Source organism: Pseudomonas sp. BN415 (assembly GCF_029871195.1).
Classification (GTDB): Bacteria; Pseudomonadota; Gammaproteobacteria; order Pseudomonadales; family Pseudomonadaceae; genus Metapseudomonas; species Metapseudomonas resinovorans.
Genome location: NZ_SSOK01000012.1, coordinates 114,096 through 171,052 on the forward strand (window position 1 = coordinate 114,096; position 56,957 = coordinate 171,052).

General features: G+C 62.1%; 52 protein-coding genes (2 of these 52 cut by a window edge). 25 read left to right on the top strand and 27 right to left on the bottom strand.

All coding sequences use genetic code 11. From position 1 onward, the window contains the following. The 7 genes from E8F20_RS03540 to E8F20_RS03570 form a co-directional block, all read right to left on the bottom strand. Positions 1-506, bottom strand: the 5' portion of a protein-coding gene (locus tag E8F20_RS03540; protein ID WP_280282470.1) for a glycosyltransferase family A protein. It extends 220 nt beyond the left edge of the window; 506 of the gene's 726 nt are visible here — the first part of the coding sequence; the start codon lies at positions 504-506; its stop codon lies off the left edge, out of view. A gap of 17 nt (positions 507-523) precedes the next feature. Next, complete coding sequence (locus tag E8F20_RS03545) at positions 524-2,236, bottom strand: sulfotransferase (RefSeq protein WP_280282471.1); 1,713 nt, start codon at positions 2,234-2,236, stop codon at positions 524-526. Beyond that, positions 2,233-3,498 carry an ABC transporter ATP-binding protein gene (locus tag E8F20_RS03550; protein ID WP_280282472.1) on the bottom strand — a complete coding sequence of 422 codons (1,266 nt, stop codon included), beginning with the start codon at positions 3,496-3,498 and terminating at the stop codon, positions 2,233-2,235. The genes E8F20_RS03545 and E8F20_RS03550 overlap by 4 nt, the downstream gene beginning before the upstream one ends. Before the next feature lie 24 nt (positions 3,499-3,522). Next, positions 3,523-4,674, bottom strand: a complete 1,152-nt coding sequence (locus E8F20_RS03555) for a glycosyltransferase family 4 protein (RefSeq protein WP_280282473.1) — start codon at positions 4,672-4,674, stop codon at positions 3,523-3,525. After that, positions 4,671-5,684: a UDP-glucose 4-epimerase GalE gene (galE, locus tag E8F20_RS03560; RefSeq protein ID WP_280282474.1), complete on the bottom strand. Its 1,014-nt coding sequence runs from the start codon at positions 5,682-5,684 to the stop codon at positions 4,671-4,673. The genes E8F20_RS03555 and galE overlap by 4 nt, the downstream gene beginning before the upstream one ends. Positions 5,685-5,817: 133 nt before the next feature. After that, positions 5,818-7,608, bottom strand: a complete 1,791-nt coding sequence (locus E8F20_RS03565; RefSeq protein ID WP_280282475.1) for a hypothetical protein — start codon at positions 7,606-7,608, stop codon at positions 5,818-5,820. A 971-nt stretch (positions 7,609-8,579) separates the two neighbouring features. Beyond that, complete coding sequence (locus E8F20_RS03570) at positions 8,580-10,178, bottom strand: winged helix-turn-helix domain-containing protein (protein WP_280282476.1); 1,599 nt, start codon at positions 10,176-10,178, stop codon at positions 8,580-8,582. A 257-nt stretch (positions 10,179-10,435) separates the two neighbouring features. Here E8F20_RS03570 and E8F20_RS03575 point away from each other — a divergent pair, with 257 nt between their 5' ends. The 3 genes from E8F20_RS03575 to E8F20_RS03585 all read left to right on the top strand — a co-directional run bounded on the left by E8F20_RS03575 (position 10,436) and on the right by E8F20_RS03585 (position 14,112). Beyond that, on the top strand, positions 10,436-11,197 hold the full coding sequence (locus E8F20_RS03575; protein WP_280282477.1) for an SDR family oxidoreductase: 762 nt from the start codon (positions 10,436-10,438) through the stop codon (positions 11,195-11,197). 153 nt (positions 11,198-11,350) lie between these two features. Next, positions 11,351-12,448, top strand: coding sequence for an HlyD family secretion protein (locus E8F20_RS03580; RefSeq protein ID WP_280282478.1), 1,098 nt, complete (start codon positions 11,351-11,353; stop codon positions 12,446-12,448). Further along, positions 12,445-14,112 carry a DHA2 family efflux MFS transporter permease subunit gene (locus E8F20_RS03585; protein WP_280282479.1) on the top strand — a complete coding sequence of 556 codons (1,668 nt, stop codon included), beginning with the start codon at positions 12,445-12,447 and terminating at the stop codon, positions 14,110-14,112. The genes E8F20_RS03580 and E8F20_RS03585 overlap by 4 nt, the downstream gene beginning before the upstream one ends. Before the next feature lie 405 nt (positions 14,113-14,517). Here E8F20_RS03585 and E8F20_RS03590 read toward each other — a convergent pair whose 3' ends face one another. Further along, positions 14,518-15,354, bottom strand: a complete 837-nt coding sequence (locus E8F20_RS03590) for an enoyl-CoA hydratase/isomerase family protein (protein ID WP_280282480.1) — start codon at positions 15,352-15,354, stop codon at positions 14,518-14,520. Positions 15,355-15,564: 210 nt separating this feature from the next. Next, positions 15,565-16,356, bottom strand: a complete 792-nt coding sequence (locus tag E8F20_RS03595; RefSeq protein WP_280282481.1) for a helix-turn-helix transcriptional regulator — start codon at positions 16,354-16,356, stop codon at positions 15,565-15,567. 83 nt (positions 16,357-16,439) lie between these two features. Here E8F20_RS03595 and E8F20_RS03600 point away from each other — a divergent pair, with 83 nt between their 5' ends. Then, positions 16,440-17,447 (top strand): bile acid:sodium symporter family protein, encoded by a 1,008-nt coding sequence (locus tag E8F20_RS03600; protein ID WP_280282482.1) that lies wholly within the window; start codon positions 16,440-16,442, stop codon positions 17,445-17,447. Positions 17,448-17,538: 91 nt separating this feature from the next. Here the strand turns inward: E8F20_RS03600 and cmk are convergent, their stop codons facing one another. The 7 genes from cmk to mtnA form a co-directional block, all read right to left on the bottom strand. After that, positions 17,539-18,225, bottom strand: a complete 687-nt coding sequence (gene cmk, locus E8F20_RS03605; RefSeq protein WP_280282483.1) for a (d)CMP kinase — start codon at positions 18,223-18,225, stop codon at positions 17,539-17,541. Further along, the gene (locus tag E8F20_RS03610) at positions 18,222-20,465 is read right to left on the bottom strand and encodes a bifunctional prephenate dehydrogenase/3-phosphoshikimate 1-carboxyvinyltransferase (protein ID WP_280282484.1); all 2,244 of its coding nucleotides are present in this window, start codon (positions 20,463-20,465) and stop codon (positions 18,222-18,224) included. The genes cmk and E8F20_RS03610 overlap by 4 nt, the downstream gene beginning before the upstream one ends. After that, positions 20,458-21,570, bottom strand: a complete 1,113-nt coding sequence (hisC, locus tag E8F20_RS03615; protein WP_280282485.1) for a histidinol-phosphate transaminase — start codon at positions 21,568-21,570, stop codon at positions 20,458-20,460. Before hisC ends, E8F20_RS03610 begins: the two co-directional genes overlap by 8 nt. A gap of 79 nt (positions 21,571-21,649) precedes the next feature. Beyond that, complete coding sequence (pheA, locus tag E8F20_RS03620; protein ID WP_028626624.1) at positions 21,650-22,744, bottom strand: prephenate dehydratase; 1,095 nt, start codon at positions 22,742-22,744, stop codon at positions 21,650-21,652. A gap of 1 nt (position 22,745) precedes the next feature. After that, the gene (gene serC / locus E8F20_RS03625; protein ID WP_028626623.1) at positions 22,746-23,831 is read right to left on the bottom strand and encodes a 3-phosphoserine/phosphohydroxythreonine transaminase; all 1,086 of its coding nucleotides are present in this window, start codon (positions 23,829-23,831) and stop codon (positions 22,746-22,748) included. Positions 23,832-23,930: 99 nt separating this feature from the next. Further along, positions 23,931-26,708, bottom strand: coding sequence for a DNA gyrase subunit A (gyrA, locus tag E8F20_RS03630; protein ID WP_280282486.1), 2,778 nt, complete (start codon positions 26,706-26,708; stop codon positions 23,931-23,933). Between the two features lie 243 nt (positions 26,709-26,951). Continuing rightward, a complete protein-coding gene (mtnA, locus tag E8F20_RS03635) occupies positions 26,952-28,028 on the bottom strand; it encodes an S-methyl-5-thioribose-1-phosphate isomerase (RefSeq protein ID WP_028626621.1) in 1,077 nt (358 codons plus the stop codon). 112 nt (positions 28,029-28,140) lie between these two features. On the opposite strand from mtnA, the gene E8F20_RS03640 reads away from it, so the two are divergent. From E8F20_RS03640 to E8F20_RS03660, 5 genes are all read left to right on the top strand, one after another. After that, positions 28,141-29,466: a TRZ/ATZ family hydrolase gene (locus E8F20_RS03640; protein WP_280282487.1), complete on the top strand. Its 1,326-nt coding sequence runs from the start codon at positions 28,141-28,143 to the stop codon at positions 29,464-29,466. Positions 29,467-29,487: 21 nt separating this feature from the next. Further along, a complete protein-coding gene (gene ubiG / locus E8F20_RS03645; RefSeq protein WP_280282488.1) occupies positions 29,488-30,186 on the top strand; it encodes a bifunctional 2-polyprenyl-6-hydroxyphenol methylase/3-demethylubiquinol 3-O-methyltransferase UbiG in 699 nt (232 codons plus the stop codon). Positions 30,187-30,191: 5 nt separating this feature from the next. Beyond that, entirely contained in the window at positions 30,192-30,863 is a 672-nt protein-coding gene (gene mupP, locus E8F20_RS03650; RefSeq protein ID WP_280282489.1) for an N-acetylmuramic acid 6-phosphate phosphatase MupP, read from the top strand. Positions 30,864-30,891: 28 nt separating this feature from the next. Further along, on the top strand, positions 30,892-31,632 hold the full coding sequence (locus E8F20_RS03655) for a YciK family oxidoreductase (RefSeq protein ID WP_028626617.1): 741 nt from the start codon (positions 30,892-30,894) through the stop codon (positions 31,630-31,632). A 239-nt stretch (positions 31,633-31,871) separates the two neighbouring features. After that, entirely contained in the window at positions 31,872-32,798 is a 927-nt protein-coding gene (locus tag E8F20_RS03660; RefSeq protein WP_280282490.1) for a GGDEF domain-containing protein, read from the top strand. A gap of 90 nt (positions 32,799-32,888) precedes the next feature. Here the strand turns inward: E8F20_RS03660 and rluB are convergent, their stop codons facing one another. The 3 genes from rluB to E8F20_RS03675 form a co-directional block, all read right to left on the bottom strand. After that, positions 32,889-34,181 carry a 23S rRNA pseudouridine(2605) synthase RluB gene (gene rluB, locus E8F20_RS03665; RefSeq protein WP_280282491.1) on the bottom strand — a complete coding sequence of 431 codons (1,293 nt, stop codon included), beginning with the start codon at positions 34,179-34,181 and terminating at the stop codon, positions 32,889-32,891. A gap of 109 nt (positions 34,182-34,290) precedes the next feature. Continuing rightward, the gene (gene scpB / locus E8F20_RS03670; RefSeq protein WP_280282492.1) at positions 34,291-35,079 is read right to left on the bottom strand and encodes an SMC-Scp complex subunit ScpB; all 789 of its coding nucleotides are present in this window, start codon (positions 35,077-35,079) and stop codon (positions 34,291-34,293) included. Further along, positions 35,080-35,778: a ScpA family protein gene (locus E8F20_RS03675; protein WP_280282597.1), complete on the bottom strand. Its 699-nt coding sequence runs from the start codon at positions 35,776-35,778 to the stop codon at positions 35,080-35,082. A gap of 296 nt (positions 35,779-36,074) precedes the next feature. On the opposite strand from E8F20_RS03675, the gene E8F20_RS03680 reads away from it, so the two are divergent. Next, positions 36,075-36,431 (top strand): PA2779 family protein, encoded by a 357-nt coding sequence (locus E8F20_RS03680; protein WP_280282493.1) that lies wholly within the window; start codon positions 36,075-36,077, stop codon positions 36,429-36,431. Positions 36,432-36,440: 9 nt separating this feature from the next. Here E8F20_RS03680 and E8F20_RS03685 read toward each other — a convergent pair whose 3' ends face one another. Together E8F20_RS03685 and E8F20_RS03690 are read right to left on the bottom strand one after the other, a co-directional pair. Continuing rightward, a complete protein-coding gene (locus E8F20_RS03685; protein WP_137823765.1) occupies positions 36,441-37,070 on the bottom strand; it encodes an L-threonylcarbamoyladenylate synthase in 630 nt (209 codons plus the stop codon). 13 nt (positions 37,071-37,083) lie between these two features. Continuing rightward, on the bottom strand, positions 37,084-37,950 hold the full coding sequence (locus E8F20_RS03690; protein ID WP_280282494.1) for a PHP domain-containing protein: 867 nt from the start codon (positions 37,948-37,950) through the stop codon (positions 37,084-37,086). Positions 37,951-38,016: 66 nt separating this feature from the next. Between E8F20_RS03690 and E8F20_RS03695 the strand changes: the two genes are divergently transcribed. The 6 genes from E8F20_RS03695 (at position 38,017) to E8F20_RS03720 (ending at position 42,105) form a co-directional block, all read left to right on the top strand. Then, complete coding sequence (locus tag E8F20_RS03695) at positions 38,017-38,607, top strand: septation protein A (RefSeq protein WP_280282495.1); 591 nt, start codon at positions 38,017-38,019, stop codon at positions 38,605-38,607. 8 nt (positions 38,608-38,615) lie between these two features. Then, positions 38,616-38,915, top strand: coding sequence for a YciI family protein (locus E8F20_RS03700; protein WP_280282496.1), 300 nt, complete (start codon positions 38,616-38,618; stop codon positions 38,913-38,915). Between the two features lie 44 nt (positions 38,916-38,959). Continuing rightward, a complete protein-coding gene (locus E8F20_RS03705; RefSeq protein WP_280282497.1) occupies positions 38,960-39,412 on the top strand; it encodes a hypothetical protein in 453 nt (150 codons plus the stop codon). A gap of 8 nt (positions 39,413-39,420) precedes the next feature. Then, positions 39,421-40,098, top strand: a complete 678-nt coding sequence (locus E8F20_RS03710; RefSeq protein WP_280282498.1) for a response regulator transcription factor — start codon at positions 39,421-39,423, stop codon at positions 40,096-40,098. A 184-nt stretch (positions 40,099-40,282) separates the two neighbouring features. Then, a complete protein-coding gene (locus E8F20_RS03715) occupies positions 40,283-40,693 on the top strand; it encodes a Spy/CpxP family protein refolding chaperone (RefSeq protein ID WP_280282499.1) in 411 nt (136 codons plus the stop codon). An 86-nt stretch (positions 40,694-40,779) separates the two neighbouring features. Next, entirely contained in the window at positions 40,780-42,105 is a 1,326-nt protein-coding gene (locus E8F20_RS03720; protein ID WP_280282500.1) for a HAMP domain-containing sensor histidine kinase, read from the top strand. On the opposite strand, the gene E8F20_RS03725 is transcribed toward E8F20_RS03720, so the two are convergent. Beyond that, a complete protein-coding gene (locus tag E8F20_RS03725) occupies positions 42,106-42,663 on the bottom strand; it encodes a nitroreductase family protein (RefSeq protein WP_280282501.1) in 558 nt (185 codons plus the stop codon). A 262-nt stretch (positions 42,664-42,925) separates the two neighbouring features. On the opposite strand from E8F20_RS03725, the gene E8F20_RS03730 reads away from it, so the two are divergent. Together E8F20_RS03730 and E8F20_RS03735 are read left to right on the top strand one after the other, a co-directional pair. After that, positions 42,926-44,380, top strand: a complete 1,455-nt coding sequence (locus E8F20_RS03730) for a TrkH family potassium uptake protein (RefSeq protein WP_280282502.1) — start codon at positions 42,926-42,928, stop codon at positions 44,378-44,380. Between the two features lie 97 nt (positions 44,381-44,477). Beyond that, positions 44,478-45,932, top strand: coding sequence for a TrkH family potassium uptake protein (locus E8F20_RS03735; RefSeq protein WP_280282503.1), 1,455 nt, complete (start codon positions 44,478-44,480; stop codon positions 45,930-45,932). 41 nt (positions 45,933-45,973) lie between these two features. Here E8F20_RS03735 and E8F20_RS03740 read toward each other — a convergent pair whose 3' ends face one another. Further along, complete coding sequence (locus tag E8F20_RS03740) at positions 45,974-46,978, bottom strand: AraC family transcriptional regulator (protein WP_028626600.1); 1,005 nt, start codon at positions 46,976-46,978, stop codon at positions 45,974-45,976. Positions 46,979-47,121: 143 nt separating this feature from the next. Between E8F20_RS03740 and E8F20_RS03745 the strand changes: the two genes are divergently transcribed. Together E8F20_RS03745 and E8F20_RS03750 are read left to right on the top strand one after the other, a co-directional pair. Beyond that, a complete protein-coding gene (locus tag E8F20_RS03745) occupies positions 47,122-47,439 on the top strand; it encodes an Mpo1-like protein (RefSeq protein WP_280282504.1) in 318 nt (105 codons plus the stop codon). A 153-nt stretch (positions 47,440-47,592) separates the two neighbouring features. Further along, positions 47,593-48,966 (top strand): adenylate/guanylate cyclase domain-containing protein, encoded by a 1,374-nt coding sequence (locus E8F20_RS03750; protein ID WP_280282505.1) that lies wholly within the window; start codon positions 47,593-47,595, stop codon positions 48,964-48,966. Positions 48,967-48,992: 26 nt separating this feature from the next. Here the strand turns inward: E8F20_RS03750 and E8F20_RS03755 are convergent, their stop codons facing one another. Then, a complete protein-coding gene (locus E8F20_RS03755) occupies positions 48,993-50,030 on the bottom strand; it encodes a glycosyltransferase family 1 protein (protein WP_280282506.1) in 1,038 nt (345 codons plus the stop codon). Next, the gene (locus E8F20_RS03760) at positions 50,027-50,860 is read right to left on the bottom strand and encodes a UDP-2,3-diacylglucosamine diphosphatase (protein WP_274802750.1); all 834 of its coding nucleotides are present in this window, start codon (positions 50,858-50,860) and stop codon (positions 50,027-50,029) included. The genes E8F20_RS03755 and E8F20_RS03760 overlap by 4 nt, the downstream gene beginning before the upstream one ends. 134 nt (positions 50,861-50,994) lie before the next feature. Here E8F20_RS03760 and E8F20_RS03765 point away from each other — a divergent pair, with 134 nt between their 5' ends. The 3 genes from E8F20_RS03765 (at position 50,995) to E8F20_RS03775 (ending at position 53,047) form a co-directional block, all read left to right on the top strand. Beyond that, positions 50,995-51,747, top strand: coding sequence for an AraC family transcriptional regulator (locus E8F20_RS03765; RefSeq protein ID WP_280282507.1), 753 nt, complete (start codon positions 50,995-50,997; stop codon positions 51,745-51,747). 83 nt (positions 51,748-51,830) lie between these two features. Continuing rightward, entirely contained in the window at positions 51,831-52,166 is a 336-nt protein-coding gene (locus E8F20_RS03770) for a tRNA-binding protein (RefSeq protein ID WP_280282508.1), read from the top strand. After that, the gene (locus tag E8F20_RS03775; protein WP_280282509.1) at positions 52,163-53,047 is read left to right on the top strand and encodes a DMT family transporter; all 885 of its coding nucleotides are present in this window, start codon (positions 52,163-52,165) and stop codon (positions 53,045-53,047) included. Before E8F20_RS03770 ends, E8F20_RS03775 begins: the two co-directional genes overlap by 4 nt. A 75-nt stretch (positions 53,048-53,122) precedes the next feature. Here the strand turns inward: E8F20_RS03775 and E8F20_RS03780 are convergent, their stop codons facing one another. Next, positions 53,123-53,473 carry a hypothetical protein gene (locus tag E8F20_RS03780; RefSeq protein ID WP_348529608.1) on the bottom strand — a complete coding sequence of 117 codons (351 nt, stop codon included), beginning with the start codon at positions 53,471-53,473 and terminating at the stop codon, positions 53,123-53,125. A 71-nt stretch (positions 53,474-53,544) separates the two neighbouring features. Further along, the gene (locus E8F20_RS03785) at positions 53,545-53,829 is read right to left on the bottom strand and encodes a SelT/SelW/SelH family protein (RefSeq protein WP_028626591.1); all 285 of its coding nucleotides are present in this window, start codon (positions 53,827-53,829) and stop codon (positions 53,545-53,547) included. 72 nt (positions 53,830-53,901) lie between these two features. Between E8F20_RS03785 and E8F20_RS03790 the strand changes: the two genes are divergently transcribed. Then, complete coding sequence (locus E8F20_RS03790; protein ID WP_280282510.1) at positions 53,902-56,082, top strand: patatin-like phospholipase family protein; 2,181 nt, start codon at positions 53,902-53,904, stop codon at positions 56,080-56,082. Between the two features lie 239 nt (positions 56,083-56,321). Then, positions 56,322-56,957, top strand: the 5' portion of a protein-coding gene (locus tag E8F20_RS03795; RefSeq protein ID WP_280282511.1) for a sulfate ABC transporter substrate-binding protein. 363 nt of this gene lie beyond the right edge of the window; only the first 636 of its 999 coding nucleotides appear in the window; it begins with the start codon at positions 56,322-56,324; its stop codon lies off the right edge, out of view.

Consider the following 56,957-nt stretch of genomic DNA (forward strand, 5'->3'; position numbering starts at 1 on the left):
AGGAACACGGTTTTCGCCGCAAACACGACCGAAACCCAAGGGTGATGCTTGAAGCAGCTATCTAGGGGATAATCCTCGACGAGCTGGTCAACCGATCGACCAATCAATTGGCAGGTGCCGTGGCTGAGGATGTATTCGGGATGGACCACGATGCAGTTGCCTGCAGCGGTCGCCGCGCGCAGCGCCTCCACCAACCAGTTCGCCGAGCAGTAGTCATCGCCATCCAAAAAGCCGACATGCAAGGCATCGGCGCACGCCACGCCCGCATTTCGCGAGAGTCCCAGATCACCGTGCTCCACCTCAAGAACCTTGTCTCCCGCGCACAACACCGGATGCCCGCTCACCATGCGCCGGGTGTCCGCATCGGACCGATCGAGCACTGCAATCAATTGCACATTTAGATTGCAGCGCAACGCATGGTCACGCATGCGCTGAAACCCCAGCAGGCTCCAATGAGCCTGTACTCCCTCGGCATGAAAGTTCATGACCAAACTGATATCAGGCATAGACAGCACTCCTGGTATTACAGGCTGTAGTTGAAGCGTTCTGCGAGATCATGGACGATGCTTGCCACAAGGTCTTGTTCGTCGAGCGCAAGCCCTTTGCACCAAGCCCTTGGCTTCGAAGAAACTGTGATGCGACTGCGTATGCATGCCTCAAGCTCGCTACCTGGGGCCTCAACCAGGTCTTCGTACCGCAACACCTGGGCAAAGTCCGCCGCGTCCTCGACCTGCAATGCCAAGTATCGCCACCACAGCGCACGCCGAACCGGCAAACTCTCAGTGGCGATGATGGCTAGCAGTGCTTTGCGCTGCCAACCCGTTAGGCAAGGGTCATCGGGATTTCCCAACGGCTGACTCGCGATGTCGGCGTGGCGCAGGTGTTGGAACGTGCTCGACCAAGAACTCAAGGTGTCGTAGGGATGTCGGATGGACACAATGAACATTGCCTTGGGCATTACCTTGCGAATCAGCCGCAGACGCGACAGGTAACCCAGCGTGTTCTTGGTTGCCAGGCGAAACGACGGACCGGACACAGAGGGGAAATAATCCGAGGATTGGTCGACTCCACGAGCAGTATCGTCAATTAGTTGCCCGTCCACATGCTTGTTCGGTACCGGCTTCCCAGACAGGATGTCGCGTCGCAATTCTGCGTAGTAGCGCGGTAACGCCCAGGGCGAAGGAGTGGCCTTCAACAAATCGAGTACCTGGGGCGGCTCATTGAGTACGACGGTGTCCGGCAGTTCCGAAAGCAGGCGACAGAGGTAGCTCGTCCCACTACGAGGAATACCAGTCAGGACCAGATCAGCGTGCGTTGCAGGGATGGGCTCGCGAGCCCCGGCATGCGGTCGTGGGAAATGAGGCTGGAGCTGTGAAAGATGGCAGTCACCGTTTGCAGACACTACTTCTCGCAGCTCAGGGAAGGTAGACAGCAACATAGTCAGACTGGCGCGCACCTCGGGCTCACGAACCAGTGAACCAAAGTCGTGGTAGTGACACAAGTACGGCAACACCCCATCAGCCGGTAACGTCTTGATATGAAGAGGGTAATTGAACCGTTCACCCAGTATGCGAGTGCGATATCGCTCTGCTTTCAAGGCGACCGGTAGTGCCAACTGGTCCAGCCAAGGCATTTTGTGGCTTATGGTTGCATCGCCATCGATTTGCTCTGCAATCTCCAACCAACGTCGGGAGAAACTCCTGGCATTGCGCACCAGAATGAACCCAGCGTTGAAGTACGCCGGTATTACTTCTTCGGTACACGTGGTCACGACCCGATTATCAGGCAGTTCCAGCCCGGCATTTATGTAGAGGAAGCGCCAATAGCCAAGTTCGCTCGGCACGAGTGCCATGTCTGCGGGCTTGAGGGCGGCATCGACGTTGCAGAATAGCTCTAAGTCGAACGCCCTCAGGCAAATCATGTCACTGTCGAGAAACAGCGTGTGCCCACTTTCCGGCCCAAGCGCCAGCGCTGAGAACTTATTGCCGATGGGATAGCGGGTGCCGAAAGGGTTCTCGATCGGAATCAGGGGAATAGATAGACGTCGGTAAAGGCGTCGGGATGCATCGCTCAAGTTGCCCCATGATGAAGACGAAACAGGCAAGGCGGCAAGAATAGTGATTGAAAAGCCAAACACCTTGCGCAGCGATGCCGCCAATATGGCTGCCTTGACTTCTAGCTCGCCACCATGGACGACGAAAACCAGCGTAACGGCTGTCGGGTTGGAAGACTTCACAATGACGTCCCGCATGTAGTCAATGAGGTGATGGGTTCGAAGGCGCCATGCAGATTGACCACGGCGTCGAAATGCTTGCGGGGATTCATGACGGTAAACGTGGCCGCACTCACTTGTTTGTCCAATAGCTCGCAAAGTGACTCGGACAAGGATCGCTCCAAGCGAAGAGTCACCGCGTATTCACCCGCCTGTAGATCGCAGTTAAAGCTGATGCGCGTGCGTATGCTGCCATCCGGCTCGACACTCAATGGGGTGCCTAGCAACAGATTGCTTACGCCGTACAAGTTGTAGCCACGCTGGTCACGAATGGTCAGCGTGATCTTGGGAACAGATACAGGGACTCCCACATAGGCCTGTAACTCGATCCAGATCCGCTCCCCGGACTCGAAGTAGTCGCGTACCTGACTTCCCACGCCCATCCGGGCCAAATCGATATGACCCAGTCCATTGCCATAGCCAATACCATCACAACCTAGTGCCTTCGACGGCTGCATGCGTCCAGAGGCCAGCTCAGCGCGATCGGTTTCGACGCTGTCGCGAAGGTAGAGTTCGGTTGCCATCTGGCAATCGCCATCGAACATTACGACCCCATCACGCAGATACACCGCCCGACTGCAATAGCTCTTGATCATTTGGACATCGTGGGACACCAGCAAAACGGTGACACCTTGTTGGAGCAACTGTTCGAGCCTGGTGAGACATTTGAATTGAAACGCCGCATCACCCACTGCCAGAGCCTCGTCAATGATCAGTAGTTCAGCGTCCACATGAGCACTGATGGCAAAGGCCAGGCGCACGAACATTCCACTGGAATAAGTCTTGACCGGCCGATCTATGAAAGCTCCGATATCGGCGAAGCGGATGATGGCCTCAAGCTTCTCCATGATTTCCTGGTTAGACAGACCCAGCAGCCGCGCATTGAACAGGATGTTCTCTCGCCCGCTGTAATCAGGATTGAACCCCGCCCCTAACTCAAGCAAGGCAGCAACGCGCCCTGAACGGGCAACTTGGCCGCTAGTGGGCCGCAGCGTGCCAGCCAAAATTTGAAGCAGCGTGGACTTCCCTGATCCATTGCGACCTATGATGCCTACGACCTCACCGCGAGACACCCGGAAGTTAACGTCCTGCAATGCCCAGAACTCGTCATAGAGCTTTCGTCGCCGACCGAACAAGGCTTGCAGTAAGCGATGCTGGGAAGACTGATAAGCCCTAAAGCACTTGCTGACTCCGCTAACAACAAGCGCGGGTTCATGTATTCGCATAGGATTCGCCTACGAAGATCAAACTTACAGTGCCGACAAAACCGTGCTGTTGATGACTGAAGCGTCGTAGCGCTGTTCGGCAAGGCAACGACTGGCTGCACCCATGCTGTTGATTAGGGCTGGTCGCTCGATGAACCTGAACATGGCTGCAGCCAAACTTGTCGGGTCCCTGACCGGAACCAAGAATCCGTTCACACCATCCATGACGGTTTCTCGACAGCCAATCCAATCCGTGGTGATGATCGGCTTACCCAGTGACATGGCCTCCTGAGTACTTCTCGGCAGCCCTTCCCGGTAATACGACGGGAGGACGAATACGCTGGCATTTCCTACCCAGGTCTTTACATCTGCAACATGACCGGGCCACTGTATCAGGCCCTCATCAACCCACTGTCTAATCTCTGCGTAGGGAACTGCACTAGGGTGCTGGTCGATACCTCCTACAATCAGGAAACGTACGAACTTGTTCCTCGATCTCACGAGGCGAGCAGCCGCAACGAAGTCATAGACCCCCTTTTCCTTGAGCAAACGCGCGACCAGGACGAAAGTAATAGGCGCCTGCACGGCCGGGCTGAGAGAGAAGTAGTCAAGGTCAACACCAATGCCGGGAAGTACCACCACTTTGCCGGAGCGCGCCATTTTCGGTGTAATGAACAGGTTGAAGTCATCCTGATTCAAAAGAAAAACACGCCGGGAAAAGCCAAGGCTCAACCTAATCGCGCGAGTGACAATATGCCGAAGAAAGAGACGAAGAATAGAATCGCGCCCGTCGCCCGAGTACACATATCCCGCACCTTCGATCATTGAGTAACGCAACGGAATTCCGGCAAGCCAAGCAGCAATTCCGCCGTAAATAACAGGTTTGATGAAGAAACTGAAGACTGCGTCCACGTTCAGTTCCGAAAACTTGCGCATCAGCTTCAGGACAATTAGAAGCTCCCTCGCAGGATTCATGCTCGCCCGCGAGAGTGAGAATGAAACAGGGATAGCACCTAGCGCTTCTACCCGGCTTCGCGTCTCAGCTTCGTAGTCCGGCGCAAATGCGTATACCTGTACTCCTCTGCCGACAACTTCGCGAATGAAGTCACTCCGGAAATTGCATAGTGAAAAGGCCTGATTGGATACGAGCGCCAATCGGCGGAACGGAAACTCTCGCTCTGAAGAAAAAGCGTTCATGCGTAGCCACTAGGGTTCTTGGACTGCCAGCGCCACGCATCAGCAACCATGCAATCCAACCCGCGCACCGCCTTCCAGCCAAGCTCGCGCTTTGCCTTAGAAACGTCCGCCCAACAGGCTGCCACGTCACCCGAGCGACGCGCCGATATCTCATATGGAATGCGCTTACCGGACACACGCTCAAAAGCCGCGACAACCTCCAAGACAGAGTATCCGATGCCAGTCCCAAGGTTCCAGGTATGGCAACCGGCGTGGCGTTCCAGGTAGTCGAGAGCCTTGACGTGTCCGGATGCGAGGTCACAAACATGGACATAGTCCCTGACGCCAGTACCATCGGCAGTGGGATAATCACCGCCATGGATGACCAACTTTCCTAGACGCCCAATTGCAACCTGAGCTACAAACGGAAGCAGGTTATTGGGAATCCCATTTGGGTCATCTCCAATAAGTCCGCTTTCATGTGCACCGATCGGATTGAAGTAACGCAGCAACGCAACTGACCAACGAGGATCAGCGCGGGAAAGATCATGGAGCATGCTTTCAACCATGAACTTGCTCCGACCATAAGGACTATTGCACTTACCCACGCGAGAGTCTTCAGAAAGAGGTAATGGCATAGGCATTCGATACACAGTCGCAGACGAACTGAATACCAAATTAAAGACCCGGCAATTCTCCATAGCCCTTAAAAGAGAAACCGCCGCCTGGACATTATTCTCATAATACCCAAGGGGCATCTCGCAACTCTCACCAACCGCCTTCAGTCCCGCCAGATGAATAACGGAGTCGATCTCCTCCCCAAGCAGTAAGTTCTCTACAAGAATTTGATCTCGAACATCGCCCACGACTAGCCGAATGGAGGCCCCGGTAATTCTTTCCACCCGCGACACTGATTTGATAGAGCTATTTGTCAAATTATCAAGCACAACGACATGCGCTCCCTTTTGCACTAGATCCACCGAAACGTGAGAACCTATGAATCCAGCCCCCCCTGTTACCAGTACACGCATACTCACATCCGCACAAAATTCACCCTAGAAAAAACCTTCAAACAAAAACCCAGAGCAAGCACATTTTAACGACCTACTTCCATATCCAAAAAAATAGATGGAGGCGATCTAAGATCGCCTCCCTTTTAGCAAATTAGTTGCGATTGTTACCTGCCTTGTGGTTCTCAGAGGTAGAGGAGCCGTCTTCGTTGAAGTTTCCTTGAGTGGTGGACGTCATATTGGTGATCGTGCCGTTGGCGGAGCGGATCAGACCCAGCGCTTCACAAGTTGGAAACTCACCCTCGAGCACGAGACGCGCCCTGCCGTTAGCGCCATTCCAACTGGAACCATCGACACCAAATGCCTTGGCGACTTCGGCCACGGTATAGACGCCCGTTTCATGCGCCTTGAGCTCAGTCTTGCCGGTGCTATCAACCAGATAACTGCTACCGGTAGCCGGATAGCGTTTGCCGTTCTGGTCGAACAGAATGCCGCGTACTTTGCCATTGCGACCATCATCACTAGTGTTGGTCAGACGAATGAAAAACTGGTCAGACACGCTGGAACTCGGCAGGTTGAACAGGCTGGCTACGCAGCTGTTCTTCCAGAACTCATCGAGTCGGTTGCCTGGAATGGTTCGATCCACATATCGAACGTTCTCGAAATCGACCTTTAGGTCACCCACATCGAACCGCTGCAATGCCTGCATGGGCACAGACCCGGAGGCTTTCACACAGACGTTGTAGACCTGGTTGATATTGGCATTATCGAAGCTGACCGGCAGTGTTGCATTTCCCTGTCCATCTAAGGCTGCCTTAATGGCAGCAGCGTTCCAGTACTTGACGGCAGCGCTCGGGGCCGCAGCAAACTCTTCGCAGGTCTGGGAAGTAATACCAACGTCACTGATGCCACTGAAGTTACCAGTCAAAGTACTAGTAACCTTGTCACCGCCTGCAAAACCAAAGACGGTACGACCAGCCTCGTTCAATACATCCTTGTTGATACCGAGCCTTACTGCACCAAGGCGAGCATAGTTACTGCCATAAGACGCGCTGTTGGCACTACCGACCGAGACGCTGGCATCGAAAGACCGATCCTGGTTGTTCAGATCCAGCGGATGCAGAACACGGTGTTGCCCGTACTGATTTGTGCTCAGCACATCCCAGTAAACGGCCGGAAGAGACGTGAAGATCTTCAGGGGCTCGGCAGAGTCATTATTTGCCGGATCACCCCCCACTGTGCCGGTAGTGGTGTCGAACTGCGCAGAGACCGTTACCTCGAATCGCAACTCGTTCAGCGGATCTTCAAGCAAGCTGACCTTCGGGTTCCAAGAGCCCGATACAAAGGTTGCGTCACCTTGGAGTGGGGCACGCATATTGGTGACCTTAGCCGGCGTGCTATCCAGACTGCTAGGCGTACGGAAGTTAAAATGGATAGTATGGGATCGCTTGACTTGATCCGCACCCTCCCGATTCAAACGCAGTTCAAGTACGTTATCCGAGGAACCACTACCGGTAGCGATAGTGAAGCCTGTACCCTCAGCTAAACCTGCAATCTGGATCTGGTTTGGCGTAACAGCCTTGGCGAACCGCACGGCAGTTCGACCCAGGGTCAGCTTGACTGTGTGACCTTCTTCAGCCATTGCGGCTTTGGTCGGATCGATAACATACGTGACACTAGGAAGCTCAAAGGTGGACTCTTCTGACTTGTTACCGAAGATCTCCTGAGCCAAGGTAATGTTCGCAGCAGCGCTCTCAAGACCGGCACCACTTTCAACGCTCAAACCCGCCTTGTAGTTGGCTTGCGGCGACGCATACTGCTCGAGCGCACCCGGCGAGTTGGCTTCCAGAGAGGGGCTCGAAGTAATTGCGACGACACCCGCAGTAGCAGCTCCAGCAAAGAGGGCCGAAGCAACAGCAGCGCCGAGTAGCGTTCTTTTCAACATAGGGAAATGACTCCTTGAGGCGTAGAGTTGAGCAAATCAATCGAATGTCCACGAAGCCGACATCAATCACGACCCCACTGAACAAATCGAAAAGCCATGCACGACACATAACTTTTATTCGAAAGACATAACCGCCCTAGAGCTAAAAAGCGACTTCAAGCGACTCACCAATCGAATCAGTACCAAGCCTTTCATTACGACCTGACACCAACGAGCGGTTTTATATACTCGACAAACCAACCAAACAACCCAACTCAGATGATTTTCGAGCCTTTAGCAAAATTAAGGAAAATTCCTACAGCCGCCGGTAAAATAACGACAAAGGCATAGCCAAGATACGTAGGAAAACCACAAAAAACAAACAACCAACAATCATTTTTACCACACAAGACTTCCCTTAACGCAGAGAACTCGAGTCACTCGAGAAAAACAACCAAGAGAAATCACTCCAATCAGTTGGAGGCTCGACTTTCTTATAGATGAGGCCAGGGATCTTTTTGCCCTGGTGTAGTGGGTCAAAACGTCCATTCATACTGTGCTCACTTACAGGCAATCTAAATCGCCATTGAAGGAGCAGGTAATGAAGACAGGCCACCCCGCCATACCGATAGCGCTTGCTGAGTCAGAGCGAACTGAGCTGCTGCAGTTCACGCAGCATGTAAAAGGCCGCCGGAACTTCATCGGCGAACGAGCTTCGCTGGCGGCCGGACCTGAGGCTTGATCGTGAAGGCGAAACTGATCCTTTACACCGATGGGTTTCGTGCCTCAACCCACCCTACGTGTCCGTGCTTGTCTGGTTGTTCTATGCGCTGCGCTACTTGTGGGCGAGAGGGGTTGGAATCGCGTACAGGGTGGCGCTTCCGCCAGCCGTCATCCCAATGAACAGCACATCGCCCCTCCCCCCGGACACGAACGAATCGCTGCGACACTGACCTACTGTGAGAAATCGGAGCGGGCGAATCGGTGCAGTGTCATTCGGGCAACCCCGCCAGGCGCAGTCCGTTGGCGAACAGTGCGAGGTCCTCAGACCGCTTGATCGGCAGCCAGTCCGTCAGGTTGGAGAGGCGTAACGAGGGGTCCAGCTGGCGTAGGCGCTGCATTGCCTGCTGCGCTTTGTCCATTCGTCCGGCGAGCGCATGACTGGCCGCCACCAGGGCCACGGGGGCCAGAAAGCTGGGCAAATTTCCCAACGCCTTTTCCGCCCAGTCTGCAGCGGTATCGAAGCGCCCGGCGAAGAAGTGCGCGAGCGCCATCCCTACCTGCATCCTGAACATTTCCGGATCCAGCGGGCTCAACCGAACGGCGTGCGTCAGGTTCTCGATCGCAGTGTCTGTTTCACCGCGCAGCGCGCGCAGGATGCCGCCCAGGTACCAGGCTGGGGCGAGGTTGGGGTTAAGCAGGCGGGCCCTGTCGAGCAACGCTATGCCGCTATCGATATCGCCAGCGAGATGGCCCAGCGCATGCCCGCCGCGGGTCAGTGCTACCGCATCATTGCGGCCCAGTTCCACCGCCAGACGTGCAAGCCGAGCGCCTTCGGCGATCTCTAGCGTTCGGTCACTCATCCAGCCATTCAACTTGCGCCAGAAATGGCACCAGGCCGCCATGCCATAGGCCGAGGCAAATTCCGGATCGAGTTCGATGGCCTTGTAGAACAGCCGCAGCGCCTCCTCGATGGCGTCCCGGGTGCCGTTGTGCAACTTCGCGGTGCCGCGCAGGTAATAGTCGTAGGCGTCCAGGCTTTCCGTTGGTTTCTGCTTGGCACGCTCGATTTCCGCCCGCTCGAGTTGCGGCGAGATTGCGCCAACGACGCTTTCGGCTATTTGATCCTGCAGTTCGAAGATGTCGTGGAGCGTACCCTCGAAGCGCTCCGCCCAGAGATGTGTCCCGGTCGTCGCATCAATCAACTGTCCGGTGATGCGCACCTTGTTCCCGGACTTGCGCACGCTACCTTCCAGCACGTAGCGCACACCGAGTTCCTGGCCGACGTCCATAACGTCCACTGCCCGGCCCTTGTAGGTGAAGCTCGAATTGCGCGCGATGACGAACAACCAGCGGATACGCGACAGGGCGCCGATGATGTCCTCCACCACGCCGTCGGCGAAGTAATCCTGCTCCGGATCGCCACTCAGGTTCTGGAAGGGCAAGACGGTAATGGAGGGTTTGTCCGGGAGGACGAGCGCGGATGGAGGCGCTTCCTGCGGGTCGACGGGCGCGAATTCGCCGCTGCCTGGCCGGTCAGGCTGTCGCGCTTCCCCGATCTCGCTGGCCCTGATCTCACCGACGAAGCGGTAGCCCTTGCGGGCGACCGTCCGAACGAGGCGCTGTTCCTCGCCGGTATCGCCGATGGCCTTGCGAACCGCATTGATGTGGCTGGTGATCGTCGATTCCGAGACGATCCGGCCGCCCCACACGGCCTGCAGCAGGTCATCCTTGCTGACCACGCGATCGCGGTTTCTGACCAGTTGCAGCAACAGATCGAAGACCTGTGGCCCGACTGCCACGACTTGCCCGCGCCGGGTCAATTCCCGGCGCTCCTGATCAAGCACGTAGTCTCCAAACGCGAATTGCAACGTCAGTATCCCCTGGACGCGTGCCCTGGCTTTCCTGTCCGAGGCGACTGCTGGTTGGTCTCTGCAATGGATGATACGGCAGGGATTGGCGAGCTGCACCGTCCAGGACGTATGCCGCTCCAGCAGTGGGTTCTGGACAAAAAACCAAGCTTCTCCAACGAAAAACTCAAGGCCGGCACAAGGACTTCCCAGGGGGGAGCAGGCACCCTCTCTCTAAACCGACAGCAATGGTTGCCGTCGAGAAGCGGAGAGACCCCATGAAGATTGTCGTCATCGGAGGCACCGGCCTCATCGGATCGAAACTTGTGAAGATCCTTCGCGAGCGCGGCCATGACGTACTCGCAGCCGCCCCCAGCACGGGCGTTAACAGTTTCACCGGCGTGGGCCTGACCCAAGCGATGGAGGGAGCCGAGGTCGTCGTCGACGTGGCAAACGCGCCGTCGTGGGAGGACCAGGCCGTCCTCGATTTCTTCGAAACGTCGAGTCGTAACCTGCTGGCTGCCGAAGCGGCCGCGGGTGTTCGCCACCATGTTGCGCTCTCGATCGTAGGGAGCGACCGGCTTCCTGAAAGCGGCTATTTCCGGGCGAAGGTCGCGCAGGAGAACCTGATCAAGGCGTCCGGCATTCCTTACACCATCCTGCATGCCACGCAATTCTTCGAGTTTGTCGGCGGTATTGCGCAGTCGGCCATCGTCGGCGAAGAGCTTCACCTGTCGCCGGCGCTGATCCAGCCGATGGCGTCGGACGACGTGGCGACAACGCTCGCCGATGTCGCGCTCGAAACGCCAGTCAATGGCTCGGTCGAAGTCGCCGGGCCCGAGGCCATGCCGCTCGACGAACTGATCCGGCGCTTCCTGCGGGCATCGCAGGACACGCGCAAGGTCGTGCCAGACGTGCGCGCCCGTTACTTCGGCTCCATTCTCGACGATCAATCGCTCACCCCTGGCAAGAACCCGCGCCTCGGCGCGATTCGCTTCGAGGACTGGCTCGGCCGGCAAACAGCCCAAGCGGGGCGCTGAGTCTCCCGTGTACGAATCAACCCGACGAAGTGATCCGATCAACGCCCTGATCGACGTTCGACAGCCCGGCGGCAGGTTACTGCTGCTCTGCTGCAGGCCATTGGTCATTGGTCATTGGTCATTGGTCATTGGTCATTAACAGGAAACAAGAGAATGAAATCGCTCGAGGACAACGTCGCCATTGCCACCGGCAAAAACTCCGAGATCGGTGTCGCAGCGGCGCGGAAAAACAAAAGAAAGACAATCGGCGTGCTGCTGTGCGTCGGCGCCGTGGTGGTCGTGGCGGCCGGATGGGCCATGGCCCGTTCGAGCGGCGCGACCTCGACCGACAACGCGTATGTCCGCGGCGACGTCACCTCGCTCGCCGCCAAGGTGGCCGGCTATGTCACCGCGGTAGAGGTCGAGGACAACCAGACCGTCCAGGCGGGTGACATCCTGTTCCGGATCGACGATCGGGACTACCGCGCACGGCTTGCGCAAGCAACGGCGAATGTCATAGCTGCCCAGGCTCGCCTGACCAATGTCGATGCGGAGGCCCAGCTCCAACGTGCCCTGATTCGACAAGTCGAGGCGCAGAAACGATCGGCCGTGGCCGAGATGAATCTGGCGATCAAGACCCATGATCGCAGCCGCAAACTCATCCGCAGCAATGCGGTCAGCCAAGCGCTCGTCGATGAAAGCGACGCGGCACGATCACGCGCCGAGGCCACCGTATCGGCCGCTTCCGCAACGGTAGAGGCGGAGCAGCAACGCATCGTCGTCCTGGTAGCCCAGCGGGAGGCTGCCGTTGCTGCCGTGACACAGGCGCAGGCCGCGCGCGATCTCGCCCGGATCGATCTCGAGAGCACCGTGGTACGGGCGCCAGTGGGCGGGGTTATCGGCAACCGCCAGGTCCGCATCGGCCGCTTTGTTACGCCGGGCGTTGCCTTGCTGGATATCGTTCCGGTCAATGATGTGTGGGTCGTGGCGAACTTCAAGGAAACGCAACTCGAACATATCCGGCCCGGCCAGAGTGTGCGCATCACCATCGACGGATACCCGAGCGGGGTACTCGAAGGCGTGGTCGACAGTTTTGCGCCTGGGAGTGGGTCGGCGTTCAGCTTGCTTCCCGCAGACAACGCAACAGGTAACTTCGTGCGTGTCGTGCAGCGTGTTCCGGTAAAGATCCGCTTTGCCGACAATCCATTGCCGGGGCGCATCGTGCCTGGCTTGTCCGCACGCGTCGAAGTAGCGGGCGGGAGCGGCTCATGACCAGCGTTGCGTTCACCGCACCGAACGACAGCCGGTCGACGACCGGAGTCCTGCTCATTGCGGGCATTCTGATTGCCACGCTGACGGAAGCGATCGCCAGCACCGTTCTGTCGCTCGGACGAAGCGACATCATCGGCGACACCTATGCAACGCCTGATGAGTTCGCGTGGCTGGATGTAGGCTACACCGCGCTCAAACTTGTCGGGTTCATGACCGCTCCCTGGCTGTTGAACCGGTTCACTCCGCGCAATGTGATGATCGCCTCCACCCTCCTCATGGGCCTGGCGTGCGGCATGGCCGCCATCACCGCTCGGTTGGACCTGCTGGTCGCGCTTCGCAGCATTCAGGGCTTCAGCGGCGGCACCCTGCTGGTCGCCGGCCAGACGATCCTTTTCCTCGCCTACCCGCGTGCCCATCAGCCAATCCTGCAGGCCCTGTTTGCCATGGGCGCCGTTGTCGCCCCGGCGACTATCGCACCGGAGCTTCAAGGGTGGTTGATCGATAGCCAATCCTGGACGTGGATCTTCTTCAGCATTGTGCCGGTTGCCCTGGCGGCCGCCGGACTTTTGCTGATCGCCGACTGCCCGATACCCCCCAGTATCCGGCGCCGTCCATTCGACGGGATCGGTTTCTCACTGATCGTAGCCACCCTGTTCTGTTTCACCTACGTCTTCAGCCAGGGCAGTCGATGGGACTGGTTCGAGGAACCTCACATCCTGTGGCTGACGGTGATCGGCGCAGCGGCGCTGCTGGCATTTCTCGGCCAGCAACTGTTGGCCAGTGGCCAGGGTCTGCTCGACTTCACCCTGTTCAGATCGGACGACTTTTCCTTCGCCTTCATCGTCAGTTTCGTCGCTGGCGCCGCCTTGTTCGGGAGTGCGTTCCTGATTCCGACGTTCGCCCTGTCAGTCCTCGCGTTCACGCCTACTGATGCTGGCCAGCTCTTGTTGCCGAGTGGCGCGTTTTTCATCGGCGCGCTCCTCATTTCTGCCTTTCTCATGCAGGTGCGCCGGGTTCCGCCGTTCGCCACGGTGCCCTTTGGAATCCTGATGATCATGGTTGCGATGGGGATGTTGTCCGGTTCGACCAGCGAAAGCGGAACGGACGACATGATGGCCGCCATCCTCTTGCGCGGCCTGGGCCTTGGCTTCCTGTTTCTTTCGATCACCTTGATCGCTTTCAGCAACCTCAACAGTCGAAACCTCGCCTGCGGAATCGGCCTGTTCAATACGGGGCGCCAGCTTGGAGGCCTTATGGGGGTGGCCGCACTCCAGACACTGATCGACCACAACGTCATCGCCAATGGCGTGATCCTCGGCGCGAACGTCACCGCAGGAGGGAGCGCTGTCATCGAACGCCTGACGAGCACGACCGCCATGCTGACGGAGAGAGGGATGGATGCAGCTGCCGCAAGCCAGGCGGCGATGAGCCTTCTCGGTCGGGCCGTGTCGAGCCAATCCACTGTGATTGCCTTCGACACGGCGTTCAACGCAGTTGCCTTGCTGTTTGTCATCGCCGCCCCGCTGCTGATCGGCATCAAGGCCGGGCTCGCGCGCTACGCGAAAGTGCGCGCTGCGCGAACCGTGGCCGTGAGACAACCCACGCCAATCAACACGGGTACGGATACGCCTTGCGCGTCCTTCGGGTCGTTCGAGCCCCACTGATAGCTGGCGCGATGACAGGACGCGCACGGCGCGACTATTGAGCGGTTGGAGCGGGCTCAGAGTGAAAATGAGCAATCCATCCTGGTGATCACACCCGGTTGTTCGGCGAGGAATACCGCCCTCGTCGGACTGAAAAAGCGGCTGGCATGACCCCCGCGTGATCAGCAAGCGAACAGCTCTCTCGCCCCTAAAAGGGGCCGCCGAAGCTTCGCGAATAATCGCGGATGGGGAAACCGCTACGACGGCCAGCGGCTCTTCTCTGCGGAGCCTTACTGAAATTCTAGTTCGTAGGTTTGACACCCCTGCCGCCGATTGATGGGAATCACAGGCTCAGGCCATCCTGCGGCGGTCTGGAGCATGGCATGCCGTAATCGCGCCATGGCCATTCCGGTATCACGGACCCGGTCATTCGTTCAAGGGGTGCGGGTAACGCCCTAGAAGGGTGCCCAGTTCACGCTCCATCACGCCCTGGGTCTGGCCGCCCTGCGCCAGCATCCACCGGACCCGTTCAACGGTTTCCGGGGTATGCATGTCAGCCACGAAGCGCTGCGACTCGTCTACCAGCGCATCGTCGTCGGCGCTGCTGACACGCTCCACGACTGCTTTGACGTTGGCGATTCCGCCGGCCGGGAAGCCCGCGATGCGGCGAGCCAGCGCATCGCAGAATGGACCGAGCTGTTCGCCTGGCAAGGCACGGTTGATCCAGCCATAACGCTCCGCCAACCTGGCATCGAAGTCCTCACCGCCCAGACAGACTTCCAGCGCGCGAGCCCTACCCAGCATCTGAGTCAATCGCACCGTGCCACCGGCGCCAGGCAATAGCCCCACGCCGATTTCCGGCTGCCCCAGTACGGCGGTTTCTTCAACTGCAAACCGCATATCCAGTGCCAGGAGGAATTCGCTTCCCGCCCCACGGGCGCGCCCGCGCAGCTCGCCGATGGTGACCTGCGGAAGGCGACTGAAACGGCTGAAGAGCCCACTCAGGGGGCTGGCCACGCCGGGTGGCAAGGCCATCGGCGAGGCATCCAGTTGGCTGCCCAGGTCATAGTGAGCCAGGAAGAACTCGGGATTATCGCTGCGAAAGACCACCACTTTGGTCTGAGCGTCACCCTCGAGGCTCTTCGCCAGATGCAGCAGGTCGATCACCATGGTGCGATCGACCAGATTGATCGGTGGATGATCGAAACGCACCACGGCAACGCCATCGTGATCTTCGCGGGTGAAGCTCTGGTAATCGCTCAACGCCTTTCTCCCGATTGTGGTCGCCCCCACTATGTGAAGGGCACTCAGTGCGCTCAAGCATCATTGATTGAAAGAATGCCGGGGACTCACAGTGACGCACACCGAATTGCCCTGCCGGGCGTTGTGCTGGTCGGCCCTTGGCGAAGTGGAATGGGGGTCGGCAGGAGAGAAAAGGAATGCGGCCGGGACCACACACAATCGATGCCCGGTTCAGGACTGGAAGAAGTCCCCCGGCGTCACGCCGAAGTGCTGTCGAAATGCGGCGATGAAGGCAGAGGTGGAATCGTAACCACAGGCCAGCGCGACTTCAGTGACTCGCTGCCCCTGCTCCAGCGCTTCCAGCGAGCCATGCAGCCGCAGTCGCTGGCGCCAGACGCGGAAAGTCAGGCCGGTTTCACGCAGGAACAACCGCCGCAGGGTCTTTTCCGAGGCGCCGATATCCTCGCTCCATTGCAATAGCGTCCGGGCGTTGTCAGGGGCTTCCTGCAGCGCCCGGCACAGCCGCAGCAACCGAGGGTCACTGGGTAACGGCAAGGACAAGCTGACCTCGCGGGCCACCAGCAGTTGGTCCAGCAGGACCTGCGCCAACCGACCGTCGGGGCCGTCCTCGTCATACTCCACCGGCAGTTCGCAGAAGCGCCGGATCAGCTCTCGCGTAAGGGCGTTGATCTCAATCACCCGGCAGCTGTCGAGCCCGCTGCCAGTGGCTGCAGCGTCCAGGTACAGGCTGCGCATCTCCGTATGGGGGGAGCTGAACACTTCGTGTTCCGCGCCCGCCGGTATCCACACTGCACGCTGCGGCGGCGCGACGAAGCTCCCTTCTGCGGTGTGCACATGCAGCACCCCGCGAATGGCATAGGACAGTTGCACCCAGGCATGGGTATGGCGCGGTGTCCCCACCGCGTTCTCCAGCGACTCATTGCGGGCGAACAGCGGGCGAGGCAGCTTTTCCAGTCGTGGGACCTGCCGCTCGGGCCACACGCCCTGTCCGTTTACAGGCATTTCTTGCCCCTATCGCGTTAGTCGGCATACCTGACCAAGGCTAGAGTATCCCGAGCCTCAATGACAATAACCGGACTCACACCATGGCCCGTTCGCGTTTCCTGCCGGACAACTTCACCCTGACGCTGATTGCCGTCGTCGCCACTGCCACCCTTCTACCCGCTCAAGGCCAACTGGCAGTGGCCTTCAACTGGATCACCAATATCGCCATCGGCCTGCTCTTTTTCCTGCACGGCGCCAAGCTGTCCCGCGAGGCCGTGATCGCCGGTGCCAGCCACTGGCGCCTGCACCTCCTGGTATTCACTTGCACCTTCGGCCTCTTCCCGTTGCTCGGCCTGGCCCTGAAACCCGTGCTTCTGCCCTTGGTGGGAACCGAGCTCTACGCGGGTTTCCTCTATCTCTGCGCCCTGCCCGCCACCGTGCAATCGGCCATTGCCTTCACTTCACTGGCGCGCGGCAACCTCCCGGCGGCAGTCTGCAGTGCCGCCGCCTCCAGTCTGATTGGCATTTTCATCACGCCCGTGCTGGTCGCCTTGCTGATGGGTGTTCACGGGGATGGGGGTTCGACTGTCGAGGCTATCCGCAAGATCAGCATCCAACTGTTGTTGCCCTTCATCGCTGGCCAAATCGCCCGCCGCTGGATCGGCAACTGGGTGACCCGCAACAAGGGGTGGCTGAAGAACGTCGACCAGGGGAGCATCCTGCTGGTGGTCTACACCGCATTCAGTGCAGCGGTGATCGGCGGTCTCTGGCAGCAGGTTCCAGTCCTGAAACTGCTGGGCGTTGTAGCCGGGTGCTGCTTGCTGTTGGCGCTGATTTTGCTGGTCGTCCATCAACTGGGCAAATGGCTGGGATTTGGCCTCGAAGACCGCATCACCATTCTCTTCGCCGGTTCGAAGAAAAGCCTCGCCACTGGCGTTCCCATGGCGCAGGTGCTGTTCGCTGGGAGCAGCATCGGCGTACTCATTCTTCCGCTGATGCTGTTTCATCAGATCCAACTGATGGTCTGTGCCGTAGTGGCGCAGCGCTATGCACAGCGACCGGAACTGCCCCCGCTCAGTTCCCCGGCTGACGCTTCAGCCAGGCCGTAAAGCATCGCCGAGGAACTCGTCTCCACGACCCCGCCCCATAAACAAAAACGCCGCAGTCGATGACTGCGGCGTTTCTTGTATCAGCTTGAGCTCAGTCGTCCAGGCCGAGGGCAGCGAAGGCTTCGAGGATCTTGCCTTGCACCTCCTCGATGCTGAGGCTGGTGGAGTCGAGGATGATCGCATCCGGCGCCGGCTTCAGCGGGGCGACGGAGCGCTGGCTGTCGCGTTCGTCGCGGTCCTGGATTTCCTTCAGCAGGGAGCTCAGGTCGGCCTCCATGCCCTTGCCCTTGAGCTGCAGGTAGCGGCGACGGGCACGCTCTTCAGCGCTGGCGGTAAGGAAGATCTTCAGCTGCGCCTCGGGGAAGACCACGGTGCCCATGTCGCGACCATCGGCCACCAGGCCAGGGGTCTCGAGGAAGGCACGCTGGCGCTGCAGCAACGCTTCGCGCACGGCGGGCAGTGCAGCGACCTGGGAGGCACCGGCGCCCACCTGCTCGGAGCGGATGATGTCGGTGACGTCCTCGCCTTCCAGCACGATGCTCTGGCCACCACCGGTCTTGGCGTTGAACTGCACGTCCAGGTGAGCGGCCAGGACCTTGAGGGATTCCTCGTTGGTCAGGTCGACCCCGTGATTGCGCGCGGCGAATGCCAGCAGGCGATACAGCGCACCGGAATCCAGCAGGCGCCAGCCCAGGCGCTTGGCCAGTAGGCCAGCTACGGTGCCCTTGCCGGAACCGCTGGGCCCGTCGATGGCGATTACGGGCACATTGGCGTTCATGCCTTGCCCTCTTCCGCTACACGGATGCCGGACTGGGTCGCGAGACCGAGGAAATTGGGGAAGGAGGTGGCGACGTTGGCGCAGTCATGGATGCGGATCGGCGCGCTGGCACGCAGCGACGCCACGCTGAAGGACATGGCAATACGGTGATCGCCGTGGCTCCAGACTTCGCCGCCGCCCATGGCGCCGCCTTCGATGACGATGCCGTCCGGGGTCGGCTCGGCCTTCACACCCAGGGCCTGCAGGCCGTCGGCCATGACCTGGATGCGATCGGATTCCTTCACCCGCAGTTCTTCCGCGCCACGCAGCACGGTGCGGCCTTCGGCACAGGCAGCCGCGACGAAGAGCACGGGGAACTCGTCGATGGCCAACGGCACCAGGTCTTCAGGGATGTCGATGCCCTTCAGCTTGGCTGCGCGCACGCGGATATCGGCTACAGGCTCTCCGCCCACTTCACGCTGGTTTTCCAGGGTGATGTCGCCGCCCATGAGCTTGAGGATGTCGATCACGCCGGTACGGGTCGGGTTGATACCAACGTGTTCCAGTACCAGTTCGGAGCCTTCGGCAATGCTGGCAGCGACCAGGAAGAAGGCTGCCGAGGAGATGTCGGCGGGTACTTCGATGCGTGAAGCGGAAAGCTTGTGGCCGCTCTCGACGGTGGCGGTGTTGCCGTCCACCTTCACCGGGTAGCCGAAGCCTTGGAGCATGCGCTCGGTGTGGTCGCGGGTCGGTGCCGGTTCGGTGACTGCGGTTTCACCGGCGGCGTAGAGACCGGCGAGCAGCAGGCAGGATTTCACCTGGGCGCTGGCCATGGGCATTTCGTAGTTCATGCCAGTGAGGCGCTGGCCGCCACGGATGGTCAGCGGCGGGCGGCCTTCGGCGCCAGTCTCGATCACAGCGCCCATTTCGCGCAGCGGCTTGGCCACGCGATTCATCGGCCGCTTGGACAGCGAGGCGTCGCCGGTCAGGGTGGTGTCGAACGGCTGCGCTGCCAGCAGACCGCTGAGCAGCCGCATGGAGGTACCCGAGTTACCCAGATAGAGCGGGCCGGGCGGCGGCTTCAGGCCGTGCAGGCCGACACCGTGGATGGTCACACGGCCGTGGTGCGGCCCTTCGATGACCACGCCCATGTCGCGGAAGGCTTGCAGGGTTGCCAGGGCGTCTTCGCCCTCGAGGAAGCCCTCGACTTCTGTGGTGCCTTCGGCCAGGGAGCCGAGCATGATGGAACGGTGGGAAATGGATTTGTCGCCCGGTACGCGGATACGGCCGGCGAGTTTGCCACCCGGCTGCGCCAGGTAAATCAGATCGTTGTTGTGCATGGCGTCCACATAGGCCCTGCGGGCCAGGATTTTGCTGAAATGCTCGCGGGCGAAGCGGGCGCGAGTGAACACGCCCAGCAGTTCATGCCCATCCCCTGCGTCGACCGCGCCGCGCAGGGCGTCGAGGTCGGCGCGAAATGCGTCCAGGATGCGTAGCACGGCGTCGCGGTTGGCGAGGAAGATGTCGTGCCACATCACCGGGTCGCTGCCGGCGATCCGCGTGAAGTCGCGGAAGCCGCCGGCGGCATAACGGAAGATTTCCAGATTCTCGCTGCGCTTGGCCAGCGAGTCGACCAGGCCGAATGCCAGCAGGTGCGGCAGGTGGCTGGTCGCGGCGAGCACCTCGTCATGGTGCTCGACCTCCATGTGTTCAACGTCAGCGCCGAGAGCGCGCCAGAGCTGGTCGACGCACTGCAGGGCGGATGGATCGGTGTTCTCCACCGGCGTAAGGATCACCTTATGACGGCGGAACAGGCCGGCGTTGGCCGCCTCTACCCCACTCTTCTCGGAACCGGCGATCGGGTGGCCGGGCACGAAGCGCGCCGGCATGCCGTCGAAAACCCGACACACCGCACGCACCACGTTGCCCTTGGCGCTGCCGACATCCGTCAGCACGGCGTCGCCCAGATCGAGGGAAGCCAGTTCAGCGAGGAGCTTTTCCATGGCGAGGATAGGAACCGCGAGCTGGATAACGTCGGCACCGCGGCAGGCCGCAGCGAGGTCACTTTCGCAACGGTCGACCACGCCGGTTTCGACGGCAATGCGGCAGGACTCCTGGTCCTTGTCCACGCCCACCACTTCGGCGAACAGGCCCTTCTCGCGCAACCCCTTGGAGAAGGAACCGCCGATCAGGCCCAGGCCGATCACCACCAGGCGCCCGAAGATAGGGGCGCCCTGTTTCAGGGTCATGACATCAGCCACGGCCGAGCACCTTGGCCAGTGCCTCCAGGCAACGGGCGTTCTCTGTCGGCAGGCCGATGGAGACGCGCAGGAAGGTCGGCATGCCATAGCCGCCCACCGGACGCAGGATCACGCCTTCACGCAGCATGGCCTGGTTGATCGGGGCGGCGTCGCAGCCGAAGTCGACGGCGATGAAGTTGCCCTTGGAGGGAATCCACGACAGCCCCAGAGCGCGGAAGCCTTCCTCCAGCTGGGCCATGCCAGCATCGTTGACGCGGCGGCTCTCGGCCAGGTAGTCGGCATCGTCCAGCGCTGCGCAAGCGGCAGCCAGGGCCAGGCTATTGACGTTGAATGGCTGGCGCACGCGGTTCAGCACGTCGGCCACCTGGGCACTGGACAGGCCGTAGCCCACACGCAACGAGGCGAGGCCATAGGCCTTGGAAAAGGTGCGGGAGACCAGCAGGTTCGGATAACGGGCCAGGTAGTTCAGGCCATCAGGCAGTTCTTCGCCTTCGGCGTACTCGATATAAGCCTCGTCCAGTACGACCAGCACGCTCTCCGGGACCTTGGCGAGGAAGTCTTCCAGGGCCTGGGGACCGAACCAGGTCCCGGTGGGGTTGTTCGGGTTGGCGATGAACACGACGCGAGTGTTGGCATCGATGGCCGCCAGCATGGCCGGCAGGTCGTGGCCGTAGTTCACCGCTGGGATCACTTTGCCGGTAGCGCCCACGGCCTGGGTGGCGATGGGGTAGACGGCGAAGGCGTGCTCGCTGAACACGGCGTTCAGGCCGGGAGCCAGATAGGCACGGGCGACGAGGTCGAGGATGTCATTGGAGCCGTTGCCCAGGGTGACCTGGGCCGGGGAAACGCCACAGCGCTCGGCCAGACGACGCTTGAGCTCGAAACCATTGCCGTCCGGGTAGCGGGTAAGCTCGGCCAGCTCGGCGCGAATGGCTTCCAGGGCCTTGGGGCTCGGGCCGAGGGGGTTCTCGTTGCTGGCCAGCTTGACGATGCCGGCCGGGTCGAGGTCCAGCTCGCGGGCCAGTTCATCCACCGGCTTGCCGGGTACGTAGGGCGAAAGTTTCTGCACGCCCGGTTGGGCAAGGGCGAGGAAGTCACAGCTCATGGATTCAGCCTCAACTACGGGCTAGGGGCCGCCGTAGCGCGCCCCAACCCTGGCTGGAGCGCGACGGCCCGTCGCTAATTCAAAGCACCGCTTTGGGGTAGGAACCCAGCACCTTCAGGGCAACGGCTTCCTGGTTGATCTTCTCCAGCACGTCCTTGATCAGCGGATCACGGTGGTGGCCTACGAAGTCGATGAAGAACACGTAGGTCCACTTGCCACTGCGGGACGGGCGGGTCTCGATGCGGGTAAGGTCAATGCCGTTGTTGTGGAACGGCACCAGGAGTTCGTGCAGGGCGCCCGGCTTGTTGCGCATGGAGACGATGATCGACGTCTTGTCGTCGCCGGTGGGCGGCACTTCCTGACTACCGATGATGAGGAAGCGCGTGGAGTTGTCCGGGCGGTCCTCGATCTTTTCGCAGAGTTTGGTCAAGCCGTAGAGGCTGGCTGCCATGTCGCCGGCGATGGCGGCCGAGTTCCACTCGCTCTTCACCCGCTTGGCAGCGTCGGCGTTGCTGGAAACCGCCACGCGCTCGACATTCGGGTAATGGGCGTCCAGCCACTTGCGGCACTGCGCCAGGGACTGGGCGTGGGAGTAGATGCGGGTGATGTTGTCGGTCTTGGTGCTTTCGCCCACCAGCAGGTGGTGGTGGATACGCAACTCCACCTCGCCACAGATCACCATGTCGTGTTCGAGGAAGCTGTCGAGGGTGTGGTTCACCGCGCCCTCGGTGGAGTTCTCTACCGGTACCACGCCGAAGTTGACCGCGCCGGCGGCCACTTCGCGGAACACTTCGTCGATGGCGGCCATCGGCGAGCTGATCACCGCGTGGCCGAAATGCTTGAGCGCTGCGGCCTGGGTGAAAGTGCCTTCCGGGCCGAGGTAAGCGACCTTGAGTGGCTGCTCCAGGGCCAGGCAGGAAGACATGATTTCGCGGAACAGCCGCGCCATCTCTTCGTTGTCCAGCGGGCCCTGATTGCGATCCATAATGTGCTTGAGGACCCACGCCTCGCGCTCCGGACGGTAGAAGACCGGTTTCTCGCCTTCCGGCAGGGAGGCCATCTTCACGCGAGCCACGTCTTGGGCGCAGCGAGCGCGCTCGCTGATCAGGTCGAGGATCTTCTCGTCGAGACTGTCGATGCGCAGGCGCAGTGCCTTGAGTTCTTGCTCGGACATATCAGCCGCGCTCCTTCTCGAACTCCGCCATATAGGCCACCAGGGCTTCGACCGCATCAAGGCCGACAGCGTTGTAGATGGAGGCGCGCATACCGCCAACCGAACGGTGACCTTTGAGGTTAAGTAGGCCACGGGCGTCGGCGCCGACGAGGAAGTCCTTGTCCAGGCGCTCGTCTGCAAGGCGGAACGGAACGTTCATCCAGGAGCGGGCATTGTGGGCGATCGGGTTGGTGTAGAAATCGCTCTTGTCGATGTAGCCGTAGAGCAATTCCTTCTTCGCCTTGTTGCGCTGTTCCATGGCCTCGACGCCGCCCTGCTCCTTCAGCCACTCGAAGACGAGGCCCGAGAGGTACCAGGAGAAGGTGGCCGGGGTGTTGTACATGGAGCCGTTATCGGCGGCGACTTTGTAGTTGAGCATGGTCGGGCAGCTGGCGCGGGCGCGTCCGAGCAGGTCCTCACGGACGATGACCACGACCAGGCCGCTGGGGCCGATGTTCTTCTGCGCACCGGCGTAGATCAGGCCGAAGCGGGAAACGTCCAGCGGGCGGGAAAGGATGTCCGAGGACATGTCCACGACCAGGGGCACGTCGCCCACTTCCGGAATCCAGTCGAACTGCAGGCCGCCAATGGTTTCGTTGGAGGCGTAGTGCAGGTAGGCCGCGTCTTTCGACAGCTGCCACTCGTTCTGGCCGGGGATCGCGAAGTAGTCGTAGCCCTTGGCACTGGCAGCAACGTTGACGCGGCCGAAGCGGCTGGCCTCTTCGATGCTTTTCTTCGACCAGATGCCGGTTTCGACGTAATCGGCGACACCGTTTTCCGGTAGCAGGTTCAGCGGAATCTCGGCGAACTGCTGGCTGGCACCGCCCTGGAGGAACAGCACCTTGTAATTGGAGGGAATGGACAGGAGGTCGCGCAGGTCCTGCTCGGCCTTTTCAGCAATGGCAACATACTCGTCGCTGCGGTGGCTCATTTCCATGACGGAAAGGCCTTTGCCCTGCCAGTCAAGGAGTTCCGCCTGGGCGCGTTGCAGAACAGCTTCCGGAAGCGCGGCCGGGCCGGCGCAGAAGTTAAAGGCTCGCTTGCTCACATCCATTCTCACTGGGTAGCGCGGGGGCACCGGTGCCCCCGCCAATTGTTACCTACCGAATGGACAGGCCGGCTGACGGCCTGCCCGTTTCTACAACTATTACTCGTCGCCAGCCGGCGGAACGTCATCCTGCTGAGCGTCATCCGCCTGGGCATCGGCCACGGCGTCAACGGCCTGCTCCTCGCCTTCCTCCAGTTCTTCGTCCTCGTCGACACCAGACGGCTCCTGGACGCGTTCCAGGCCGACCAGGGTCTCATCCTTGGCCAGCTTGATCAGGGTAACGCCCTGGGTATTACGGCTGGAGCTGGAGACTTCGTCCACGCGGGTGCGCACCAGGGTGCCCTGGTCGGAAATCAGCATGATCTCTTCGCCATCCTGCACCTGTACAGCGCCCACCAGCTTGCCGTTACGCTCGTTGGTGACCATGGCGATCACGCCCTGGCCGCCACGACCGCGACGCGGGTAGTCTTCCAGCGGCGTACGCTTGCCGTAGCCACGCTCGGAAGCAGAGAGGATCTGCGCGCCCGACTCCGGGATCAGCATGGAAATCAGGCTCTGGCCTTCCGGCAGACGCATGCCGCGCACGCCACGGGCAGTACGGCCCATGGTGCGGACGTGTTTTTCCTTGAAGCGAATGACTTTGCCGCCGTCGGAGAAGAGCATGACTTCCTTCGCACCGTCGGTGATAGCGGCGGCGATCAGGGTGTCTCCCTCTTCCAGTTTCAGGGCGATCAGGCCACTGGTACGCGGTTTGCTGAACTGCACCAGCGGAGTCTTCTTCACGGTACCGAAGGCGGTAGCCATGAAGATGTAGGCACCGGTGGGCTCGTCCTGCTCGTCGTCGAGGTCGGCGCCTTCGTCGTCGCCACCTTCGGCTTCGACGATTTCGCCTTCGATCACCACGCCTTCGTTCTCTTCCAGGTCTTCCTCGGCACCTGCACTCTGCTGCAGGGCTTCCAGGTCGATCTGCAGCATGGCGGTGATGCGCTCGCCCTCATCCAGCGGCAGCAGGTTGACCAGCGGACGGCCACGCGCGGTACGGGAGGCTTCCGGAATTTCGAAGGTGCGCAACCAGTACACCTTGCCCTTACTGGAGAACAGCAGGAGCGTGGCGTGGCTGTTGGCGACCAGCAGGTGTTCGATGTAGTCCTCGTCCTTCACGCCGGTAGCCGACTTGCCCTTGCCGCCACGACGTTGGGCCTGGTAGGTAGCCAACGGCTGGGACTTGGCATAACCGCCATGGGAGATGGTGACGACACGCTCTTCTTCGGTAATCAGGTCGGCGATGGTCAGGTCCACCTGGGACGCAACGATCTCGGTACGTCGGGCGTCGCCGAACTCGGCCTTCACCTTCTCCAACTCTTCGCGGATGACTTCCATCAGGCGCTCAGGGTTGGTGAGGATGCGGATCAGCTCACCGATCAGGGTGAGGATTTCCTGGTACTCGGCCAGCAGCTTTTCATGCTCCAGGCCGGTCAGGCGGTGCAGGCGCAATTCCAGGATGGCCTGGGCCTGTTCGGGGGATAGGTAGTACTTGCCTTCGCGCAGGCCGTACTGCGGGTCCAGGTCTTCCGGACGGCAGGAATCGGCACCGGCGCGCTCGACCATGGCTTCCACCGCGCTGGACTCCCAGGCGGTAGCGATCAGGCGTTCCTTGGCCTCGGCCGGAGTCGGCGAGCTCTTGATCAGCTCGATCACCGGGTCGATGTTGGACAGGGCGACTGCCTGGCCCTCGAGGATGTGGCCGCGTTCACGCGCCTTGCGCAGTTCGTAAACGGTACGACGGGTCACCACTTCACGGCGGTGACGGATGAACACTTCGAGCATGTCCTTCAGGTTCATCGTGCGCGGCTGGCCATCCACCAGGGCCACGACGTTGATACCGAAGACGCTCTGCATCTGGGTCTGGGCGTAGAGGTTGTTGAGGATCACCTCGCCCACTTCGCCACGGCGCAGCTCGATCACTACGCGCATGCCATCCTTGTCGGATTCGTCGCGCAGTTCGGTGATGCCTTCGAGTTTCTTCTCCTTGACCAGCTCGGCGATCTTCTCGATCAGACGCGCCTTGTTCAGCTGGTAGGGCAGTTCGGTGACCACGATCTGCTGGCGGCCGCCGCCCTTTTCCATGTCCTCGACTTCGGCGCGGGCACGTATATAGATGCGGCCACGGCCGGTGCGGTAGGCCTCGATGATGCCGGCGCGGCCGTTGATAATGCCTGCCGTGGGGAAGTCCGGGCCCGGGATGTACTGCATCAGCTCATCGACCGTGAGCTCGGAGTTATCCATCAGCGCCAGGCAACCGTCGATGACTTCGCTGAGGTTGTGCGGCGGGATGTTGGTCGCCATGCCCACAGCGATACCGCTGGAACCGTTGACCAGCAGGTTTGGGACCTTGGTCGGCATGACCGCGGGGATTTGCTCGGTGCCGTCGTAGTTGGGCACCCAGTCCACGGTTTCCTTGTCCAGGTCGGCCAGGAGTTCGTGGGCCAGTTTGGACATGCGCACTTCGGTGTATCGCATGGCCGCGGCGTTGTCGCCGTCGACCGAGCCGAAGTTGCCCTGGCCATCCACCAGCATGTAGCGCAGCGAGAACGGCTGGGCCATACGAACGATGGTGTCGTAGACCGCGGTGTCGCCGTGCGGGTGGTACTTACCGATGACGTCACCCACCACACGGGCGGACTTCTTGTAGGGTTTGTTCCAGTCGTTGCCCAGCTCGCTCATCGCATAGAGGACGCGACGGTGCACCGGCTTGAGACCGTCGCGCGCATCCGGCAGGGCGCGCCCGACGATCACGCTCATCGCGTAGTCGAGGTAGGACTGTTTCAGCTCGTCTTCGATATTGACCGGGAGGATTTCTTTGGCCAGTTCGCCCATGAGAAGCCTGGTTCCTTTTTCTGATGAAACTCCGCCCCGCTCGTCCTGAGCGGCGCGAAGCTCGCCACTGCGGCCAGATGCTGCAGCGACTCACGACAAATCAACGAGTTAAGCCAAGGATCTGTGCAATTGGGCCGCCTCAATGGAGGGGCGGCAATAACTGCCGGAGCTTACCATAGTCACCGTCTTGCACCTACCCCGCCGGGCGGCGTGCCGGCAGGGTGAAAACGTCGCACCGATGGCTCAATGCAGGCGCTTGCGGCACATCAGCTGAGCCATCTTTGCAGCGTCGGGACGCTCAACCACACCCTTCTCGGTCACGATGGCATCGATCAGATCGGCAGGAGTCACATCGAAAACCGGATTGACGGCATGCACTTCCGCAGCAATACGGCGGCCGCCCAGATCCAGCAACTCTGAACCGTCGCGCTCCTCGATCGGAATGTCGTCCCCGCTTTCCAGCGACATATCAATGGTGGAGCTGGGCGCCACCACCATGAAGCGCACGCCATGGTGCATAGCGTTGACTGCCAACTGGTAGGTGCCGATCTTGTTGGCCACATCGCCATTGGCGGTGATGCGGTCGGCACCGACGATGACCCAGGTAATGCCGGCAGTCTTCATCAGGTGAGCAGCGGCAGCGTCTGCATTGAGACTCACCGGCACGCCTTCGTTGGCCAGTTCCCAGGCGGTCAGTCGTGCGCCCTGCAGCCAGGGACGTGTTTCATCGGCGTAGACCCGCTCCACCAAGCCATCCAGGTGCGCCGCACGAATTACCCCGAGGGCGGTGCCGAAACCGCCCGTCGCCAGCGCCCCCGTATTGCAATGAGTCAGCAATGCCTGGGGACTCCCCTGGTGCTTGCGAATCAGTTCCATGCCGAGCTGAGCCATGGTCAGGTTGGCTTCCCGATCGCTCAGATGGATGGAAATGGCCTCAGCCTCAAGCGCCTGCAGCGGTGTTTCGCCATCACGCACACGCTCCAGGCGTTCACGCATGCGGTTCAGTGCCCAGAAGAGGTTGACCGCAGTCGGCCGGGACTCGGCCAGGACCTTGAAGTCGGCCTCCAGCGCCTCGCGCCAGTCGCCACCAGCGGCGATGCGCGCCTGCGCGCCAAGTACGACACCGTATGCTGCACTGATTCCAATGGCTGGCGCGCCGCGAACCACCATCTGGCGGATGGCCTGAGCCACACCTTCAGCGGACTCGTAGGCCAGCCAGACCTCTTCAGCCGGCAGCAAACGCTGATCGAGCAGGTGGAGCACGCCGTCACGCCAGTCGATGGCCTTGACCTTCTCGGCTGCCAACAGTTGTTCACGCATCGCCCACCTCGCCACCCGTAACTCGCGGAAAAACCGCAGATTATAGCGAGCCGGAGCCTATCTGGCTCGGGTATACTGCCGCCACTTCATTTTGCGCCCAGGATGCGCCTCCATGCCCAGCCCCAACGCCCCGCTCGATCTGCTACTGCTCCCGTCCTGGATAGTTCCGGTAGAGCCTGCCGGCGTGGTCCTGCGGGATCATGCGCTGGGAATCCGTGACGGTCGTATCGCCCTGCTCGCACCCCGGGACGTAGCACTGCGCGCCGACGCCCGCGAGCGCCGCGAACTGCCGGGCATGCTGCTGGCTCCCGGCCTGATCAACGCCCACGGCCATGCCGCGATGACCCTGTTCCGCGGGCTGGCCGACGACCTGCCACTGATGACCTGGCTACAGGAACACATCTGGCCCGCCGAGGCCAAGTGGGTCAATGAGACATTTGTCCGAGACGGTACCGAACTGGCCGTGGCCGAGCAGATCAAGGGCGGCATCAGTTGCTTCTCCGACATGTACTTCTTCCCGGCCCAGGCCAGCTCTGCCATCCATACCGCCGGAATCAAGGCCCAACTGGCGATCCCGGTGCTGGACTTCCCCATCCCGGGCGCTGTCGACGCTGCCGAAGCAATCCGCCGTGGCGTCGAGCTGTTCAGCGATCTCAAGCACCACCCGCGCATCAAGGTCGCCTTCGGCCCCCATGCACCTTATAGCGTCAGTGACGACAAGCTCGAGGATATCCGCGTACTCGCCGAGGAACTGGACGCCGGCATTCATATGCATGTCCAGGAAACCGCCTTCGAGGTCCAGCAAAGCCTGGACCTGCGGGGCGAGCGTCCAATGGCACGCCTTGCCCGCCTCGGCCTTCTCGGCCCGCGCTTCCAGGCCGTGCACATGACCCAGGTAGATGACGCAGACATTGCCCTTCTGGTGGAAAGCAACAGCAACGTGATCCACTGCCCGGAATCCAATCTCAAGCTGGCCAGCGGATTCTGCCCAGTGGAACGCCTCTGGCAGGCCGGCGTTAATGTCGCCGTTGGCACTGATGGCGCAGCCAGCAACAATGACCTGGACCTGCTAGGCGAAACCCGCACCGCTGCCCTCCTGGCCAAGGCCGTGTCCGGCTCGGCCAGCGCCCTGGATGCCCATCGCGCCTTGCGCATGGCCACCCTCAATGGCGCACGCGCCCTGGGAATCGACCAGGACACTGGCTCCCTGGAAGTAGGCAAAGCCGCCGACGTGGTGGCCTTCGACCTCTCCGGGCTCGCCCAGCAACCGGTCTACGATCCGGTTTCCCAACTTATCTATGCCACCGGGCGCGACGCGGTGCGGCACCTCTGGGTCGACGGCAGGCAACTGCTGGACGACGGCCGCCTGACCCGCCTGGACGAAGAGCACCTGGGCGCCACTGCCCGCGCCTGGGGCGATCGCATCGCCGGCCGCTGAATTCTGTTTCGAGGACATCCCATGACCAACGTCGATCACGTCGAAATCGCCAAGTTCGAGGCCCTCGCCCACCGCTGGTGGGACCGCGAGAGCGAGTTCAAACCCCTGCACGACATCAACCCCTTGCGGGTCAACTGGATTGACGAGCGCGTCAAGCTGGCCGGCAAGAAGGTGCTGGATGTCGGGTGCGGCGGCGGCATCCTCAGCGAATCGATGGCGCAGCGTGGCGCCACCGTTACCGGCATCGACATGGGCGAAGCCCCGCTGGCGGTCGCCCAACTGCACCAACTGGAGTCCGGCGTGCCGGTGGAATACCGCCGCATCACGGCTGAGGGCCTGGCCGCCGAGATGCCCGGTCAGTTCGACGTGGTCACCTGCATGGAAATGCTCGAGCACGTGCCCGATCCGGCTTCGGTGATCCGCGCCTGCTACACCCTGGTCAAGCCGGGCGGCCAGGTGTTCTTCTCCACCATCAACCGCAACCCCAAGGCTTACCTCTTCGCCATCGTCGGCGCCGAGTACATCATGGGCCTGCTGCCGCGCGGCACCCACGACTTCAAGAAATTCATCCGCCCCTCCGAGCTCGGCGCCTGGAGCCGTGCCGCCGGCCTGCAGGTGAAGGATATCATCGGCCTGACCTACAACCCGCTGACCAAGCACTACAAGCTGGAAGGCGACGTCGACGTCAACTACATGATCCAGACCCTGCGCGAGGAGTGACCGGCATGCGTCTTCAAGCGGTACTTTTCGATATGGACGGCACCCTGCTCGACTCGGCGCCCGATTTCATCGCCATCTGCCAGGCCATGCGCACCGAACGCGGCCTGGCGCCCCTGGACGAAAAGCTGATCCGCGACGTGGTCTCCGGCGGCGCCCGCGCCATGGTCGCCATCACCTTCGAGATGGACCCCGAAGACCCGCAGCTCGAGCCCCTGCGCCTGGAGTTCCTGGAGCGCTACCAGAGCCACTGCGCAGTGCTCACCCGCCCCTTCGACGGCATAGACGAACTGCTGGCGGATATCGAGCAAGCCAAGCTGATCTGGGGTGTGGTGACCAACAAGCCGGTACGCTACGCCGAGCCGATCATGGAGCAGCTCGGCCTGGCCGGGCGCTCCGCCGTGCTGATCTGCCCCGATCACGTGAAGAACAGCAAACCGGACCCGGAAATGCTGCTGCTGGCTTGCAGCAAGCTGAACCTGGACCCGGCCAGTGTGCTCTTTGTCGGTGACGACCTTCGCGACATCGAGTCCGGCCGCGCCGCCGGCACCCGCACTGCGGCGGTCAGCTACGGCTATATCCACCCAAGCGACAACCCCGCCCACTGGGGCGCCGACGTAGTGGTCGACCACCCGCTCGAATTGCGCGCCGTGCTCGACCGCGCGCTGTGCAGCTGCTGAAGCCAGTAGCGCCCCGAAGGAGATTCACATGTTCCAGTATTCCGCCCGCCCCGACCTGCTCAAGGACCGGGTCATTCTGATCACCGGAGCCGGCCGTGGCATCGGCGCAGCGGCCGCCAAGACCTTCGCCGCCCACGGCGCTACCGTACTGCTGCTGGGCAAGACCGAGGCCAGCCTGAACGCCGTCTACGACGAGATCGAGGCCGCCGGCCACCCACAACCCGCGGTGATCCCCTTCAACCTGGAAACCGCCCAGCCGCACCAGTACGACGAACTGGCAGCGACCCTGGAGACGGAGTTCGGGCGCATCGACGGCGTGCTGCACAACGCCTCCATCCTCGGCCCCCGCACCCCCATCGAGCAGCTCTCGGGCGACAATTTCATGCGCGTCATGCAAGTCAACGTCAACGCCATGTTCATGCTGACCAGCACCCTGCTGCCGCTTCTAAAGCTGTCCAAGGACGCCTCGGTGATCTTCACCTCCAGTAGCGTCGGCCGCAAAGGCCGGGCCTATTGGGGCGCCTATGCGGTGTCCAAGTTCGCCACCGAAGGCCTGATGCAGGTCCTGGCCGACGAAGTGGACGGCATCGCCAGCGTTCGTGCCAACAGCATCAACCCCGGCGCAACGCGCACTGATATGCGCGCCCAGGCCTATCCAGGTGAAAACCCTGACAACAACCCGGAACCCGCCGAGATCATGCCTGTCTACCTCTATCTCATGGGGCCGGACAGCGCTGGTGTGAACGGCCAGGCTTTCGACGCGCAATGACTTCCCTCCGCGGCGGTCATCCGACCGTCGCAGCCTTCGCCAGATTTCCGGCGACCTTTCCCGTGAACGGCATCACATTGCCACTGTTTCGCCATTAACCCGGCAAAGGCTTGCCTCGCAAGCCGACAAAGAACAGCTAAGCAATTGAAATTAAATGATTTTTTATAATTAACGAACTCCTGGCACGAAAATAGCTCCATGCCTGGTGTCGTCGCAATTTGCGTCAGAGGTTCAACTCCATGGTTCCTCCCACACAGTCCAACACCATCGATTTTGACGCGGCCAAGCTGCAGCGCCTCGGCTTCTCCGGTAAGCGCCAGCCCACGCTGCGCCCCCTCAGCCTGGCAGAGCTGCGTCGCCAGTTGAATTTGCAACTGCAGACCAGCCTGGAGGTGGAGCGCATCATCAGCCTGTTCTTCAGCGAAGTGCAGCGCCTGGTTGCCCTCGACGCCCTGGCATACCAGCACCAGAGCAGCGACCTACGCCTTGAGTACGGCAGCCGCTCCAGCCACTCAGCCGGCTATCGTCTGACCCATGAAGGTGAGTACCTGGGTGAACTGATTTTCCGGCGCAACCAGCGCTTCGACGAACAGGAATTGAACCAACTGGAATCCCTGCTCGCCACTTTGCTCTTTCCGCTGCGCAACGCCCTGCTCTATCGTGCGGCTATCCAGAGCGCCTTGCGCGACCCGCTTACCGACACGGGCAATCGCATCGCCATGGAGCAGACCCTGCAGCGCGAAGTGGACCTCGCCCGACGCAATCTGCAGCCGCTGTCGGTACTGATGCTGGACATTGATCACTTCAAGCGCATCAACGACGAATACGGCCATGGCACCGGCGATGAAGTCCTGAAAGCGGTCGCCAACACGCTCAAGGCACGCCTGCGCAACGTTGATATGGTGTTCCGCTTCGGCGGAGAGGAATTCCTCGTGCTGCTCTCAGGCACCTGCCGCGAAGCCGCTGCCCTGGTAGGTGAACGCCTGCGCCTGGGCATCCTTGAACTGCAGTACCTGGTGCAGGGTCACCCCCTGGACCTCTCGATCAGCCTCGGCTGCGCCACCCTTCTGCCGGCGGAATCCGTGGAGAGCTTGCTACGCCGTGCGGACAACGCGCTCTACGTGGCCAAGCGCGAAGGCCGCAACCGCCTGTCCATGGCCGGCTGAGGCACCTCGCAGCAAGTCGCGGACGAGTTCGCACAAATAGCAGACAGTAAAAAGGGGCTCATGAGAGCCCCTTCTTCATTGCGCCTTGAATCAGCGCTTGCGACCGAAGCCCGGACGCTGACCTTCGCCACCTGCCGGTCCGCTGCGCTTGTGCGGCGGACGCTGCGGCTTGCGAGTCGGACGGTCCGCCAGCTCCACGGCCGGACGCTCACCGTGAGACTTGGCCGGGCGCTTCTTGTTCTCGTCACGCGGACGATCAGCTACCGGCGTGCCGCGCGGAGCGCGAGCAGGACGCTCGTCGCCATCGCGGCGAGGAGCACGGGCCGGACGCTCACCGCCCTCGCTGCGCGGGCCACGAGCAGGACGCTCGCCACCTTCGCTGCGCGGGCCACGAGCAGGACGTTCGCCACCCTCGCTGCGCGGGCCACGAGCAGGACGCTCGCCACCTTCGCTGCGCGGGCCACGAGCAGGACGTTCGCCACCTTCGCTGCGCGGGCCACGAGCAGGACGCTCGCCACCTTCGCTGCGCTGACCGCGCGCACCCACCGGCTTGGCCGACTTGCGCTGCAGGCGATCCAGCTTCTCGCGAAACTTGCCCTTCATGGCCGGCAGCGCCACAGGCTTCAAACCGACTTCGGTGCTGAGGATATCCACCTCGTTCTGGCCCATTTCACGCCAGCGACCCATGGTCAGGTCGGAAGTGATGAATACCGGGCCGAAGCGCACGCGCTTCAAGCGACTGACCACCAACCCCTGGGATTCCCAGAGACGACGCACTTCACGGTTGCGGCCTTCCATCACCACGCAGTGGTACCAGTGGTTGAAGCCTTCACCACCCGGCGCTTCCTTGATGTCGGTGAACTTCGCAGGACCGTCATCCAGCATCACGCCCTGCTTGAGGTTCTCCAACATCTCCTCGGTGACTTCGCCGCGCACGCGCACGGCGTACTCGCGGTCCATCTCGTAGGAGGGGTGCATGAGGCGGTTGGCCAGTTCACCGTCAGTGGTGAACAGCAGCAGGCCGGTGGTGTTGATGTCCAGGCGACCGACGTTGATCCAACGGCCGGCCTTCAGGCGCGGCAGGCGCTCGAACACCGTGGGACGGCCTTCAGGATCGTCGCGGGTGCAGACTTCTCCTTCGGGCTTGTTATAGATCAGTACGCGGCGGACGCTCTCGAATTCTTCTTCGCGCTTGAGCAGACGACCATCGACGCTGATGGCGTCATGGCTGTCGACGCGCTGGCCAAGGGTGGCGGCTTCGCCGTTGACCTTTACTCGGCCTTCAGTGATCCAGGCCTCTATATCGCGGCGAGAAGCCAGCCCCATGCGGGCCAGGACCTTCTGCAGCTTTTCCCCTGTGGGGCTGTATTCGACGTCACTCATCTGGGCACCTCCCGGTGTAGCAGTAAAAGGCCGCGCATCATACGCGGCCGCTGGCAGTGAGGCTAGCTGAGCAAAGTCCCGGCGTCAGCCTGTCCGCTGACCGGTGGCGTCAATGTAGGGTTTCATCCGGAAGCGGCTCGTCGTCGGCTTCGGCAGCAACGGATTCGGCTTCGTCGGCCTCATCGAGCAGCAGATCATCGAAGTCGGTCTTCAGCCCCTCTTCCATGGTGTCGAGCTCGGCCAGCAGGGAGCGGAAACTGGTTTCCACGCGCGGTTCGGCAAGCTGTTCGGCGTCCGCACGGGCCTGCAACCCTTCGGGCACTGGCGCATCACCATCATCCAACCCAAGCACCGGCTCGGGCTCCAGCTCACGCAGGGCGGCCAGCGGCGGGAGCTCTTCCAGGCTTTTCAGGTTGAAGTGGTCGAGAAACGCGCGCGTAGTGGCGAACATGGCCGGCTTTCCGGGTACGTCGCGATAGCCGACCACCCGAATCCACTCCCGCTCCAACAGTGTCTTGACGATCTGGCTGTTGACCGCAACGCCGCGAATATCCTCGATTTCACCACGGGTAATGGGTTGCCGATAGGCTACCAGGGCCAGGGTCTCCAGCATCGCGCGCGAATAGCGCTGTGGCCGTTCCTCCCAGAGCCGACCAACCCAGGGCGAGAAGCGCTCGCGAATCTGCAGACGGTAGCCGGAGGCGACCTCGCGCAGTTCGAACGCACGCTTCTCGCAGCTTTTGCCGAGGATGGCCAGGGCCGAACGGATCACCGACAGCTCGGGGCGCTCGGCCTCTTCGAAGAGCTCGGCCAGACGCTCCAGCGACAGAGGCTTGCCGGACGCCAAGAGGAAAGCTTCCAGCAGCGACGCAAGTTCCTTGGGATCGTTGAGGTTCATCTACTCGGCTCGCGCCCGAACGTGGATGGGGGCAAATGGCTCATTCTGCACCAGTTCAACCAGCTGTTCCTTGATCAGCTCCAGCACCGCCATGAAGGTGACCACGACACCAAGACGACCTTCCTCGACCGTGAACAGCACGACGAAAGGTACGAAAGCCCCGCCCTTGAGCTTTTCCAGCACCTCACTCATACGTTCGCGGGTGGACAGCGCCTCGCGGGTTACCTGGTGGCTTTCAAACATATCCGCACGGCGCAACACCTCGGCCATGGACAGCAGGACCTCTTCCAGGGCGACATCCGGCAGCAGCTTGCGCGCTCGCGCGTCCGGTGCATCCACACGCGGAACAATGAGGTCGCGCCCCACGCGAGGCAGTTGATCGATACCTTCGGCGGCCGCCTTGAAGCGCTCGTACTCCTGGAGGCGGCGGATCAGCTCGGCGCGCGGATCGTCTTCTTCCTCTTCCGTCTCGTTCGAACGCGGCAGCAGCATGCGCGACTTGATCTCGGCCAGCATGGCGGCCATGACCAGGTACTCGGCGGCCAGCTCCAGGCGTACCGACTTCATCAGCTCGACGTAGGCCATGTACTGGTGGGTGATGGCCGCGACCGGGATGTCGAGGATGTCAATGTTCTGCTTGCGAATCAGGTAAAGCAGCAGGTCGAGCGGACCTTCGAAGGCCTCGAGGAAGACTTCCAGCGCATCCGGCGGGATATACAGGTCTTGCGGCAGCTCAGTCACCGCCTGGCCGTAGACCAGGGCGAAGGGCAGCTCCTGCTGGGCGCCCGCCTGGGGATCCGGCGACTCGTTTAGCGGCGTTTCGTGCATGTATTCCTCTCGTTGCTCGGCCGCTGCGCGCTGCTGCCCTCGGTTGAAGCCTACCGGGTAGGACCGGTCGGCGGGAAAGCGGGCAAATTAGCACCATGTGCCAGACTAAAAAAGTACGACGCAGCACCCTTGGTCAGGTCTGGAGCGAAACGCCCAAGGAGGTTCCGATGAAACTGTTCGCCTTGATTTTCAGTACCGTCCTCTTGTTCGTCTGCCTCGGTCTGGTGCCGGTTACAACAGCGCAGGCGGGTATGATCGGCACCGATGAAGCCATCGCGACCCAACAGCAATCCGGTGATCGCGACAGGATCGACGCCTTCCTCAGTCAGTCCGAGGTTCAGGACCAGATGCGCGCCATGGGCGTGGATGCCGCCACGGCACGCGCGCGCGCGCAGGCCCTGACCAATGAGGAAGCCACCCAGCTTGCGCAAAAAATGAATGCAGCACCTGCGGGTGGGAACATCAGCAGTACTGACTTCATCATCATCCTGCTGGTGATAATCCTGGTGGCGATCCTGCTTTGAGCGACGATTTCAGTCCTCGTCGAGGAAAGGCTGCGGGTCGCCGCAGCCTACGCGCACCACCTCGGGCTTGCCTTCTGAGAGGTTGATCACGGTGGACGCTGCCATGCCGCCGTGGCCGCCATCGATGATCAGGTCGACCTGATGTTCGAGAATCTGGCGCATCTCGTAAGGGTCGCTCATCGGCAGTTCTTCGCCCGGCAGGATCAGGCTGGTGCTCATCAGCGGCGCGCCCAGTTGTTCCAGCAACGCCAGGGCAATGGGGTGGTCCGGTACCCGCATGCCAATGGTGCGCCGTTTCGGGTGCATCAGCATGCGCGGAACTTCACGGGTGGCGCTCAGAATAAAGGTGTAAGGGCCGGGCGTATGCGCCTTGATCAGGCGGAACGCTGCGGTATCCACTTTGGCGAATAAACCGATCTCGGACAGATCGCGGCACACCAGCGTGAAATTGTGTTTCTCATCCAGGCGACGCAGTCGGCGAATACGTTCAACTGCGTTCTTGTCACCGATCAGGCATCCCAGAGCGTAAGACGAATCGGTGGGGTAGACGATCACCCCGCCCGCCTTGACGATCTCCACCGCCTGCTTGATCAGGCGCGGCTGTGGATTCTCCGGATGTATCTGGAAAAATTGACTCACGACATCTCCCTGTTCAGAGGGCAGCAATAGGGCTGTATGCATGGCGGAAGCGCCCCCAGATCGGCGGCAGATCATCCGGCAAGGGTCGGTACATGCCCAGCTCCGACCAATCGCAGGGTGCATGAAAGTCACTACCGGCACTGACCAGCATGCCGAATTCTCGCGCCAGTATGGCCAGGCTTCCCACCTGATCCGCTGGCTGCAGGCCGTTCACCACTTCCAGCGCGTGGCCGCCGGCCTGGATGAAATCCGCCACCAGCTTGCGCCGCTTGGTGCCGGTGAAGTTGTATTGCCACGGGTGCGCCAGGCTGATCCAGGCACCAGCGGCACGCAGAGTTCCCACCGCATCGGCCAGGGTTGGCCAGTGCTGCTTCACATCGCCCAGCTTGCCGGCCCCCAACCATTTGCGAAACGCCTCGGCACGGTCGCGGACGTGGCCATTGCGGACCAGAAACTCCGCAAAATGCGGGCGTGCCGGCGCGTTGCCGCTTTCACCCAACTCCTGCTGCACCGCCCTGGCACCCTCCAGGGCGCCTGGCATACCTTTGGCGGCCAGGCGATGGGCGATTTCCTCGGCCCGCGACCAGCGGCCGCGATGGAGGTCCGCAATGGCCTCCAGCAACGCCGGTGCATCGGTAGCGAAGGCGTACCCCAATACATGGATCGTAGCGCCACCCCAGGTGCAGGACAGTTCGATACCGTTGATCAGTTGCATATCCAGCGCTACGGCTGCTTTGCGAGCCTCGTCCAGGCCTTCGAGGGTGTCGTGGTCGGTCAACGCGAGCACGCGCACGCCCTGCTCGTGAGCGCGGGCGACGAGGGCTGCGGGCGCCAGGGCACCGTCAGAGGCCGTACTGTGGCAATGCAGGTCGATCTGCATGGGGTCTGCTTTCGCTAGGGGATTGGTTTGTTATTATGCCGCCACATCCCGCTTCTGGCTGCCGCCGTGAAACAATTCATCGACTTCATCCCGCTTATCCTCTTCTTCGTCGTTTACAAACTGGAACCACGCGCCCTCGAACTGGCCGGGCATACCTATATGCTAGGCGGTATTTTCAGCGCTACCGCGGTTCTGATCATCAGCTCGGTAATCGTCTACGGCGCCATCTTCCTGCACCAGCGCCGCCTTGAGAAAGGCCAGTGGCTGACGTTGGCGGCTTGCCTGGTATTCGGTGGCATGACGCTGGCCTTCCACAGCGAAACCTTCCTCAAATGGAAGGCGCCCGTGGTGAACTGGCTCTTCGCCCTGGCGTTTGCCGGCAGCCACTTCATTGGCGACAAGCCCCTGATCCAGCGCGTGATGGGCCATGCCCTGAACCTTCCGCAGGTCATCTGGGTGCGTCTGAACCTTGCCTGGGTCGCATTCTTCCTGGTCTGCGGCTCCGCCAACCTCTTCGTAGCCTTCACCTTCCACGAGTTCTGGGTGGACTTCAAAGTCTTCGGTAGCCTCGGCATGACCGTGCTCTTCCTGGTCGGCCAGGGTGTCTACCTGGCTCGCCACATTCACGACGGCGAAACCGAAAAGCCCCAACAATAAGGATTGCCATGCTCTACGCCATCATTGCCACCGACGTTGCTGATTCCCTGGAAAACCGTCTCGCTGCCCGCCCTGCCCACCTCGCGCGCCTGGAGCAATTGAAGGCCGAAGGCCGCATCGTGCTGGCCGGCCCGCACCCGGCAGTAGACAGCGTTGACCCGGGCAGTGCGGGTTTCACCGGCAGCCTGATCGTTGCTGAGTTCGACTCACTCGAGTCCGCCAAGGCCTGGGCCGACGCCGATCCCTACCGTTCCGCCGGCGTCTACGCCGACGTTGTGGTCAAACCTTTCAAGCAGGTCTTTCCCTAAGCCAATCCCCTTCAGCCGTTCCACGCCAGGAAAAAGGAGTTCCCATGCACGTCGGTCGATTGCCCCTGCTGTTTACCGCCGCGCTGCTCTGCAGCCTGGCCCTGGCTGAAGAATCCCCGCATGGGACACCAGCGGAAGACGTTCTCCCCGAGCGTTCGGCGGCCCCGGCAGCACCGGCCGTTGCAAGCGACTCCCTGGTCGCCCAACTCGGCCAGCTCCAGCGCCAACTGGCCGAAAGCGAGCGTCAGCGCAACGAACTGAGCACCCAACTGGAAGCAGCCAGCGGCGAGCGGGAGAATGCCCAGCTCTCCCGCCTGCGTCAGGAGAACCAGCGCCTCAAGCTGCAACTCAAGGAAGCCCAGGCATCGCAATCGCCACGCCTTCTGACCGAGCAGCAAACCTGGTTCGCAGTCGGCGGTGGCGTCGCCCTGCTCTCTCTGTTTGCTGGCCTGGCCGCCCGCGGGGGTCGCCGCCAGCGCCGTCAATGGATCAACTGAACCGCAACATGAGTGAATTGCTGCTTATCGATGACGACCAGGAACTCTGCGAGCTCCTGATCAGCTGGCTCAGCCAGGAAGGCTTCAACGTCCGTGCCTGCCATGATGGCCAATCTGCGCGTACGGCCCTGGCCGAGCACGCTCCATCCGCCGTGGTGCTCGACGTGATGCTGCCGGATGGCAGTGGCCTGGAACTGCTCAAGCAGCTACGCGGCGACCACCCGGAACTGCCGGTCCTCATGCTCTCCGCCCGTGGTGAACCGCTGGACCGCATCCTCGGCCTGGAACTCGGCGCCGACGACTACCTGGCCAAGCCCTGTGACCCCCGCGAACTCACCGCCCGCCTGCGCGCCGTGCTGCGTCGCACCCAGCCGCCGCCGCAATCCAGCCAGCTTGAACTGGGCGACCTCTGTTACAGCCCGGTGCGCGGCATCGTCACCGTCGGCAATCACGAGATCAGCCTGACCCTTTCCGAAGGCCGCCTGCTCGAAGCCCTCTTGCACCAGCCCGGTGAACCGCTGGACAAACAGCAACTGGCGCAACTCGCCCTGGGCCGCAAGCTGACCCTTTACGACCGAAGCCTGGACATGCACGTCAGCAACTTGCGCAAGAAACTCGGCCCCCATGCGGATGGCCGACCGCGCATCCTGGCGCTGCGCAGCCGCGGCTATTACTACAGCGCCTGAGAGCCTGTTCACGATTTCGCAAGCTAGAGTCTGCTTTTAACGCAGCAGGGCCGACGCGCAGCAGGTTATTACCAGGCTCTGCGTCTTTACCCAGGCTTTACTCATGGCTGACTGCCCTTGACCTTGCCATCCCTAGACTGGGCACATCCGGCAACTGGCCGGAATCGAGACTAGGAGAACCACCATGCGCAAGACCCTCATCGCCCTGCTGCTCGCCGCTACCCTGCCGACCCTGGCCATGGCCATGCCGGAAGACGGCCCGCGCCATGAGCGCGGTTTCGGTGGCCATATGTTCAAGGAGCTGAACCTCACCCAGGAACAGCGCCATGAAATCGGCAAGCTGATGCGCGAGCAGATGAAGTCCCGCCACGACATCACCCAGCGCTACCTGGACAAACTACCGGCTGCCGAGCGCAAAGCCATGCAGGACGAGCTCAAGGCCGCCGAAACCAAGAACCGCGATGCCATCCGCGCCCAGCTCAAGCCCGAGCAGCAGAAAGCCTTCGACGATCTCCAGAAGAAGATGGAAGAGCGCCGCGCCGAACGCGCCGAGTTCGAAGCCTGGAAGGCGGAGAAGGACAAGAAGGCCCAGTAATCGCCAGGCGGCCCAGGCTGCCGGCACCCACCCTACACCCATCAGGCCAGCCGGCCTGATGGGTTTTGCCGTTCAGGAGCTACACCGTGCGTTCACTCTTCTGGCGAATCCTGGCCACCCTCTGGCTGGCCCTGGCCTTGGTGGCCGGACTGTCCATCCTGCTGGGCCGCGCGCTGAACCAGGATGCCTGGATTCTCAGCCACCACCCGACCCTTCAGGGGTTGGCCGAACGCCTGGTGCAACGCTACGAAGACCAAGGCCCGCAGGACACCCAGCGCTACCTGGAACACTTCCGTCATCGCGCGCGAGTCGACGTGCAGATGCTCAACGACACCGGCCAGCCCGTGGTCGAAGGTACCTTTCCGCCTCGCGCCGCCGCCTTCGAAGCACGCCAGAAGAACCCGCGCCGCCTGCCATGGCGACGTTTGACCGAGGAATACACAAGCCCCGTCAGCGGGGAGTCCTACCTGCTGATCTACCGCATCCCCTACCCGGAGCTGGATGCCTGGCACCGTGGCAGCCTGCTCTGGCCCTTCAGCGCCTTGGGCATTGCCCTGGTGGTGCTGACCCTGTTCAGCCTGGCGCTGACACTGTCCATCACCCGCCCCCTCGATCGGTTGCGCCGGGCCGTGCATGACCTCGGCCAGACCGCTTACCAGCAGGACAGCCTATCTCGCCTGGCGCGACGAAGGGATGAGTTGGGCGTCCTGGCCGGCGACTTCAACCGCATGGGCCAGCGCCTGCAAGGGCTGATCGGCAGCCAGCGCCAGCTACTGCGGGATGTTTCCCATGAGCTGCGCTCTCCACTGGCCCGCTTGCGTATCGCCCTGGCCCTAGCCGAACGCGCCGAACCCCACCAGCGGGAAGCCCTCTGGCCGCGCCTGGGTCAGGAATGCGATCGCCTGGAAGCACTGATCAGCGAAATCCTCGCCCTCGCGCGCCTGGACGCAGAGCCGGGCGCACGCCACCCCATCGTCCTGAGAGCGTTGCTGGAGAAACTGAGGGAAGACGCCCGACTACTGGCGCCGGAGCAGGAAGTTCGCATCGACTGCATCGGCGAACCGCAACTGGAAGGCTGGCCCGACATGCTAGAGGGGGCGCTGGATAACCTTCTGCGCAATGCCCTGCGTTTCAATCCCCAGGGGCAGCCGGTGGAAGTGACGGTGAATGAAAAGGATGGCGCCCTGGTGATCAGGGTCCGCGACCACGGCCCCGGTGTGGCCGCCGAACATCTGGCGAGGCTGGGCGAACCCTTCTTCCGCGCGCCGAACCAGTCCGGTGCCGGGCATGGCCTGGGGTTGGCCATTGCGCGCCGGGCCGTGGAGCGTCACGGTGGCAGCCTGCACCTGGACAATCATCCAGAGGGCGGCTTCGTCGCCACCCTGGAACTACCCGCTGCACTGAAGGCCTGATCAGCCCCAGTTCTGGACGAAGTCAGCCGGAGCCAGCTCCGGCGCGGCGCGGCGCTCGCCCTCGACGCTACCCAGGTAGAGAAAACCGACTACCCGCTCATTTTCAGCCAGACCGAGTCCGTTGGCGACGGTGAGGTCGTAGGCCATCTCGCCGGTCCGCCAGATGGCCCCCAGCCCCAGGGCGTGTGCGGCCAGAAGCATTCCGTGGGCAGCGCAGCCGGCCGACAGCAATTGCTCGACCTCGGGCACCTTGTGACCCGCCTGCAGGGTCGCGATCACTACCACCATCAGCGGCGCCCGCAGCGGCATGTTGCGCGCTTTGGCGGTGACCGCCTCCGGCGCTTGCGGGTCCTTGGCCAGCACGGCAGAGACGAACAGCTCACCGAGCTTCGCACGCCCCTCCCCCTCGATGGAGAGGAAGCGCCAGGGGCGCAGGTAGCCGTGGTCGGGGGCGCGCAGGGCCGCACGGAACAACACCTCACGCTGGGCGGCGTCCGGTGCCGGCTCGTGCAAGCGAGCCAGGGATACACGGTTGAGCAGAGCGTCGAGAGCCTCCATCGGCCACCTCCAGAATTCAGGGAGCCGGCATTCTAGCCGATAGCACGACTCAGTCTCGCAAGCATGCAAAGAGAACGCGGCGAGCAAGACAGCGATCGAACGAGGAGATGATGGGAGTGGATCGTGGAAGGTAGGAGCGGAGCCATCTGCACATGCCTGTCATTTTCCTTGCCGGAAACGCGCGAGCCCCACCAACCGGGCATTTCGCGGACTTCGAAGGCCCAGTAGAATGCCCCGCTCGATTACTGCCCCAGAGGGCTCTATGTCCCTGTCGACATTGCGCACCATCGGTTTCATCATCGGCCTTTTCCTGATTACCCTGGCCGTGAGCATGGTCATCCCCATGCTGACCCTGCTGGCCTTCGAGCGCACTGATGACATCTTCGCCTTCCTCTGGTCGAGCCTGATCACCTTCATAGCTGGCCTCGCGCTGGTAGGCCCCGGGCGCCCCGAGCACAGCCAGTTGCGCCCCCGTGACATGTACATGCTGACCACCGCGAGCTGGGTCATCGTCTGCTGCTTCGCCGCCTTGCCGATGGTGCTGATCCAGCACATCAGCTACACCGACTCCTTCTTCGAAACCATGTCCGGTATCACCACCACCGGTTCCACGGTGCTCACCGGCCTGGACACTGCTTCACCGGGGCTCCTGATCTGGCGCTCGATGCTGCACTGGCTGGGCGGTATCGGCTTCATCGGCATGGCGGTGGCCATCCTGCCGCTGCTGCGCGTCGGCGGCATGCGCCTGTTCCAGACCGAATCCTCCGACTGGGGCGAGAAGGTGATGCCGCGCTCGCACATGGTGGCCAAGTTCATCGTGCTGACCTACGTGGGCCTGACGTTACTCGGCACCCTGGCCTTCTGGCTGGCCGGCATGACGCCCTTCGAGGCGGTCAACCATTCCATGGCCTCGATCTCTACCGGCGGTTTCTCAACGTCGGATTCATCCCTGGCGAACTGGAAGCAACCCGCGGTGCACTGGGTAGCCGTCGTCGTGATGATCCTCGGCAGCCTGCCCTTCACCCTGTTCGTCGCGACACTGCGCGGCAATCGGAAGGCACTGCTACGCGACCATCAGGTGCATGGTTTCATTGGGTTCCTGGTGGTGTCATGGCTGCTTGTTGGCACTTGGCTCTGGGCACACTCCGACAATACCTGGCTCGACGCCGTGCGCATCGTCGCCGTGAATATCACTTCGGTGGTCACCACCACAGGCTTCGCACTGGGCGACTACACCCTGTGGGGCAGCTTCGCAGTCCTGCTGTTCTTCTACCTGACCTTCGTAGGCGGCTGCTCCGGCTCTACTGCCGGCGGACTGAAAATCTTCCGTTTCCAGGTGGCCTGGCAACTGCTCAAGGCCAACCTGCAACAGCTCGTGCACCCACGCGCGGTGATCAAGCAGCAGTACAACAACCACTATCTGGACGACGACATCGTCCGCTCGCTGATCACCTTTTCCTTCTTCTTCACCATCACCATCGCGCTGATTGCCCTCGGGCTTTGCCTGATTGGCCTGGACTGGGTCACCGCCCTCACCGGCGCGGCCACCGCCGTGTGCAACGTCGGCCCGGGGCTGGGCCCGATCATCGGGCCGGCGGGCAATTTCTCCACCCTGCCCGATGCGGCCAAATGGCTGCTGACCATCGGCATGCTGCTCGGCCGGCTGGAAATCCTCACCGTGCTGGTGCTATTCACGCCGGGGTTCTGGCGTCACTGAGGGCCGGCGCAAGCTATAGTCCACCCGGCGCCGGGTTTACAGGGCGCCGGACCCGGTTAGAATTGCGCGTTTCGCCCTCCAGCCAGAAGCGGACCCCATGGCCCTGCCGACCCTGCGCATCATCGGCTTTCTCAACGGTATCTTTCTGATCACCCTGGCGGTCAGCATGGCCATTCCCGTGCTGACCCTGGTGGTCTACGAGCGCACCGAAGACATCAATGCCTTCGTCTGGTCGAGCCTGATGACCTTCATCGCCGGCCTGTCGCTGGTCATTCCAGGTCGCCCCGAGCAAGTTCACCTGCGCCCCCGGGACATGTACCTGCTGACGGTGTCGAGCTGGATCATCGTCGGCGCCTTCGCCGCGCTGCCCTTCCTGCTCACCCAGCACATCAGCTTCACCGACGCCTGGTTCGAGAGCATGTCCGGCATCACCGCCACCGGCGCCACGGTGCTGAGCGGACTGGACAGCATGTCCCCGGGCATCCTCATCTGGCGTTCTCTGCTGCACTGGCTCGGCGGCATCGGTTTCATCGGTATGGCGGTGGCGATCCTGCCGCTGTTGCGCATCGGTGGCATGCGCCTGTTCCAGACCGAATCTTCCGACCGCTCCGACAAGGTCATGCCGCGCTCGCACATGGTGGCCAAGTACATCGTCGCCATCTATGTCGGCTTCACCCTGCTGGGTAGCCTGGCGTTCTGGGCAGCGGGCATGGGGACTTTCGACGCGATCAACCATGCCATGTCGGCCATTGCCACCGGTGGTTTCTCCACCTCCGACCAGTCCCTGGCCAAGTGGCAACAACCGGCGGTGCACTGGGTGGCTGTGGTGGTGATGATCCTCGGCAGCCTGCCGTTCATGCTGTATGTGTCGGTGCTGCGCGGCAATCGCAAGGCGCTGATCAGGGATGAGCAGGTACAGGGTTTCATCGGCCTGCTGCTGGTCATCTGGTTGGTGTTGGGGACTTGGTACTGGCTGACTACCGAACTGCACTGGCTGGACGCGCTGCGCCATGTGGCGGTGAACACGACGTCCATCCTGACCACCACGGGTTTCGCACTGGGCGACTACAGCCTGTGGGGCAACTTCTCGCTGATGCTGTTCTTCTACCTGGGCTTCGTCGGTGGCTGTTCCGGTTCAACGGCCGGTGGCATCAAGATTTTCCGCTTCCAGGTGGCCTACATCCTGCTCAAGGCCAACCTGACCCAACTGGTGCACCCGCGTGCGGTGATCAAGCAGATCTACAACGGCCACCGCCTGGATGAAGACATCGTCCGCTCGATCCTGACCTTCTCGTTCTTCTTCACCATCATCATCTGCGGCATCGCCCTGGGCCTTTCGCTGATGGGGCTGGACTGGATCACTTCGCTCACGGGCGCCGCCGCCACCGTATCGGGCGTGGGGCCCGGCCTGGGCGAAATCATCGGCCCGGCAGGTAACTTCTCGAGCCTGCCGGATGGCGCCAAGTGGCTGCTGACCCTGGGCATGCTGCTGGGTCGCCTGGAAATCCTCACCGTACTGGTGCTGCTGACGCCTTACTTCTGGCGGCACTGATCATTCAGCGACAGCGGTGGGCTGAAGCCCACCCTTGGACGTCATTCCAGGCGCGCGCGGAACTCTCCCGGAGTACTGTCGAACCAGCGACGGAAGGCGCGGAAGAAGTTGCTCGGATCGGCGAACCCCAGCAGGTAGGCGATCTCCAGCAGCGTCAGGTTGGGTTGCGCCAGATACTGCTCCGCCAGCTCACGGCGCGTATCGTCCAGCAGTTGCTGGAAGCTCACCCCTTCTTCCTGCAAACGCCGCTGCAAGGTGCGCTGGGACAGGTGCATCAGGCTGGCAACCACTTCACGCTTGGGCTCCCCCTGGGGCAATAGTCGGCAGAGCACCTGGCGCACCTGGTGCGTGACACGGGTACCGGAGAAGCGCGCCAGGTAGTCGCCAGCGAAACGGTCGTGCAACTGCGCCAGGGATTCGTTGGCGGTGGGCAGCGGGGTTTCCATATCGCCACGACTGAACAAGAGAGCGCAGTGCTCGGTGTTAAAGCGCAGCGGCGCCTGGAACACCTGACGGTAGGGCTCCAGGTCCGCCGGTGCCGGTCCCTGGAAGCGGATCTCAAGTGGGTTGATCGGTCGGCCGGTCATCCAGCGGCAGAATGCCAGGCAATACGCCATGGAAGCCTCCGCGCTCTGCCGGGCCGGTGGTAAGCGGTCACCATGAATCGACAAGCGCAGCTCATAGCCTTCGCGCGTCGCGCAGAAGCTGAGGTCAGCGCCTTCGGCAATGATCCGCTGGTAGCGCACCAACCGGGTAAAGCCCTCCTTGAGGGTGCGGCTGGACATCAGCGCATAGCCCACAACATGGAAGGATGCCGGACGAACCACCTTGGCCATGTTCAGGCCAATGGCCGGATTGCCGGACAGCTCGACAGCCCGGAGCCAGAGACGGGTCATGCCGTCCTGAGGGAAACGGGCGTCGGGATCGTTCAGGGCCTGGTAATCGAGACCGAGCTCGGGAAACAGATTGAGGCAGTCCACTCCACCCATTTCCAGGGCCTGGACTATTCCCAAGGCCCAACTCGAAGAAGTCGTGCGTTCGCTCATGGCGCCTTCTTGTTCTGAAGTTCAAGACAGCCACCCGCTGGGCGGCGTGCCGGCAAGGATACTAAAGTGGCGCTCATTGTCACTGGCCCACGAAGACACCCGTCCTACACTGCTCCAGACAACAAGAACCTGGAGCCGCCGCCATGCCCACTGAGTCCGTACAGCGTTTTCAAAGCTTCGCCGAGTTTTACCCTTACTACCTGCAGGAGCACAGCAACGACACCTGTCGCCGCCTCCACTATGTAGGCAGCCTGCTGGTGCTGAGCATCCTCGGTTACGCGCTGGTCACCCAGCAGTGGCTCTGGCTGCTGGCCATTCCCTTCGCCGGTTACGGCTTCGCCTGGGTCGGCCATTTCGTTTTCGAAAAGAACAAACCGGCCACATTCAAGTACCCGTTCTACAGCTTCATGGGCGACTGGGTGATGCTCAAGGATGCCCTGACCGGCCGCATCCGCTTCTGAGCCCCGGAGTCTGACGGGGTCGGCGTCAGCTTGGCCGCCGGTCCCTCGCCTGGTTATGATCCCGCACCCGCCAAAAGTCATGGCCCAGGACTTGCAGCGTTACCCGAACACTGCAACCCGGCGTCAAGAAAGCACCAGGGACAGACCCAAGCCATGAAGCCCGCCATGCTCGACCCATCCACCGCAACGCCTATGCTGCGTGAGTACTACTCACGTGTGCTGGCCTATATGGCCATCGCCGCGAGCATCGCCGCCGGCACCTACGTCCAGCATTTCAGCTTCGACATCCTCTGGGTGGTTCCCTACGCCCTGCTCTACCCTCACCTGGCCCACCATCTGAGCCTGCGTTTCCCGGGGGAGCGCACCGACCGCATCCTGCTCGGCGTCGACACATTCCATGCCGGCGCCGCCGTTGCCCTGCTGGGTTTCTCGGTGGTTCCGGCGCTGATGATCGTACTGACCCTCTGCTTCAGCGCCATGATCCTCGGTGGCCTGCGCCAGATGACTCTGGTGCTGGGCGGATCACTCGTCAGCATGGCGGCTGTCGGCCTGGCGCTGCAGCCGGAGTTCAAGGGGGGTACCCCAGCCCTGGTGGCCCTGGTCAGCGTGCTCTTTACCACCCTTTACATCTGCATTACCGCCTTTTTCGTACACCAGCAGGGCTTGCGCCTGGCCCAGGCCCGCAGCGAGATCAAGCGCGAACAGGAAAAGGCCGCGCGCCTGGCACGCAACCTCGCCAAATATCTGTCGCCCCAGGTCTGGGAAATGATCTTCAGCGGCAAGAAAACCGTGCGTCTGGAAACCCAGCGCAAGAAGCTCAGCGTGTTCTTCTCCGACATCAAGGGTTTCACTGAGCTGTCCGAAGAACTGGAAGCCGAGGCCCTGACGGACCTGCTCAACAACTACCTCAACGACATGTCGAAGATCGCGCTCAAGTACGGCGGTACGATCGACAAGTTCGTCGGCGACAGTGTCATGGTGTTCTTCGGCGACCCCAGCACCCAGGGCGCCAAGAAGGACGCAGTAGCAGCCGTGTCCATGGCCGTGGCCATGCGCAAGCATATGAAGGTGCTGCGCCAGCAGTGGCGCGCTCAGGGCATCACCAAGCCGTTGGAGATCCGCATGGGCATCAACACCGGCTATTGCACTGTGGGTAACTTCGGCGCCGACACCCGCATGGACTACACCATCATCGGCCGCGAAGTGAACCTGGCCAGCCGCCTGGAAACCGCCTCGGATGCGGGCGAGATCCTGATCTCCCACGAAACCTACTCGCTGGTGAAGGACGTGATCATGTGCCGCGACAAGGGCCAGATAAACGTCAAGGGCTTCACCCGACCGGTGCAGATATACCAGGTCGTGGACTTCCGCCGCGATCTGGGCGCCTCCTCCAGCTACGTCGAGCACGAGCTGCCCGGTTTCTCCATGTACCTGGATACCAACGGTATCCAGAACTACGACAAGGCCAGGGTCATCCAGGCCCTGCAACAGGCCGCCGAGAAACTGCGGGACAAGATCATTCCCTGAATACACGCCGGCGCGAAATCTCGCCCCTACAGTTCAGGAACAGCGTTCAGGGGTGGTTCAACGCACGGCTGTCCATCCAGCAATGGCTGCCGGGCGAGGAACTCCAGCGCCGAAGACCGCCAAGACAGCCGCCCCGCCCGCTCCGCACAGCGCCCCCGATCCAGCTCCAGCGCCGCCAGGCAGGCGCGCTGCAGGTCTTCATCCAGGCAACCGGTAATGCCCGACTCCAGGACATCCAGCGGACCCGCCACGGGAAAGGCTGCCACCGGCGTGCCGCATGCCAGGGCTTCGAGCATCACCAGGCCATAGGTATCCGTCAGCGACGGGAATACCAACACACTGGCCTGTGCGTAGAAGCGCACCAGCTCCTCGCCCTGCCGATAGCCGAAGAAGCGCGCATCGGGATAGCGTGCCACCAGTTCATCTCGCAATGGTCCATCGCCCACCACCCACATCTCACCCGGCAGTTCGAGGTCGAGGAAGGCTTGCAGGTTCTTCTCCGTGGCCAGACGACCAACGTAGAGGAACACCGGCTGTTCCGACCTGGGCAGCACCAGCGGACGGAACAACGCCGTGTCCACCCCCTTGCGCCACAGACTGAGCCGGGTCACACCGTGGCTGGCAAAGGTCTCGCGCATACGCTCGGTGCTCACCAGCACCGCCCGGCTCGGGCGGTGGAACAGCCGCAGGAAGGCATACCCCCAGGACAGGGGAATCCAAGGCCAACGGCCATGGACGTACTCGGGAAAACGCGTGTGGATCGCGCTGGAGAAGGCCAGGCCGCGCTTGATCAGCCAACGCCGCGCTGTCCACCCAAGTGGCCCTTCAGTGGCCAGGTGCACACAGTCGGGCTGGAAGGCTTCGATCATCGGTCCAACACGCCAGAGGTCCCAGGCCAGGGGGATTTCCGGGTAGCTCGGGCACGGCCGGCAGCGGAAGGACTGAGGTGAGAGCAGCAGCACCTGGTGGCCGAGGGCTTCCAGTTCGGTCACCAGCGCGTGCAGGCTGGTGACCACACCGTTCACTTGGGGCAGCCAGGCATCGCTGACAATCAGTATCCTCATGCCGCCGGCTCGACCAGTTCCACGGCACGGGCTTCCAGCTCCCGTGCCTGGGCGTCAGCCAGGCGATAGAGCTCAATGCTGCCGTCCCAGTGTTCGATGAGCGCCGTGCAGGACTCCACCCAATCGCCGCAATTGAGGTAGTCCACCTCCCCCACCTTGCGGATTTCCGCATGGTGGATATGGCCGCAGACCACACCATCCAGGCCACGCTTCACGCACTCGTGGGCGATGGCTTCCTCGAAGTCGCTGATGAAGTTCACCGCCGACTTCACCTTGTGCTTGAGGTACGCAGACAACGACCAGTAGCCATAGCCCCAGCGCTCTCGCCAGTGGTTGAGCCAGCGGTTGAGGGTCAGGGTGAATTCGTAGGCCGAGTCGCCGAGGAAGGCCAGCCACTTGTGGTAGCGCGTGATCACGTCGAACTGGTCGCCGTGGATCACCAGCATGCGACGGCCATCGGCAGTCTCGTGCACGGCCTCGTCCACCAACTGGATATTGCCCAGCATCAGCGCCGAGTAGCGACGCAGGAATTCGTCATGGTTGCCGGTGACGTAGATCACCTCGGTGCCGCGCTTGCTCATGGTCAGCAGGCGGCGGATCACGTTGGTATGCGCCTGGGGCCAGTAGATACCGCCCCGTAGTTTCCAGCCGTCGATGATATCCCCGACCAGGTAGATGCGGTCGGCATGATACTGCTTGAGGAAGCGCGCCAGATGCTCGGCCTGGCAGTCGCGAGTGCCCAGGTGGACGTCGGAAATCCACAAGGTGCGCACGCGTTGCTTGCGGGGCTTGATCTTGATGACGGGTTCCAGGCGTTCGACGCTGCTCATGGGCGACCTCCGGCGGGGTTTCGCCGATGGTGGGCCCTTGCGGTGAATCGAGCATGAACATGAGGTTGCAGGCCTGTTACAGCGCGTGCCACGCAACAGGGAGTAGAATGGCCGCCTGCCCCGAGGTGACCGCCATGCATTCGATCCTGTCCCTGCGCCAGTACAACCACGACCTGCTGGTCCATAGCCACAGCCACGCCCAACTGGTGTTTGGCCTGACCGGCAGCCTGGACTTCGAAGTCGATGGCCGGGGCGCGCGGGTGGAACGCCAGACCCTCGCGGTTGTACCGCCCGAAGCCCGGCATGCCTGCGGCAGCCCCGGGGGCAGTCTGTGCCTGGTGGTGGACGTGCCCGACCACGACTGGCTGCGCCACACGCTGGGCAGGCACTTCGACGCCGGGCAACGCCTGCTGGAACGCCCAGGCGCGCTGCACCTGAACCCGGCGCAAAGCCAACTGGTGAGCTGGATAGCCGCCAGCCCATTGACCGATGAGGTGATCGCCGGACAGTCCGCCGGGCTATTGCTGGCCAGCCTGGCCGCGCCCGGCATTCCGGTGGAAGGCAATGGCGCCCTGCCCCTGGCGGCAGTGGACGCCCACATCGACCAACACGCCGCCCGCCCCTTGCAAGTGGCCGACCTGGCGCGCCTGTGCGGCCTTTCGGTGGCACGCTTCCATGCGCGCTTCCTCGTCGAAACCGGGCAGACGCCCATGGACTACGTGCGCACCCGGCGCCTGCACCTCGGGCGCCAGCTGCTGCTGGAAAGCCGACTGGCCGTGGGTGAGATCGCCACACGGGTCGGCTACAGCTCCCAGAGCGCCTTCACCGCCGCCCTCTCCCGCGAGTTCGGCGTCACCCCGCGCGTCCTCCGCAAAAACCGCGAGTAACGCGACAAAGGCCGCGAGCCTGACGACAGACAAGGCCCATCGTCGTCAGTAGGCTATGTACGACCGTTATCCGGGAGAAACTCATGTCCACCATCGAATGGAACGACTTCGAGCGCGTCGAACTGCGCGTCGGCACCATCCTGTCCGCCGCCCCTAATACCAAGGCGATCAAACCGGCCTACGTACTGGAGGTGGACCTGGGCGAACTCGGGGTGAAGACCTCCAGTGCCCAGATCACTGCCCACTATCAAGCCCAGGAGCTGGTCGGCCGCCAAGTGCTCTGCGTCTGCAACTTCGCGCCCAAACGCATCGCGGGCATCCGTTCGGAAATCCTCGTCACTGGCGTCCATGACGACGAGAACAAGGTGGTGCTGGCCGGCTTCGACAAGCCCCTGCCCAACGGGGCGCGCCTGGCATGAAGGAGCGCAGTGCGTTGCTCGCCATCCACCTGGGGGCCCTGTTGTTCGGGCTTTCGGGCATTTTCGGCAAGCTCGCCAATACCGAACCGATGCTCATCACCTTCGGTCGCGGGTTGTTCGCGGTCATCGCCCTGGCGCTCTTCGCCCAGCTCATTACCCGCAGCCGCAGCACCAATCCGAGCGTGCGCCAGTTGGGCATGCTGGCACTGGGCGGAATACTGCTGGGCGCCCACTGGATCACCTTCTTCCACGCGGTTCAGGTGGCGGGCGTAGCCATCGCAACACTCGGTTTCGCCAGCTTCCCGGCCTTCACCCTGTTGCTGGAAGGTCTGCTGTTTCGCGAGCGCATCCGCGCCCAGGAGATACTTATCGTCGGCCTGGTGAGCTTCGGTCTGGTGCTGGTGACGCCCAGCTTCGACTGGGGCAGCGCGGCCACCCAGGGCCTGCTCTCGGCCATTCTCTCGGGCCTGCTGTTTTCCCTGCTATCGCTGCTCAACCGTGTCAGCGTCAAGGGGCTGGACCCGGTCAAGGCGGCGCTCTGCCAGAACCTGACCATCGTGCTCTGCCTGGCGCCCTTCAGTTGGCCGCTGCTGCACGAGGTCAAGCCCATGGACTGGTTCTGGATTGCCCTGCTCGGGGTGTTCTGCACGGGCCTTGCCCACAGCCTGTTCGTCGCCAGCCTGAAGGTCCTGAAGGCGCGGACCACGGCGGTGATCTTCGCCCTGGAGCCGGTCTACGGCATCGCCTTCGCCTGGTGGCTGTTCGACGAACAACCCGGCCTGCGCATGCTGGCGGGCGGCGCGCTGATCATCTTCGCCATCGCCCTGTCAGCACGCAAAGGCGCAATGGTGGAGACCAAGCCGGCGCCCGTCACTTCGTAGCCGTCGCCGAGGGCCACGCAGCGGACCCAGGAAGCGGAAGGCAATCGCGAGTTCAACCCGTCCTGCCCTGCACGCTCACGCGGCTTGGCCCACTTCCGGCAACCAGCCGCCCGCCTCCTGCTCCAGCAGCCAGCGGCAATACCTCGTCACCCCCTGCTCCACATCCAGCATGGGGCGGCGGTAGCCGGCCTGGCGCAGACGACTGATATCGGCCTGGGTAAAACACTGGTATTTGCTGCGCAGGGTGTCGGGGAATTCGCTGTACTCCAGCAGGCCCTGATCAAGCATGGCCGGGAGGCTCAGCGGCGGCAGGTCTTCGCTGGCGCGCAGGGCGTTGACCATGCTCCAGGCCACATCGTTGAACGGTTGGGCGCGACCGCTGCCAGGGTTGAAGATGCCGGGATGCTGATGACGGACTTCCTCCAAAAAGTTGGAAATGCCGTCAGGCTATGCCTCGATATGCGCCGGCCCGTTGATCTGAGGCAAACGGGACTGGATCAGGAACGGTCGTTGTGGCCCAGGTCCCGCGCCGGGTCGATCTGGTCGCGTACCCGTTGCTTGAGCACCTTGGCCTCGGGAAAACCGCCATCGGCCTTGCGTTCCCAGATCTCCACGTCATTGCAGGTGATGCGGAATACCCCTCCGGTGCCCGGCTCGAGGCTCACCTTGCCGAGATCGTCGCTGAAGGTACTGAGCAGTTCCTGGGCAAGCCAGGCGGCACGCAGCAGCCACTGGCACTGCGTGCAATAGGTAATGACGATTTCTGGCTTGGTCGATGGCATGGTCAGCTCGGTGAATGGTTTGGGCGCCCTATAATAGCCGGCTTCAGTTCTCCGCCTGACCAGGGATGCGTTATGCGCCGCCTTCTGCTTTGCCTGTTGTTTCTTCCCCTCCTCGGCTTCGCCCAGCCCGAACCGCGCATCGGCCTGGTCCTGTCCGGCGGCGCCGCCCGAGGGCTGGCCCATATAGGCGTGCTCAAGGCACTGGAGGAACAGGGCATCAAGGTCGATGCCATCGCCGGCACCAGCATGGGAGCGGTGATCGGCGGTCTCTATGCTGCAGGTTACACGGTGGACGAGCTGGAGCAGATCGCCCTTCACCTGGACTGGCAGCAGGCCCTGTCCGATAGCCCGCCGCGCCAGGAAATCCCCTTCCGCCGCAAGCAGGACGACCGAGACTTCCTGGTCAAGCAACGCCTGAGCTTCCGCGACGATGGCAGCCTCGGCCTGCCGCTGGGGGTGATCCAGGGCCAGAACCTCGCCCTGCTGCTGGAAAGCCTGCTGGTGCACACCAGCGATACCCGCGACTTCGACCAGCTCGCGATCCCCTTCCGTGCCGTGGCCACTGATATCGCCACCGGGGAGAAGGTGGTGTTTCGCCGTGGTCACCTGCCCCAGGCGATCCGCGCGAGCATGTCGATTCCGGCAGTATTCGCCCCGGTGGAGGTCAACGGTCGGCTGCTGGTAGACGGTGGCATGGTGGACAACATCCCCGTGGACGTCGCACGCGAGATGGGCGTCGACCGGGTGATAGTGGTCGACATCGGCACGCCGCTGCGCTCACGCAAGGAGCTGGCCACAGTGGTGGACGTGCTCAACCAGTCCGTCACCCTGATGACGCGAACCAACTCTGAAGCCCAACTGGCCACACTCAAGCCCAGCGACGTGCTGGTCCAGCCGCCCCTGGCCGGTTACGGCGCCACTGACTTCGGCCGCGCCCGCGACATGATCGATGCCGGCTACCGCGCCACCCAGATCCTCGGCAGCCGCCTGGCTGAGCTGCGCCCGCTGGCCAGCAGCCACGACCTGGCCCTGGACAGCGCGCGATTGCCCAGCGAGCGCACGCCGGTGATCCGCAGCATCCTCATCGAGAACGACTCGAAGATCAGCGATGCGGTAATCCGCCACTACATCCGCCAACCCCTGGGCCAGCCACTGGACCTGGATCGACTGCAGAGCGACATGAGTACCCTTTACGGGCTGGACTACTTCGAACAGGTGCAATACCGGGTCGTCAAGCGCAAGGACGGCAACGCTCTGGTAATCAACTCGCGCGGCAAGCGCGCCGGCACCGACTACCTGCGCCTGGGCCTGAATCTGTCGGATGACCTGCGCGGCGACAGCGCCTTCAACCTGGGCGCGAGCTACCGCAAAAATGGCATCAACGAGTTGGGCGCCGAATGGCTGACCCGCCTGCAACTGGGTGACCACCAGGAACTCTACAGCGAGTTCTACCAGCCACTGGATGCCGGCTCGCGTTACTTCATCGCCCCCTACGTGTTCGGCGAGGCGCAGAACATCGAAGCCAGCATCGACGACGACCCGGTGGCCGAATACCGCGTAGAGCGATTCGGATTCGGTCTCAACCTGGGACGGCAGATCGCCAACAACGGCGAAATCCGCTTCGGCATTGGCCAGGCGTGGGGCGAGGCGGATGTGAGAATCGGCGATCCCGCCTTGCCGAGCTTCAGCTTCAACGAGGGTTACTACGAGGTGAAGTACTCCTTCGACACCCTGGACAACGTGGACTACCCCCACGAAGGCGAGGACATTGGCCTGAGCCTGCGCCAGTACGATCCGAGCCTCGCCTCCGATGATCGCTACCGGCAATGGCAGTTCGGCCTGGACAAGGCGCTGAGTTCAGGACCGGATACCTTTGTCCTAGGCGGCCGCTATGGCCGAACCCTGGATGCCGCCGATGCGGTGACCTCGGCCTTCGTGATCGGCGGCGCACGCCAGCTTTCAGGCTTCCGCCAGGACTCCGTTGCCGGCCAGAACATCAGCCTGGCACGGCTGGTCTACTACCGCCGGGTGACCCCTCGCGCCTTCGTGCCCCTGGACTTTCCCGTCTACCTCGGCGCAAGCCTGGAACGGGGCCGCGCCTGGAACAACGACGACAGCTTCGACAGCGGCTACATCAACGCTGGCAGCGTCTTCATCAGCTTCGATACGCCGCTGGGGCCCCTCGACTTCAGCTACGGCCTGAACGACGAGGCGGAGCGCGCGCTCTACCTGAACCTTGGCCGGGTCTTCTGATCGTCCCGCTGTGGTTGCCCTCACTCCGGCCGTAGGTAGGTGCAGAGCGACGCGAAGACCAGCATGGGGTACAGAGCGCGGATCGTTGGGTTTCGCTTCGCTCTAGCGGAACGCCGCCCACCGCAACCGACAAAGAACTAACCGCGCAAACAGGAATAACTAAATTATTTTTTAGTATTAAAAGAATATATATCAGTCCACTATAGTCGGGTGCTCCCACTGCCCAGAAGGAACGCCCTGTGAAACGACTGTTCTCCGCCTCTCTCCTTGCCGCTGGCCTCGCCCTGGCAAGCGCCGCCCAGGCTGCGCCCACTCTGCTAAACGTCTCCTACGATGTGATGCGCGACTTCTACAAGGACTACAACGCTGCCTTCCAGAAGCACTGGAAAGCGGAGAATGGCGAGAACATCATCCTGCAGATGTCCCATGGCGGTTCCAGCAAGCAGGCCCGTGCCGTAATCGACGGGCTACCCGCCGACGTCATCACCATGAACCAGGCGACCGACATCAACGCGCTGGCCGACAACGGCGGCCTGGTACCGCAGGACTGGGCAACCCGCCTGCCGAACCACAGCGCACCTTTCACTTCCGCCACGGTGTTCATCGTGCGCAAGGGCAACCCCAAGGGCCTGAAGGACTGGCCGGACTTGCTCAAGGATGGCGTGCAGGTCGTGGTACCGAACCCCAAGACCTCCGGTAACGGTCGCTACACCTACCTCTCCGCCTGGGGCTACGTGCTGAAGAACGGTGGTGACGAGAACAAGGCCAAGGCGTTCGTCGGCAAACTGTTCAAGCAGGCTCCGGTGCTGGATACCGGCGGCCGTGCCGCTACCACTACCTTCATCCAGAACCAGATCGGCGACGTGCTGGTGACC

What these genes read in the sequence shown, in the direction of transcription:
- E8F20_RS03555 (WP_280282473.1), bottom strand. Translation starts at nt 4,674, where the DNA reads ATGAACGCTTTTTCTTCAGAGCGAGAGTTTCCGTTCCGCCGATTGGCG.
- E8F20_RS03745 (WP_280282504.1), top strand. Translation starts at nt 47,122, where the DNA reads ATGCCCACTGAGTCCGTACAGCGTTTTCAAAGCTTCGCCGAGTTTTAC.
- hisC (WP_280282485.1), bottom strand. Translation starts at nt 21,570, where the DNA reads ATGAGCTGTGACTTCCTCGCCCTTGCCCAACCGGGCGTGCAGAAACTT.
- rluB (WP_280282491.1), bottom strand. Translation starts at nt 34,181, where the DNA reads ATGAGTGACGTCGAATACAGCCCCACAGGGGAAAAGCTGCAGAAGGTC.
- E8F20_RS03725 (WP_280282501.1), bottom strand. Translation starts at nt 42,663, where the DNA reads ATGGAGGCTCTCGACGCTCTGCTCAACCGTGTATCCCTGGCTCGCTTG.
- pheA (WP_028626624.1), bottom strand. Translation starts at nt 22,744, where the DNA reads ATGTCCGAGCAAGAACTCAAGGCACTGCGCCTGCGCATCGACAGTCTC.
- scpB (WP_280282492.1), bottom strand. Translation starts at nt 35,079, where the DNA reads ATGAACCTCAACGATCCCAAGGAACTTGCGTCGCTGCTGGAAGCTTTC.
- E8F20_RS03735 (WP_280282503.1), top strand. Translation starts at nt 44,478, where the DNA reads ATGGCCCTGCCGACCCTGCGCATCATCGGCTTTCTCAACGGTATCTTT.
- E8F20_RS03575 (WP_280282477.1), top strand. Translation starts at nt 10,436, where the DNA reads ATGAAGATTGTCGTCATCGGAGGCACCGGCCTCATCGGATCGAAACTT.
- E8F20_RS03705 (WP_280282497.1), top strand. Translation starts at nt 38,960, where the DNA reads ATGCACGTCGGTCGATTGCCCCTGCTGTTTACCGCCGCGCTGCTCTGC.
- E8F20_RS03765 (WP_280282507.1), top strand. Translation starts at nt 50,995, where the DNA reads ATGCATTCGATCCTGTCCCTGCGCCAGTACAACCACGACCTGCTGGTC.
- E8F20_RS03655 (WP_028626617.1), top strand. Translation starts at nt 30,892, where the DNA reads ATGTTCCAGTATTCCGCCCGCCCCGACCTGCTCAAGGACCGGGTCATT.
- E8F20_RS03710 (WP_280282498.1), top strand. Translation starts at nt 39,421, where the DNA reads ATGAGTGAATTGCTGCTTATCGATGACGACCAGGAACTCTGCGAGCTC.
- galE (WP_280282474.1), bottom strand. Translation starts at nt 5,684, where the DNA reads ATGCGTGTACTGGTAACAGGGGGGGCTGGATTCATAGGTTCTCACGTT.
- E8F20_RS03600 (WP_280282482.1), top strand. Translation starts at nt 16,440, where the DNA reads ATGGCCCGTTCGCGTTTCCTGCCGGACAACTTCACCCTGACGCTGATT.
- E8F20_RS03595 (WP_280282481.1), bottom strand. Translation starts at nt 16,356, where the DNA reads ATGCCTGTAAACGGACAGGGCGTGTGGCCCGAGCGGCAGGTCCCACGA.
- mupP (WP_280282489.1), top strand. Translation starts at nt 30,192, where the DNA reads ATGCGTCTTCAAGCGGTACTTTTCGATATGGACGGCACCCTGCTCGAC.
- E8F20_RS03770 (WP_280282508.1), top strand. Translation starts at nt 51,831, where the DNA reads ATGTCCACCATCGAATGGAACGACTTCGAGCGCGTCGAACTGCGCGTC.
- E8F20_RS03755 (WP_280282506.1), bottom strand. Translation starts at nt 50,030, where the DNA reads ATGAGGATACTGATTGTCAGCGATGCCTGGCTGCCCCAAGTGAACGGT.
- E8F20_RS03550 (WP_280282472.1), bottom strand. Translation starts at nt 3,498, where the DNA reads ATGCGAATACATGAACCCGCGCTTGTTGTTAGCGGAGTCAGCAAGTGC.
- ubiG (WP_280282488.1), top strand. Translation starts at nt 29,488, where the DNA reads ATGACCAACGTCGATCACGTCGAAATCGCCAAGTTCGAGGCCCTCGCC.
- gyrA (WP_280282486.1), bottom strand. Translation starts at nt 26,708, where the DNA reads ATGGGCGAACTGGCCAAAGAAATCCTCCCGGTCAATATCGAAGACGAG.
- E8F20_RS03730 (WP_280282502.1), top strand. Translation starts at nt 42,926, where the DNA reads ATGTCCCTGTCGACATTGCGCACCATCGGTTTCATCATCGGCCTTTTC.
- E8F20_RS03690 (WP_280282494.1), bottom strand. Translation starts at nt 37,950, where the DNA reads ATGCAGATCGACCTGCATTGCCACAGTACGGCCTCTGACGGTGCCCTG.
- cmk (WP_280282483.1), bottom strand. Translation starts at nt 18,225, where the DNA reads ATGAACGCCAATGTGCCCGTAATCGCCATCGACGGGCCCAGCGGTTCC.
- E8F20_RS03660 (WP_280282490.1), top strand. Translation starts at nt 31,872, where the DNA reads ATGGTTCCTCCCACACAGTCCAACACCATCGATTTTGACGCGGCCAAG.
- E8F20_RS03640 (WP_280282487.1), top strand. Translation starts at nt 28,141, where the DNA reads ATGCCCAGCCCCAACGCCCCGCTCGATCTGCTACTGCTCCCGTCCTGG.
- E8F20_RS03785 (WP_028626591.1), bottom strand. Translation starts at nt 53,829, where the DNA reads ATGCCATCGACCAAGCCAGAAATCGTCATTACCTATTGCACGCAGTGC.
- mtnA (WP_028626621.1), bottom strand. Translation starts at nt 28,028, where the DNA reads ATGCGTGAACAACTGTTGGCAGCCGAGAAGGTCAAGGCCATCGACTGG.
- E8F20_RS03565 (WP_280282475.1), bottom strand. Translation starts at nt 7,608, where the DNA reads ATGTTGAAAAGAACGCTACTCGGCGCTGCTGTTGCTTCGGCCCTCTTT.
- E8F20_RS03760 (WP_274802750.1), bottom strand. Translation starts at nt 50,860, where the DNA reads ATGAGCAGCGTCGAACGCCTGGAACCCGTCATCAAGATCAAGCCCCGC.
- E8F20_RS03700 (WP_280282496.1), top strand. Translation starts at nt 38,616, where the DNA reads ATGCTCTACGCCATCATTGCCACCGACGTTGCTGATTCCCTGGAAAAC.
- E8F20_RS03585 (WP_280282479.1), top strand. Translation starts at nt 12,445, where the DNA reads ATGACCAGCGTTGCGTTCACCGCACCGAACGACAGCCGGTCGACGACC.
- E8F20_RS03775 (WP_280282509.1), top strand. Translation starts at nt 52,163, where the DNA reads ATGAAGGAGCGCAGTGCGTTGCTCGCCATCCACCTGGGGGCCCTGTTG.
- E8F20_RS03715 (WP_280282499.1), top strand. Translation starts at nt 40,283, where the DNA reads ATGCGCAAGACCCTCATCGCCCTGCTGCTCGCCGCTACCCTGCCGACC.
- E8F20_RS03740 (WP_028626600.1), bottom strand. Translation starts at nt 46,978, where the DNA reads ATGAGCGAACGCACGACTTCTTCGAGTTGGGCCTTGGGAATAGTCCAG.
- E8F20_RS03750 (WP_280282505.1), top strand. Translation starts at nt 47,593, where the DNA reads ATGAAGCCCGCCATGCTCGACCCATCCACCGCAACGCCTATGCTGCGT.
- E8F20_RS03680 (WP_280282493.1), top strand. Translation starts at nt 36,075, where the DNA reads ATGAAACTGTTCGCCTTGATTTTCAGTACCGTCCTCTTGTTCGTCTGC.
- E8F20_RS03790 (WP_280282510.1), top strand. Translation starts at nt 53,902, where the DNA reads ATGCGCCGCCTTCTGCTTTGCCTGTTGTTTCTTCCCCTCCTCGGCTTC.
- E8F20_RS03580 (WP_280282478.1), top strand. Translation starts at nt 11,351, where the DNA reads ATGAAATCGCTCGAGGACAACGTCGCCATTGCCACCGGCAAAAACTCC.